Genomic DNA, 55,812 nt, shown 5'->3' with positions numbered 1-55,812 from the left:
CTTCTTGTTCTTGGTCTTTGCGGGCGCAGGCGCGTTTTCGGTCGATCGGCGCAAGGCCGCCTAAGAGAATAAAGCTGTGGCCGAGGCGCGTTGGCCACAGCTTCGCCTCATGCCGCCAATTTCAGGCCGCCGATGCCGGCGACGATCAAGCCGATGCAAAGCAGGCGTGCAGCGGTGGCGGAATCGCCAAGCAGCCAAATCCCAAGCAGGACCGTTCCAACCGTCCCGATTCCAGTCCATACGGCGTATGCTGTGCCGATCGGCAGGGTCTTGACAGCAAGGCCCAGCAGAATGACGCTGACCACCATCGAGATCGCCGTCAGGACGGTCGGAACAGGGCGCGTGAACCCGTCGGTATACTTCAGGCCGATCGCCCATCCGCATTCAAAAAGTCCAGCGAGAAACAGTAAAAGCCATGCCATTCGATTCTCCGTGTGAGGCGTTGAGCCCGCTCCCCGCGACGCGTGCGTCCCTGACCGAACCGGTCAACGCCATGTCGTGACAGTCAAAGCGAGGCTCCTCGCCAGGTAGGAAGGCGCATCGCCTGCATACCACCCGTTTCTTGCGCGCTAGGCCAGTCTCTCCGCGTGCCATCGCAGATGATCGTCCATAAAGCTCGAAATGAAGTAGTAGGAGTGGTCGTAGCGCTCGTGCATGCGCAGCGTCAGCTTGATGTCGGTCTCCGCGATAGCCTCCTCGAAGAGCCACGGCCGGAGACCGTTTTCGAGAAAGCCGTCGGCCTTTCCCTGGTCGATCAGGAACTCCGGGAAGCGTGCTCCGTCGCTGACCAGGGCGCAGGCGTCGTACTTGCGCCAGGCAGCGCGATCGGGACCAAGATATTTTTCAAGCGCGGGCGCAGACCAGTCGGCGGTCGAGGGTTCGACGATCGGGGCAAAGGCGGAGCAGCTCCTGAAACGTTCGGGATTCTTGAGGGCTATGGTGATCGCGCCGTGGCCGCCCATGGAATGACCGAAGATGCCCTGGCGGCTCATGTCCATGCGAAAGTGCTGGCTGACATAGGCGGGGAGTTCCTCAGTGATGTAGCTGTACATCTGATAGTTCCCGGACCAAGGCTCCTCGGTTGCATCGAGGTAGAAGCCGGCGCCTTTGCCCATCTGCCAGTTGGTAAGTTCGTCCGGTACGTCATTGCCGCGCGGGCTCGTATCCGGGCAGACGATGATGAGCCCGAGTTCGGCGGCCATGCGCCGGTATTCACCCTTTTCCATGACGTTGGCATGGGTGCAGGTCAGGCCCGAGAGGTACCAGAGGACCGGGCAGGGCCCGTTGATCGCCTGCGGCGGCACGAAGACCGCAAACGTCATATCGCATTTGCAGGCTTCGGACGCATGCGTGAATACGCCCTGCATGCCGCCGAAAGCGGTCGCCTGGGAAAGGATGTTCATTCTAGTCTCCGGTCTTTGGGACAGCGGCCTTGGCGCGACGGCACAGGCGATCAAATGTTTCGAGGAAGCGAGATCGGTCCTTCGGGCTGAAGGCGGCGTTGTAGCCCTTGCTTTCGCCGGTTTCCCTGAGATGGGCGCCAAGGTCCCGCATGGCGCTTGCCATGCCGATGTTCGTGTCGTCGAACACGCGACCGGTCGGGCCGCTGACGAACGCACCGGTTGCGACACAACGAACGGCAAGAGGCACGTCGGCGGTAACCACGAGGTCACCTTGTCCGGCGTGCTCGGCGATCCAGTTGTCGGCCGCGTCGAAGCCGCTGGAGACGATCACGTTGTGGACCATCGGATCGCGCGAAGGGCGCAGGCCCGAATTGGCGACGAAGGTCACCTCGATGCCATGACGTTCGGCAACCTTTAGGATTTCCTGCTTGACCGGGCAAGCGTCTGCGTCAACGTAGATCATCGTGGTGCCCGTATCATATCGACATGCGGTATACCGTCCTCGAGATATTCCTGCGAGGTCGTGGCGAAGCCAAAGCTGCAGTAAAAACGGACCAGATGGCTTTGCGCCGACAATGCGATGGGTTCGTTCGGGAAAAGGCGATCGCAGATGGCGATGGCCTCGCGCATGACGGCTTCGCCCAAGCGCTTGCCGCGATGGGTCGGAGACACGACGACCCTGCCGATTCTGGTAGGTGCCGCCGGCAGCGCAGGTGCGAACAACCGACAGGACGCCGTCAGTTCGCCATTGTGTCTGAGGCATAAATGCAAGGCATCCGCATCCTTGCCATCAAGCTCGGGATAGGGACAATTCTGCTCTACGACGAAGACATCGACGCGCATCTTAAGGAGGTCGTACAGCTCGACGGCGGAAAACTCTTCGAGCCTCCGCACATCGACGCTGTAGGCGCAGGCAGTCATCAGTAGACGACCACGCCGCGGATACTTTCGCCGGAATGCATCAGCTCGAAGCCCCTGTTGATGTCTTCGAGCGGCATGGTGTGGGTGATCATCGGGTCGATCTGGATCTTGCCGTCCATGTACCAGTCGACGATTTTCGGCACATCGGTACGGCCGCGGGCACCACCGAAAGCCGTGCCCATCCAGTTACGGCCGGTGACGAGCTGGAACGGACGGGTGGAGATTTCCTGGCCGGCACCGGCAACGCCTATGATGACCGACTTTCCCCAGCCGCGGTGCGAGGATTCCAGCGCCTGGCGCATGACCTTGGTGTTGCCGGTGCAATCGAACGTGTAGTCCGCGCCGCCGATCAGGTCGCCGTTGCGCTTCGTCATGTTGACGAGGTGCGGTACGATGTCGTCGCCGACTTCCTTCGGATTGACGAAGTGCGTCATGCCGAACTTTTCGCCCCAGGCCTTGCGGTCGTTGTTGATGTCGACGCCGATGATCATGTCGGCACCGGCAAGGCGAAGGCCCTGCAGAACGTTCAGGCCGATGCCGCCGAGACCGAAGACGATGGCGGTCGCGCCGATTTCCACTTTGGCCGTGTTGATCACGGCGCCGATGCCTGTCGTGACGCCGCAGCCGATGTAACAGATCTTGTCGAACGGTGCGTCGGGATTGACCTTGGCGAGCGCGATCTCCGGCAAGACGGTGAAGTTGGCGAAGGTCGAGCAGCCCATATAGTGATGGATCTTGTCCTTGCCGATCGAGAAGCGTGACGTGCCGTCAGGCATCAGGCCCTGGCCTTGCGTTGCTCGGATCGAGGTGCAGAGGTTGGTTTTGCGCGACAGGCAGGAATAGCACTCGCGGCATTCCGGGGTGTAAAGCGGAATGACGTGGTCGCCCTTCTTGACCGAGGTCACGCCAGGACCGACATCGACAACGACGCCCGCACCTTCATGGCCGAGAATTGCCGGAAAGAGGCCTTCCGGGTCGGCGCCGGAGAGCGTGAAATCATCCGTATGGCAGATGCCGGTCGCCTTCACCTCGACCAGCACTTCTCCGGCACGCGGCCCTTCAAGCTGCACGGTCATGACTTCGAGCGGTTTTCCAGCCTGTACGGCAACGGCGGCGCGAACGTCCATCTTGGGGTTCTCCAATGCTGATTTGATCGCGCGGACTTTTGCACACGGGGCGAGGACGGCTCAAGGGAAAACCCGTCATCGGCGCCGATTTCCTTGTCCGGTGAGCAGGTTGCGCCGATCTCTGTGCTGGTTGCGTCAGAAAAGGTTGCCGACTGCAAATACGATCGCATAGCCGTGCATGGCAATGGCAGCATAGAGGCCGAACCCAACCAGCATTCGCTCGGGATCCGTCATCTCCTCGAGCTTCTGGCGGGGTTTGGCGGATCGCGCTCCGATCAGGCTGACGATGGTAAAAACCAGCAGCCCCACCATCAACATAGTCGCGGAGAGGCCGATCTCAAAGCCGATAAGGAGGATGCAAAGGGTAACGAAAAAGCTGGCGGCAATCTGCGACCACCTGGTGCGGAAAATCTGCCGCAAGACCTGCCCACCGTCGAAGCGATGCATGGGCAGGAGGTTGAGCAAGTTGAATGCACCCAAAATCAACAGGAAAACCAGCAAGGGGGAGCTTGAAGCCGCCGGGAATAGTCCCTTGTCGGCGAGTTGGTGGGCAACGATGAGGATCGGAACGAGGAATGCCGACATTCCCGCCCCCATCAGCGCGCAGGTCGCGACTTCGAACAGCGAACGGTAAGGCCTGCCGCCGATCGCCAACCCGCCCAGCAGCGGCACGAAGATCATCCTGACCGACGCATGACCGAACATCCGGTAGGCGGCCATGTGTCCCAGTTCATGCAGGGCGATCACCAGCGTTAAAAACGTCGACATCATCAGACCTTGCATTGTGAGACCCAGGAATGGCCACAGAAGAAGGGTAGACAGGACGGCAAGTCCAACCTGGACGAGCGGGTGCTCGAAATGGCCCTGTGGGCGCGATTCACCGGTCTTCAGCCACCCCTCCAACGCCCGCATTTCACGCCTCAGGGCAACGTAGCGGAAAATCAGGAAGGCAAGACCGCGATAGCGATCGGTCTGGTCGATCTCAAGCAGTGCACCGTCGGGCGTCGGGCGGACGATGCGACGCTCGCGAAAGTCTTTCCAAAAGGATGGATCCAGTGTGCTGTCGTCGATGACGGACGATTGGAAGCCGTGAGCATTGCCCGATACCGCGGACAGCGGTTCAAGAGCGAGCAGCCTGCGCAGAGGCAGGCCATTCTTGTCCGGGTGCGTGTAGGTCTGCTCGACAACGCCGCGGCGGCTTGCAAGCGGCTTGCTGGTGATCACCGAGTGGTGCCAGTCTCCGGCCGCTCCCGCAGGGTGCATGGCGCTCCAGAGGGTCTCAGGCGAACATGGGAAGGTTCGGCTCAGGTGCAGCGTCCTGATCCCGAGCGGTAGGCGCATCAATAGCCCCAGCAAGCCGAGATTGATGAACAGCAGCAGGATCGCCGATTGCAGCACAGTCATTTGCGCACTCCATCCGGCAGATTGCCGGATGGCCCCATTTTAGGTCCCGACCCGTTAACGAAAGCGAATCGTTTCCTGATGCCGTCCCGTGCCAAAAAGGCTCAGGCAAACTCCATGATCACCGCCAGGACAGCCAGACTTTCGCCAGCTTTGGCATTGATCTTGCCGACGGTCAGGTCGCGCTCGGCGCGCAGAACGTTTTCCATCTTCATTGCTTCGACAACGGCAAGCGTTTCGCCCGCCTTGACCTCCTGACCCTCAGTCACGGCAATCGAGACCACGAGCCCCGGCATCGGGCAAAGCAGAAGCTTCGACGTGTCGGGCGGCAACTTGACCGGCATCAGCTTGTCCAGCTCTGCGTGGCGAGGCGTGAAGACCTTGGCCTTCACCGACAGGCCCTGCCAATCGAGCCTGATGCCGTTCAGGATCGGCCGAAGCTGCGCGGTGACGCTGACTTTTCCGACCTTTCCGCGCCAGACCGGATCGCCCGGTCTCCAATCGGTGACAATATTGACGACCGTGCCGCCGATAGCCATGTCCATCTCGAATGGGATGGTGACCAGCCCGTCGAGCAGCCGGATGTCAACGTATTGCTCATTGAGCTTCACAGCCCATTCCTCGCGAAGCGCGCCGGAGGCGGAGTGCAGCCGGTCGTCAAAGCGCTCTCGCCGGTTCGCCTCGATCAGCGCGGCTGACAGGGCGATTGCCGCGAGGCTTGCCTGCTGCCCGTCGTCGGGCATCATTGGAGCAAAGCCGTGCGGATATTCTTCGGCAATAAAGCCGGTCGACAGGCGGCCCTCGCGCCAGCGTGGATGTTTCATCAGGGCAGAAAGGAATGGTACATTGTGTTCGATGCCATCGACCACGAAGCCGTCCAGGGCTTGGCCCATCGCCTCGATCGCCTCGAGACGCGTCGGCGCCCAAGTACAAAGCTTGGCGATCATCGGGTCGTAGTACATGGAGATCTCCGCACCTTCGAAGACGCCCGTATCATTGCGAACGATGGCATTGCCGGACCGACCTTCCGCCGGCGGCTGATAGCGTGTCAAACGGCCGATGGAGGGCAGGAAATTGCGGTAGGGATCTTCGGCGTAGAGCCGGCATTCGATCGCCCAGCCGTTCAGTTTGATGTCGCCTTGCACGAACGGAAGCTTTTCGCCTGACGCAATACGGATCATCTGCTCGACGAGATCGATGCCTGTCACCAGTTCGGTCACGGGATGTTCGACCTGCAGGCGCGTATTCATTTCAAGGAAGTAGAAATTGAGATCGCGATCGACGATGAACTCGACCGTGCCGGCGCTCTGATACTCCACGGCCTTGGCGAGTGCCACGGACTGTTCGCCCATGGCCGCACGCGTCGCCTCGTCAAGGAAAGGCGAGGGCGCCTCTTCGGCGACCTTCTGGTTTCGGCGCTGGATGGAGCACTCACGCTCACCGAGATAGACGACATTGCCATGTGCGTCGGCCAGGACCTGGATCTCGATGTGACGCGGATCCACGACGTACTTCTCGATGAAGACGCGATCATCGCCGAAAGAACTCTTCGCCTCGGAACGCGCGCGATCGAAGCCATCGCGCACCTCGGCCTCGCTCAAGGCGATCCGCATTCCCTTGCCGCCACCGCCAGCAGATGCCTTGATCATGACGGGATAGCCGATTTCGGCGGCGATCCTTTCGGCGTGTACGGCGTCCTCGATGACCCCGAGATAACCGGGAACGGTGGACACCCTGGCGGCATTGGCGAACTTCTTCGATTCGATCTTGTCGCCCATGGCCCTTATCGCCTTGGGCTTCGGACCGATGAAAACAATGCCCTCCTTCTCGAGGGCTTCGCAGAACGAAGCCCGCTCGGACAGGAAACCATAGCCCGGATGGACCGCCTGCGCGCCGGTTTGCTTGCAAGCGGCGATGATCTTTTCCGCCACGAGATAGCTTTCGGCGGCCGCAGCGGGACCGATGTGAACGGCCTCGTCGGCCATCTCGACGTGGAGCGCATCCCGGTCGGCATCCGAATAGACGGCGACGGTCGCAATTCCCATGCGGCGCGCGGTCTTGATGACGCGGCAAGCGATCTCGCCGCGATTCGCGATCAGGATTTTCTTGAACATGAAGACTCCACCCGTGACATGTGCTCCGGAGTTTTACGCAGAAAGACCAGAACGCACAATCAGGCGAAATACGAACATGCGGCCGGGATCACGCGACAGCCGTCTCGCTGCCGAAGGTGTCATCGACGATGCGCAGCCAGCGGCTGCGTCGAGCCGGTTCGGCGTACTCGACGAGCCGCAGGCCCTCCAGAATGCTTGCCCAGCGCGGATGATTGGCCGTGGGCAACGTTTCCTCACCGATCCGCATGAGAACGCCCCAGGTCAGCGGCTGAACGTTGACGTCGCCGCCGTCACAGATGCCACGGAGAATACGCATGACATAGTCGACATCCTGGCGCGTGATGCCTTTGCGATCAACGGAGCGGCAGAGCTGATAGCCCCCCACATGCTGCGAAATGGCGAGACGAAGCTGATCAAGCGCAAAAGCGCGCAACTCGTCGGGGACATGCGCGGCAATCTCGATCACATGAAGAACGAGCTCCAGCTCCAGCGCAGAGTTTACAACGCCATCGGTCGCAACCACACGCATCAGCCACGCGACGTTTATCTCGTCGAGCGATCCCTGCGGATAGCTGTGATTGACGATGAATGCGGCGAGTTGCTCCACGAAGAAAGCACTCCATTCCGGGCATTTTTCAGGGCAGGAATTGTTCAGCGCCAGCATGACGACGACGTCGTCCGGTGTCCGGATTCCGTCCGGAAAGCTGTACTTGCGCAGCAGGCCGATATCCTCGACGGCCAGCCGATGCTTTCCGGCAATGACACATGCCGGAAAAGCGAGGCGAAATTCGCTCATCTTTTATCTCCAGGCCTCATCATGAAGCCGAAGATTCTTCTAGCGCCAGCAAATTGACGATCCCTCAATATGTGAGGTTAACGAACAATTGGCGCAATCACGCCGCTTTTAATGACCGCGCCTGGATGCGCTCGCGCCATATGATGAAGAGGCCCGACGCAACGATGATCAGGATGCCGATCCACTTCGAAAAGCTGGGAAAGTCGCCGAACAGCGCGTAGCCGAGAACGGTCGCCGAGATGATCTCGAAGTACTGGAAGGGCGCCAGGAGCGATAGCGGCGCCATGCGGAACGCCCTGACGACGATCATATGGACATAGCCGGAGAGCGAACCCAGAATCATAAGCAGGACGAGTCCGAGACCGGACGAAGGCAGCGACACTTCGAAATCGCTCACACCCAAACCGTTTCCAACGAACAATGCGGCCGTCATGAACAGTGTACCGCCGATGCCGGCCATGGTCTGCATCGTCAAGGGTGAGTCCGCCATGCCGATCGCTCGATTCATGAAGAGATAGAGCGAAAACAGAAACGCGCAGGCCACAGGCAGTAACGCCTTGAGGCCGAAGATCTCATAGCTCGGCTGGATGACGATCATCGCGCCGCCGAAGCCGACGACGATCGCCGTCCACCGCCGCCAGCCGACCTTCTCGCCGAGAAACAGGGCAGAGAGGCCCGCGAGCATGAAGGGCTCGACAAAATAGATCGCGAATACGTCGGCCAGCGGCATGTATTTGACGGCAACGAAAAACAGCAGGCTGGCCGCGCCATGCAGCGCGCCGCGAAGCAGGTTCATCCATGGCCGTTTGGCATGCAGCGCCTTCCAGCCGAAAATGGCGAAGAGAATCGGCAGCGTGCAGACCAGTTGAAAGAAAAACCGATAAAAGGTGACCTGGCCGGGCGACATGCCCTCGAACGTCGCCATGTACTTGGCGATGGCATCCATCGCCGGCAGGACGATCATAGCACCCGCCATAAGGAGCATGCCTTGAAGCGGATTGTGGTGTTCGAAATCGGTTTTCATTCTTGAAAATTTCGTGGAAAGGTCCGTCGCCTATACAGAAATAGTAAACAATGGTGAAGGCTCGAATGTCGATCAGGCCATGGTTCCAAAAGCCGGAGCGTAGTCGACCCTGCCCGTCGTCGCGCAAGAAGTGCCGGCAAGCGGCAGCACCATGAAATGCGGACCCGCATATGGCGACGAAAAGCCGGCCGCGAGGTCGGTGCGAAAACCGAAGCGGCCGTAGTAGTCCGCATCGCCCAATACAAAGACCGCCGTCCACCGATCGGCCTTGGCGCGCATTATGGCAGCGTTTGTCAGCGCCGCACCGATCCCCCGATTCTGGTGGCTGGGCAGAACGGACAGCGGTGCCAGACCAAGAGCACGAAACGGAGCCGACATCGGCGAAAGCATGACGTGGCCGACGATCGCGTTACCGTCCGTGGCCACGAGCGAAATGGCAGCATCTCCGTCTTGACGGAGGCGCTCGACCAAAATGGCCTCATCGCGTTGACCGAATGCCTCTTCAACGACGGAGCCAACAGCGGCGGCATCATTCTCGTTTTCGTCCCGGATGATCATCTGGGCACCATAGGCAGAATCAACGAGGACGCAATCGTGCGACGCGCAAGGCTCGGCGAAATCGCGACGAGCCGAAAAACAGCGTATCGGCACGACGAATCGCACGGCTCAGCTCATCGCATGCGTAAGCTAGCCAGAAGCTTCGGTCCAAAGGGCAGGTGGCAGCTGAGTTCGACGTCACGGGGGGCGAAAACCAATGGCTCGAAGCCAATCAGATCGCGCGCCGCTCCGGCAAGAACGGGTCGATCAAAACTCAGAAGCATAACTATCTGAAGTCTCACACTCTGGTGAGAAATGGTGCGGTCGAGAAGACTCGAACTTCCACGGGTTGCCCCACAGCGACCTCAACGCTGCGCGTCTACCAATTCCGCCACGACCGCATCGTGGTAGGTGCCGGTTTGTGCCGGCGACGCAGCATGTAGCAAAAGGATTCCGGGGACACAAGTGCGATGTGACAGATTTTTTCAAGTGAAGTGACAGCGTTTGAATCGGCAGCGAAACGGAGCCATATAGAAGCTCGAGCGAAGGCCTGCAAAGACGAGGCGGGCGACAAGGATTGGCCATGTTACGCACAGATCTCGAGTTTTCCATGATTCCGATTGCCGGTTCGCGCCCAGTCCGGTGGCGTATCGCCGACGGGCTCGTGCCTTATGTGGAGGCTGTGGATATCATGGAGCGGGAAGTCGCGGCGATAGCGGACGGCGGCGATGAGCTGGTCTGGCTCGTGGAGCATCCGCCGCTTTACACCGCCGGCACCAGTGCCGATGCCAAGGATCTTGTGCAGCCGGATCGCTTTCCCGTGTTTGCGACGGGCCGTGGAGGCGAATACACCTATCATGGCCCCGGTCAGCGAGTGGCCTATGTCATGCTCGACCTCAAGCGCCGGCGTCAAGACGTTCGCGCATTCGTCGCGGCGCTCGAAGACGTGATTATCCGCACGCTCGATTCGATGAACATCCGCGGCGAGCGTCGGGAAGACCGTGTTGGCGTATGGGTCCGGCGGCCCGAGAAGCCGCCGCTGCCTGATGGAACGATGGCCGAAGACAAGATCGCAGCGCTCGGTATCCGGCTCCGGAAATGGGTGACCTTTCATGGCCTGTCACTGAATGTGGAGCCCGATCTCGATCACTTCGGAGGAATCGTTCCTTGCGGTATCTCGGCGCACGGGGTTACCAGCCTCGTCGACCTAGGCTTGCCCGTGATGATGGCGGATGTGGATATTCGGCTTCGCGAGGCGTTCGAATCGATTTTCGGCGAGACCGTGAACGACGCTCAGCACACACTTTGACGGCGAGCGGAATAGGGCCGGTCTACCGGCCCTATCGGTTCCTGAAGCCCTGCTATTTGTCGCCGACATCGCGGCAGGCGTCGGTATGAGAAGCACCGCCGTCGCCGCCTTGGGTATGGACCTTGCTGCTCTTTAACATGTAGCTGCAGTCCGGAAGCGGCTTGATGCTCGCTGTCGCCATCCTGTCGACCTTCGCCGCGACATGGACCGGTGCGAACCCGTCGCTGTCATTGTTGTAGTCGTTCGAATACTCAGACGCCTTGTGTTGTGCGTAGTGGACGGCCTTGGGCGGTGCCGTCTTGACGGGAGAGAAGCCGTCACTGTCGTTCGAGTAGTCGTTGGAATATTGAGGTTGGGCGAAGGCCGTGCCCACCATTCCGAAGGCCAAAATTGCAGCAGCGGCGGCAAAACGAATACGCATTGTAGATCTCCTCAATCCATCGTTGTAAACAACGTGGTGTCAAACCCTCGGCAAAAATGAGTTCGCGCTTGAATTGAGGCGGGAATGTGAACGAAACGCACGGCAGAGCCGAACATTTTATCAAATGAAATCACGGCATCGCGACTGGATTTGATCGGTTTTTGATAATGCTCCGGCGGCTAGACTATAGGGCGCAGCGTAGGATTTACAGCAATCATGACGCGCCTTCATTGTGCTGAACAACTTCATGAACGATGCGCACCGCCTGCTTATTGCGCGCTGACGCTTGGGACAAAGCCACCAATGAGCGATTCCACCAGTTCGGGCGTAAGTTCGCTGAAGTGCGAGATGATCTGCGTCGGCTCAAGCGTCTCGATCGGAACATCGGAATAGCCGAAAGGGACTGCGATGGAGGGAACGCCTGCATTGCGCGCGACGAGGATGTCATTGGCGCTATCGCCGATCATGAGGACGCGGCGCGGATCGCCTCCCGCCATCTGGATCGTACCAAGCAGATGACCTGCGTCCGGCTTGCGGACGGCGAAGGTATCTCCGCCCGTGATCGCATCGAAGTATTCGGTCAGCTTCAGCTGATCCAACAGCGTGCGGGCCAGTGCTTCCAGCTTGTTGGTGCAGACGGCGAGCTTGTATCCGCTGGATCTCAGCTGGACCATTGCGCTGACGAGCCCGGGATAGGGTGTGGTACGGCCCGGCATATTTTCGCTATAATGGGCGATGAAACGGTCGAGCAGCGGAGGCAAGGCTTCCGGCTCAAGCGGATGCCCCTGCAGCTTGCAGGCACGCTCGATCATAACCTTGGCGCCGTGGCCGACCAGGTGCGTGAGATCGTCGTAGCCCACAGGGGCGAGACCGAGCGCGGCAATCGTATGATTCAGGCTTTCGACCAGATCGACATGGGTATCGAGAAGCGTTCCGTCGAGATCGAAGACGACAAGTGCAGGGGTCAAGGGATTTAGCCTGTTCGCTATTGGAATATGGTGCTGAGGTAAGTGATGAAGGCCGCAAAAGCAACGCTTTGCCGGTCGCGGTTGTGCGATCGGATATCTATCCCGGATTTCGAAAAGCGCAGTGCTATTTTGGCTTTCGTTTGGCAGGCGAGCCGTGTAAACAGCTCAACCAACGTAACATTTGGAGTAAGCGGCGCATGGATGCCCGCGAAATGAAGATCAGAGCCGCCGAAGCCGCACTCGCCCATGTGGAGAGCGGGATGCGCCTTGGAATTGGAACAGGCAGCACCGCGGAGGAATTCGTACGGCTGCTCGCGGAAAAAGTCGCGGACGGCTTCAGGGTGGAGGGCGTGCCGACGTCGGAACGGACCGCCCGGCTTTGCGTTGAACTCGGTGTACCGCTGAAGTCTCTGGACGAGTTGCCGCAACTCGATCTCACCATCGACGGTGCAGACGAGATCGACGCCGGTCTCCGGTTGGTCAAGGGCGGCGGCGGTGCGCTATTGCGCGAGAAGATCGTCGCGGCCGCCTCCAACCGTGTGATTGTCATCGCGGACGAAACGAAGCTGGTACAGACCCTCGGGGCATTTCCATTGCCGATCGAAGTCAACATCTTCGGCCTCGTGTCGACGCGGATGGCGATCGAAAAGACAGCGTCGAAACTCGGGCTCACCGGCAGTCTGACGCTTCGCCAATCCGGCGACGGAGTTTTCACCACAGACGGCGGACACTATATAATCGATGCATCTTTTGGCCGCATTCCTGATGCAGAGGCGCTCTCAAACGAGTTGAACTCGATACCCGGCGTCGTGGAACACGGACTCTTTCTCAATATGGCCGCGCTTGCGATTATCGCCGGCCCAGATGGCGCACGCGAGCTGCGGGCAAACAGGTAACAGGAGCTATGAAACTCATGATTAAATTTGCAGGTCTTGGCCGTTTTGCTGCTGCGACCGTCATCCTTTCGGGAGTTGCGTTCAGCTCTGCCGTCCAGGCTCAGGAAGCATCCCCGGAACAGTTGAAGGCAGCACGGGCGGCGATCAATGCGATCGGCGCGACGACGCAGTTCGATAACATTCTGCCGGGCCTGGCTGAACGGCTCAAGGCAGACCTGATCCAGGATTCGCCGAACTACCAGGACGCAATCACTGCCGAGGTCGACAAGCAGGCGCTTGCACTTGCACCGCGCCGCGCCGATCTCGAAAAGGAAGCTGCGCTGACCTACGCAAAGGCATTTTCGGTCGAGGAACTGAATGCCATTGCCGCATTCTACAGCTCGCCGGTCGGCCAGAAACTGCTCAAGGACGGCCCGATCGCATCGCGCGAGACGGTCAAGGCAGCCGATATCTGGGCGCAGGGCATTTCGCGCGACCTGCAGAAGCAGACAAGCACCGAACTCAGCAAAGTGATCAAGGCCGCACCTGCTCCGGCAGCTGACCCGGCCGCCGCGCCCAAGCCTGCTGCAAAGCCATAACACGTCCATTGCTATTGCTTCGAAAGCCCGGCTTCGTCCGGGCTTTTGCTTTTCTGGCGATCGATACTATATCAGTCGCGTCCTCGCAGCCGATTCCATCCGGAGCTTCCCATGACATCCTATGATTACGACCTCTTCGTCATTGGCGGCGGTTCCGGTGGCGTGCGCAGCGCCCGAGTAGCCGCGGCGCTCGGCAAGCGGGTTGCGATCGCCGAGGAGTATCGCTACGGCGGCACTTGCGTCATCCGCGGATGCGTTCCGAAGAAGCTCTTTGTCTATGCCGCGCAGTATAGTGAACATTTCGAGGACGCCGCCGGCTTTGGCTGGACCGTCGGCGAAAGCTCTTTCGACTGGAAGAAGCTGATTGCCGCCAAAGACGCGGAAATCACGCGGCTGGAAGGTCTCTATAAGAAAGGCCTTTCCGGAGCGAATGCCGAAATCCTGGAGACGCGGGCCGAATTGTTCGATGCCCATACGGTGCGCCTGGTGAAGACCGGTCAGACGGTCACTGCCAAGACCATCGTTGTTGCGACCGGCGGGCAGCCAAACCCGCATGCGGCGCTGCCGGGGCACGACCTATGCATTTCTTCGAACGAGGCGTTTCATCTGGACGAACTGCCTCGATCGATCGTCATTGCGGGCGGTGGCTATATCGCCGTCGAATTCGCCAATATCTTCCACGGGCTCGGGGTCGAGACGACGCTCATCTACAGGGGGGCGGAAATCCTGTCCCGCTTCGACCATGACCTACGTCGCGGGCTGCATGAGGCGATGGTGGCGAAGGGCATTCGCATCCTGTGCCACGACATGTTGCAGCGTGTCTCCAAGAGCGGCGACGGCCTGTTGGTCGAGACCTTGAACAATGGTGCGCTGAATGCGGACGCGGTGATGCTCGCTCTTGGCCGGGTGCCGAACACCCAGGGGCTTGGGCTTGAAGCAGCCGGCGTCAAGACGGATGAGCGCGGCGCAATCATCGTTGACGAATACTCGCGCACCAGCGTCGACAACATTTATGCCTTGGGCGATGTCACCGATCGGGTACAGCTCACGCCCGTCGCGATTCATGAGGCGATGTGCTTCATCGAGACGGAGTACAAGAACAATCCGACAAAGCCGGATCATGAGACCATCGCCACCGCGGTGTTCTCGCAACCTGAGATCGGCACGGTCGGCCTGAGCGAAGAGGAGGCGGGCAAGCGCTACCAGGAGCTGGAAGTCTATCGCGCCCAGTTCCGGCCGATGAAGGCGACGCTTTCAGGCCGTGCCGAAAAGATGATCATGAAGCTGCTCGTCGATGCTGCCAGCCGCAAGGTCGTCGGAGCCCATATTCTTGGCCACGACGCTGGCGAAATGGCGCAGCTCCTCGGCATTACGCTGAAAGCCGGCTGCACCAAGGATGATTTCGACCGTACCATGGCAGTCCATCCGACCGCTTCGGAAGAACTCGTCACCATGTACGCGCCGAGCTATCGCATTTGCAATGGCGTGCGGGTCTGATGGTGCCGGTCAGCTGGTGATGCGCGGCATCCGGATGACCTTCAGGAACAGTGCCTTCATCGCCTCGGCGATGCCCTGCGTCGGTGTGACCTCGAAGTAGAGCCCGGGTGTGGCACACTCCTGCATTTTCGCGGGAATTTCGTTCTGGAAGGGCTTGATCCAAGTGGTGTACCAGCTGTTCTTGGGAAGCGGCAGATAGGTGGTGTAAAGCACCGCGATCTTCACTCCCTTGTCCTTCAGCGGTTTGCAGAAGGACGTGTCGATAGGCTCCTGGCAGCGGTCTCCGGTCTTGGCTTTGGTGCAGTTCGCCTTCTTGCTGTCGCCTACGCCGTCCGAGACAAAGAACAGGATTTTCTGCGGTTGCGATTCGGTGTTGCCGTCGCCAGGGTTTGTGATGATCTTGTTCATTTGCGCAAGTGCACTGTCGAAGCTGGTTTGCTGGTCGCTGTTGTAGCCCTGCTTGGGTATCGACATGAGAGTGACGGCACTCGTATAGGCGGCGACCTTGTCGAGGTCGGCGATCGGCGCCGAGATCGTGGTCAGATTGGCATCCTCTGCCTTCTTTCCAAAGGTATAGACGCCCATCCTGAACTGATTGTTCGACGCGCGCTCGGCCTTGGCCGTTTCGGTCAGCTTCTGGGTTGCCTGGCGCACGACGTCGACGCGCAGCGTGACACCATTGTTGCGAGCGATGTTGTAATAGCTGTTCTTATCCTCAACGCCCGCTTCTGAAACGATATGGCACGCAAAGGCGCAGGTATCGGACGTCTTCCTTTCCATTGTAGCGACGTCCGCGGGCGTTGCGCCGACGCCCATGGACGGCGTGTTGTCGAGCAGGATGTAGAAATCGATGAAGGAGGCAGTCTGGAACATTGCCGTGGCGGTACCGGCGATATTGACGTTCTGTCGTCCGAAGATCTGCATGAAGGTGGTCGGGACCGACGCTTTGAATGAAACGGAGGAGGTGAGCTTGTTCGCGGTTCTATTCACCTGTACGTCCACCGCCACCTGCCCAGCGGTCAACTCGCCCTGCATCTGGGCGCTGAAAATTCCGCGGGCGTCGTCCTTGCCGATGGTGATAGGGCCGTCGCCGGTCATTTTCATCGCTGCCGCGGCAGCGATCGACTTTTCCGCGATCGCGCCAACTGCAGCCGCGTCCGCAGCCGCGTAAAGCTGTGTCCGCAGGCTTAGCGCGTGTGCGAAATCGATCGCCATGCCTGCAGAGCCGATGAGCGGCACCATCAGAATGGCGGTCATGACGCCGAAATTGCCGGAGTTGTCGGCGAGGAAGCGGTTTAGTCTGCGCACGAAGCAATCCCACGTTCCACCATAGCATTGGTGTGTGAAGCGGGGTCTTCATGACCGCACCCTTTAAAAGTAAGGGTGGTTTCTATGGGGAAAACTTAAATTTGATACAAATCGTCTTGGTATACTGAACGTTAATGCCGCTGATGCGGTTTGAAATCGTGATGGCGAGTGCCTTTTTATACAGCGTGGTCGGCGACCTGTGGGCGTCAGAACGGAAACGCTGCTAGGCAAAATGGCGCTAAAGGTTTATAAGCCGCCCAACATTTTTAGGACGAGACATCCGGCACACACGCGGGATGCTGAAACAGGTGAGTGAGATGGCACAGAATTGGACTCCGAGCAGTTGGCGGCAAAAACCGATCCAGCAGGTTCCGGATTATCCGGATCAGGCGGCAGTGGCAGCAACGGAAGCTCAGCTTGCATCTTATCCACCGCTGGTCTTTGCCGGTGAAGCGCGCCGCCTGACGAAGCATCTCGCCAATGTAGCAGATGGCAACGGTTTTCTGCTGCAGGGCGGCGATTGCGCCGAAAGCTTCGCTGAGCATGGCGCGGACAACATCCGCGACTTCTTCCGCGCATTCCTCCAGATGGCCGTTGTCCTGACTTTTGGGGCGCAGTTGCCTGTCGTTAAGGTGGGCCGCATTGCCGGTCAGTTCGCCAAGCCGCGCTCCTCGGGCATCGAGACCCTGGACGGCGTCTCGCTCCCGAGCTATCGCGGCGACATCATCAACGGCATCGAATTCACGGAAGAGGCCCGCATCCCCAATCCCGAACGTCAGGCCATGGCATACCGCCAGTCGGCCGCGACGCTCAACCTGCTGCGTGCTTTCGCGATGGGCGGCTATGCCAACCTCGAGAACGTGCATCAGTGGATGCTTGGATTCGTCAAAGACAGCCCGCAGGGCGAGCGATACCGCAAGCTTGCGGACCGTATCAGCGAAACCATGGATTTCATGAAGGCGATCGGAATCAGCTCGGAAAACAATCCGAGCCTGCGGGAGACCGATTTCTTCACCAGCCATGAAGCGCTGCTGCTCGGCTACGAAGAAGCCCTGACCCGCGTCGACTCCACGTCGGGCGACTGGTACGCGACCTCCGGCCACATGATCTGGATCGGCGATCGTACGCGTCAGGCCGATCATGCGCATGTCGAGTATTGCCGGGGCATCAAGAACCCGATCGGCCTGAAGTGCGGCCCGTCTCTGCAGGCAGACGACCTTTTGAACCTGATCGACATCCTGAACCCGACGAACGAAGCCGGCCGTCTGACCTTGATCTGCCGTTTCGGCCACGACAAGGTTGCCGAGCATCTGCCGCGTCTGATCCGCGCCGTCGAGCGAGAGGGTCGCAAGGTCGTCTGGTCCTGCGATCCGATGCATGGCAACACGATCACGCTCAACAGCTACAAGACCCGTCCGTTCGAGCGGATCCTGTCGGAAGTGGAGAGCTTCTTCCAGATCCACCGCGCAGAAGGTACGCATCCGGGTGGCATCCATATCGAGATGACCGGCAAGGACGTGACGGAATGCACGGGCGGCGCCCGCGCGGTGACCGCGGACGATCTGCATGATCGGTACCACACCCATTGTGACCCGCGCCTCAACGCCGACCAGGCGCTCGAGCTTGCCTTCCTGCTTGCCGAGCGCATGAAGGGCGGCCGCGACGAAAAGCGGATGGCTGTCAACGGTTGATCGATATCGATTGTTCGAACGCGAATGAGCCCGGCCCAGCGCCGGGCTTTTTCGTTGAAGCAGCAGTCATTCATTGCGGGCATCGGTCCCCTCGGCTCCTGGCCGGCCGCAGCCTCACCTCCCTCGTTTGGGTTTCAACTTGTCAAACGCTGCGACAGGCGCGCAATATCCTCGCGCATGGCGGCGATCTCCGTCAAAACCTGCAAATCGATCTTCTGGTGGAGAGACAGCACCTCCAACTCCGCCTTCAGATTTACCTCATAATCCTTTGCCGCCTCGAAACGATCGCGCTCGGCTTGTCGGTTCTGCGACATCATGATGATCGGAGCCTGGATGGCGGCGATCATCGAGAGGATGAGGTTCAGGAAAATGAACGGGTAGGGGTCGAAGGGTTGGGTCGTGACGACAATCGTGTTCACGACGGACCAGAATACCAGGAAAACCAGGAAGGCGGAGATGAAGCCCCAGGAACCGCCGATGCGGGCAATTGAATCAGATAGCCTTTCGCCCAGTGAAGATTCCGCCTGAAGTGCCGCGTTGATGTCGGTCGAGATGATCTTGCGCTCATGAGCCTTGGCTAGAACGCGTTTCTCGATGTCGCCCAGCTCGTCGGCGGACTTGTCGAAATGAAGGTGTACGAAGTTTGGCAGGTTATGCATGGAACGACTCCCGATACTGTATTCCTAGTTCGGGGCGAGTATTCCGTTATGCAGTGAAATTGCAATGCGACACGCAATCCACCGGCTCAGGAGCCCGGATTGCGTATCCACGCGTGCTGCGGGAAGAAGCGGTCGAGCGTCCGGGCTTTGCCGAACATGATGTCATGCTGGATATAGCGATAGTCACGCACGAGCGGATCCAGGTTTTTGGGATTGAGAACCCAGTCCGGTGAGGGCGTATTGTCGCGTGCAATGAGCTGATAGCGGTCCACGACAGCATATTTCTTCTGAACGCGGCCGAGGAAGCCGGTGTAGAATGGATGCTCGTAGCCCGCGAATTTCAGCAAATGGTAGGGCAGCAGAGAAGGGCTGATGGTGCCGATGTCCGCTTTCGATCCCTTCTTGTTCGACCAGATGACCAGCGGCGTCTCGTGCTCCTGCTTCATGACGCTGACCGATGCCTTGCGGGTTGCCACCTGGTCGGGCATGTAGCCTGTGTCCATGTAAACATTGCCGAGCGGCGGAAGATGGTCGCCCCAAAGCACGATGATGGTTTCACGCTCGCGCTTCTCGGCCCAGTCCACCAGCAACTTGAAGCTGTCGTCGGCCTCCTTGACGCCCTGTGTGTAGGTGGCAAGCGTCGCACGGTCGGCTTCCGTCAGTTTGCCTTGAATATCGATTGTGTTCTTGCCGTAGCGGTTGGCTTCGTACGGACCATGACCTTGCAGAGTGACAGCGAAGAAGAAGAAGGGGCGATCCATCCCATCCGCTTCCTGCATGATCTCCTTCATCAGGGAATCGTCGGAGGCGAATATGCCGCGCTTTTCCATCGCCGGCATAGTCTCCTCGCTGCGAAACTCCTCGAAGCCGAAATCCTTGTAGACCTCGTTGCGGTTCCAGAACCAGCCGCTGAAAGGATGCAGCGCACGCGCTGCGTAGCCTTCGCCCCGGAAGAAGGTCGCAAGCGATGGAACGTCGGTGCGGACGTACTGTTGATAGGGAATGCTGCCGTAAGGCAGAAATGCGTTCGAGAAGCCGGTCAGCGCCTCGAACTCGACATTGGCCGTCATGCCACCGAATTCCGGCGAAAAAACATGGCCGGATTGGGCTGCGCGGATATTCGGCAGCGGATCTTCAGACAGCTTCAACGTCTTCAGTCTGGTGGGATCCCAGAAGGATTCGCTCATCAGCATGATGACGTCGGGCTTCTCACGGGGGCCACTCAGATAGCCGTAGTTGCGTGCGGGAATAGCGTCGAGCGTTTGCGTGCCGAAGCCGGCGGGAGCCGCAACATCGGCCATCGGAATATTGAACATGAAGGCCAGGATAAAGCCGTTGCTGCGGTAGTTCTCCTTCTGGTCCCACATCATCGGCACGACCTGCAGACGATCGCGGATCCAGGAATACTGGGAGTAGTCCATCAGCGATGCGAAAGCCGCGATAACAGGTAGGCCGAGGCAAAGGCTTCTCGTGCGGTTCTTGCTCGACAGCTTCGGAAAGTGGCGCCAGGCAAAACGCCAGGCAAGCACGATTCCGGTGACCGAGAGCAGGATACCAACGGCAAGTGCCACGGCGGCAAACGGACGGTCGCGAACCATGACGGGCAGAAGCTCCATGATCTGCCGCCCGAAAAGTACATCCGACGGATAGAGCGGATCGGAGAGATAGTGCTGCTTCTGATTGGACACGAATGCTGGGACGAGCACTGCCGGCAGAACGATCAACGCGGACAGAAACCGCCGACCCAACACCGCGTCGAGCGACAGCATCAGCACCGTCAGCATCACGACAGTCGTCATGCCGGGACGGGCCGTCGACGTCACGAACTCCCCGACATCGGTGATAGCCCCACGTGCGATTGATTCGACCGCGACGGTCGCCAAAAGTGCTATCAATGCCGAAAGCGCTACGCTGATCGCACCGCGAAGCGCGGTCGGGCGTCCGCTTGCGCCGACACGCGTGTAAAGCGACGCGACGCGCATTGCCGCTTCAGACCTTAAGACTTGCGCGATCAACGGTGAAACTCCAGTGTCATCAAACCTTCACCGAACTGTCACATCTCCGTCATGAACGCTAGATGAACCGGTTAGGTTTCCCGCATGTATGACTTTATTGATCAAATTGCCCTCGGCGCTTTTGCGTCGATGATGCTGATTTGCGATGGGACATAGCTAGCATACGCAACATAACCGCCGAGAAGTGTCCTTGCGCGAGGGCAGGCGGTGGCGTAGTTCAGACCTTCGTTTGAATCTGAGGTCGAGGAGGCTTTACGTGCGCAGTTCCGTGGAGATCTTTAATGTCCGGACGGGTGTGTCCCGGAGTGTCTGGCAAACCGATCAACTCGTCGAAGCGCCCAATTTCTCACCAGACGGCAGCTACCTCCTGCTGAACGGGGACGGGCTTCTTCACCGTCTCGCGCTCGATGGTTCTGGGCGCGTCGAGATGGTCGATACTGGCTTCGCGATCGCGTGCAACAACGATCACGGGATTTCTCCGGATGGTTCGCGGATCGTCATTTCAGACAAGACCGAATTCGGCAAGTCGGCGATCTACGTTCTGCCTGTCGAAGGCGGCGTCCCCCGCCTGGTTACGACGAACCTTCCGTCCTATTGGCATGGCTGGTCACCGGACGGCCAGGAACTCGCCTATTGCGGCATCCGCAACGACCTCTTCGACATTTACACGATCCCGGTCAGCGGAGGCGAGGAGAAGCGCCTCACCCACGGAGAGGGCCGCAACGACGGGCCTGACTATTCCCTTGACGGCCGATGGATCTACTTCAATTCCAGTCGCACCGGTCTCATGCAGATCTGGCGCATTCATCCTGATGGGACAGGGCTCGAACAAATCACGCACGACGACTACGGCAACTGGTTCGCCCATCCGTCTCCCGGAAACGACAAGGTGCTGATCCTTTCCTATGATCCCGACGTGTTCGACCATCCGCGCGACCTGAATGTCAGGCTGCGGCTCATGGACATGGACGGCGGCAATCTGACGACACTCTTCGAACTATTCGGCGGGCAGGGAACGATCAATGTGCCCAACTGGTCACCAGACGGTGACGAGTTCGCCTATGTCAGATATTTCCCAGCGTCCGCCTGATCGATTGCGTTTGGCGGCATTTCGCGACATAGGTTGCTCGTCGGGTGCCCGCGTCAGCGCGGGAGAATCGGGAATTCGGTGCAAGACCGGAACGTGCCCAACGCTGTAAGGCTGACGTTTGCCGCTCAAATGCCACTGGCTCCGTGCCGGGAAGGCGCGGCAGGCGGGTGACCCCAAGTCAGAAGACCGGCCCGACAATCATAGACTGACCCGCGTGGACGGCGGGCGGTTGTGTTGTTGGGGATTGACGATGCGACCAGACCATTCTGGCTCTCTACCAAGAGCTGCGGCCTTTTCTGAGGACGAACGCAAAGCGGTTTACAAGGCAATTGAGACGCGACGGGACGTTCGCTCGGAGTTTCTGCCTGACATCCTGCCGGACGACGTGATCAAACGTCTCCTGGAAGCCGCGCACCACGCACCGTCCGTCGGCTTCATGCAGCCGTGGAACTTCATTCTCGTGCGCGACCCGGACGTCAAGTCCGCCGTGTGGGACGCCTTCAATCGTGCCAATCTGGAGGCGGCCGAGATGTTTTCCGGCGAACGGCAGCAGGCCTATCGGTCGCTGAAGCTGGAAGGCATCCGCAGCGCCCCGCTTGGAATCTGCATCACCTGCGATCCGGATCGCTGCGGCGACGTCGTGCTTGGACGGACGCACAATCCGCGGATGGATTCCTATTCGACGGTCTGCGCGGTACAAAATCTCTGGCTAGCCGCGCGCGCGGAAGGGATCGGCGTCGGCTGGGTCAGCATCTTCCATGAAGCCGACCTCAAGCAGATCCTCGGCGTGCCCGAGCGGGTCGAGATCGTTGCGTGGCTCTGTGTCGGCTATGTCGACCAGCTGTACGAGCAGCCTGAACTCGCCGTCAAAGGCTGGCGGCAGCGGATGCCAGTCGCAGAGCTGATCTTTGCCGATCGCTGGGGCAATGGCGAAGGGATCGAATAACCGCTACCGCTGCTGCGGTTGAGCACCCGGGGTCGATGGGTGCTTGAGGTCGATTGCCCCCTGATCGCCGGCTAGGAATTGGGGTCCGATCTGGCGGACCTTGTCGCTTTGCAGATCATAGGGCCGGTCGGGCACCTGGGATTGCGGGGCAGGCGCCGCAATCGCAGGCGCCTCCGGCTTCCGGGTCTCGATTTTGGTGATCGAGCCGTTCTTGGGCAGTTCGGTGACTGCAGACTGGTTCTTTCTCATGCGTTCGTAGTAGGCGGGGAGGTCGCAGCTGCAGGACGTTTTTTCCCCCGGCTTGCGGTTCTTGTAGACGAATGCATTCGGCATCGCGCTATAGGGCGCGCCCGTCGCCGTGGAGATCATGTCCGATGTCTCTCCGACGGAGACATCGTGATAGAAAAGCTCCGTATCGACGCCGGGACACATTTTCGCGCAAGTGTCGGCGTCGCGCGCGAAGTCCATCGAAGTCGCGTTGGAGCTGAGCGGGAAGAAGCCTCCGTCACAGGTGCGGACGCACACCGTGTTGAGATGCGAAAGGGGTTGCATACCGGATGGAACATAAGACCTTCGCCGCCCCTGGCCACCGCCGAGCGGTATGAACGTGTCGTCGCGCATCGCCTGATCGTCGATGCTCGGAGGCGGTGCATACTGGGGATCGTCGGGGAGCGACGACTCTGCGTTGCAACTGTTGGCGTCGAGTGCAGCGATCAGCTCGTTGCGCGTGCGGGTATCTTCGCTCTGCGCCCGCAGTTCGTCGCGGCGCTGCTGGAGATAGCTGATATTATCGGCCATCTTGGCTTCCGCCTGCTCGAGCTCGCCACAGAAGTCGGCGTTGTCGCCGCCGATCGTCACCATGCTGCCGGCGCTGCACCCATTACGCCGCAAATCGCTTCTGACTTTTCGAAGCTCGAGATTCTGCTCGGCGATGGCACTCGCATATTTGCGAACCTCGGGCGTGGTTCCTATCACCTGCGGCAGGTCCGCAAGACGCGCGCGCAACTCACCGCAGATCGGCGCGACTTGCGCATAAACCGGTGTCGAAAGGGCGATCAGGAGCGCAAAAGGCAAATTCCGGCGTTTCAAGGCATCGTCCCGTGGATGAGCAAATACCAGTGGATCGGGCGCACGTCCGCCGCCACTTTCCTCAGTAGCCTGTTTGTATTAACAAGCTGCCGTTGCAATTCTAACGCATTTTCCCGATCTCTGCCAACTCAAGCCGGCTGGGAAGCCTCCACGACGGCGAGCGCTGCCATGTTCACCACACCTCGGGAGGTGACCGACGGCGCCAGGATATGGGCCGGCATTGCCGCACCGAGCAGGATCGGGCCGACATGCAGACCATCGGTCATCGACTTGACGACGCCGAGCGTGATGTTGGCGGCGTCGAGGTTCGGAAATACCAGCAGGTTTGCTTCGTCGTGCAGGGTCGTATCCGGCATGACGCGCTTGCGCAACGCCTCGGAGATCGCGCTCTCGCCATGCATCTCGCCATCGACTTCCAGCTCGGGCGCACTATCACGAACCAGCTGGAGCGCTGCACGCATCTTCGTCGCGCTCTCGGATTCACGGGAGCCGAAATTCGAATGCGAGACGAGCGCGGCGCGCGGCGTGATCCCGAAGCGCCTGATTTCCTCGGCCGCCAGGATTGCAGACTCCGCGACCTCCTCGGCGGTGGGGTTGAAGGTCACATAGGTGTCGGTGAAGAAGGTGGCGCCCCGCTGCGAGATCAGCAGGCTCAGCGCCGAAAAATCACGGACGTCCTTCCGCTTGCCGATGATCTGGCGGACGTCGCGCAGGTGCTTTTCGTAGCGGCCTTCAAGACCGCAGATCAGCGCGTCGGCTTCGCCGCGCTTGAGGGCCAACGCGCCGATGACCGTCGTATTGGTTCGAACGATCGTCCGGGCGGCCTCGGGGATGACGCCGCGGCGGCCGACCAACGAGAAATAGAGGTCTACATATTCGCGGAAACGCGGATCGTCTTCCGGGTTGATCACATCGAAATCCGAAAGCGGCCGGATGCGAAGTCCGTAGCGCTGCAGGCGGGTTTCGATAACCTGGGGCCGGCCGATGAGGATCGGTTCGGCAATCCCTTCTTCCAGCAGAACCTGTGCCGCGCGCAGAACACGTTCGTCCTCGCCTTCGGAGAAGATTACGCGCTTGCGTTCGGCATTCTTCGCTGCGGCGAAGATCGGCTTCATGACAAAGCCGGAACGGAAGACGAAGCGGTTCAACTGATCGAGATAGGAATCGAAGTCGGTGATCGGTCGCACGGCAACGCCGCTTTCGGCTGCTGCCTCGGCAACGGCTGGCGCGATGCGCAGGATGAGGCGCGGATCAAACGGCGAGGGGATGAGGTAGTTCGGCCCGAAGACCGGCGTTTCGCCGGAATAGGCGCGGGCGGCGACGTCCGACGGCTCCTCGCGGGCAAGTGCCGCGATGGCGCGAACGGCGGCCATCTTCATTTCCTCGTTGATCGTCACGGCGCCGCAATCCAGCGCGCCACGGAAGATATAGGGGAAGCAGAGGACGTTGTTGACCTGGTTGGGGAAATCCGACCGGCCGGTGCAGATCATCGCATCCGGGCGCGCTGCGCGTGCGAGGTCGGGCATGATTTCGGGTGTCGGGTTGGCAAGCGCCATGATAAGCGGCTTTTCGGCCATCTGCGCCAATAGTTCCGGCTTCAATACGCCGGCAGCTGAGAGACCGAGGAAGACGTCCGCGCCACCGATGTTTTCTGCCAGCGTGCGCGTGTCGCTCTTCTGTGCGTAGACGCTCTTCCATTCGTCCATCAGCTCGAGGCGACCCTCGTAGACAAGGCCCTCGATGTCATGGACCCAGATGTTTTCGCGCCTGGCACCGAGCGTAACGAGAAGATTGAGGCAGGCGAGGGCGGCAGCGCCGGCGCCCGAGGCGACGATCTTGACCTCATCGATCTTCTTGTTGGCGAGCTCGAGCCCATTCAGGATCGCGGCCGCAACGATGATGGCAGTGCCGTGCTGGTCGTCGTGGAAGACCGGGATCTTCATCATTTCGCGCAGGCGCCGCTCGATCTCGAAGCATTCCGGCGCCTTGATGTCTTCGAGGTTGATGCCGCCGAAGGTCGGTTCAAGGGAAGCGACCGTCGACACCATCTGTTCGACGCTGGCGGCGTCCACCTCGATATCGAACACATCGATATTGGCGAATTTCTTAAACAGGACGGCCTTGCCTTCCATGACAGGCTTTGAGGCAAGCGGTCCGATATTGCCAAGGCCGAGAACGGCAGTACCGTTGGAAATAACGGCAACGAGGTTGGCGCGCGAGGTATAGTCGGCGGCCGTCTCCGGATTGTCGCGGATGGCGAGACAGGGAGCAGCGACGCCCGGCGAGTAGGCCAGAGCGAGGTCACGCTGGTTGCCGAGCGGCTTGGTGGCCTGGATCTCGAGTTTGCCGGGACGGGGATAGCGGTGAAAGAAGAGCGCCTGTTCGTCGAGGCTTCCACCTGCCATGTTGTTTTCCGTCTTGGACTTGTCGTGATGATCCATCATCGCCTCCGGGCTGCCGCACATGCTGTCGTTGGTTCGCCTTCCATACATCAATAAAAACGCGGGAACAGTCAGAATTTCGGTTCTCGCGCGAAAACACCGCAAATATGGACCCATGCGAGGACCAGGCTTTCGGGTCGAAATCCAGTCAAACACGCCAATGTCATCTTCCTGAAACACGAGTCTGGTTTTCAGGGACGAGATGAACAATGGGACACGGGCAGAATGCTTGTGAAGGACAATATGGATACCCGCCACTTCCGTACGCTCTTTATCTCCGACGTGCATCTCGGTTCAAAGGCCGCGAAGGCGGACTTCCTTCTCGATTTTCTCAAGTACCACGATGCCGATACGATCTTCCTCGTCGGCGACATCGTCGACGGTTGGCGCCTGAAACGCAGCTGGTATTGGCCACAGGACTGCAACGACGTGATTCAGAAATTGCTGCGCAAGGCGCGCAAGGGAACGCGGGTCGTCTATATACCCGGCAACCACGACGAATTCCTCCGTGATTTCCCCGGCATGCACTTCGGCGGCATCGAAGTCGCCGAACGGATGATCCATGAAGCGGCCGACGGCAAGAAATACCTCGTTCTCCACGGCGACGAATTCGACGTCGTCGTCCGCAACGCACGTCTGCTCGCCTATCTGGGCGATTGGGCCTACGACATGGCGATCATGATCAATGTCGGGCTCGCTGCGGTGCGCCGTCGCCTGGGCATGCCCTACTGGTCGTTCTCTGCCTGGGCGAAGCTGCAGGTGAAACACGCCGTCAACTTCATCGGCGAGTTTCAGAGGGTCGTTGCTGACGAAGCACGCAAGAACGGGGCCGATGGCGTGATCTGTGGGCACATCCACCACGCCGTCATGGAGGACATGGACGGCATCCGCTACATCAATACAGGCGACTGGGTGGAAAGCTGCACGGCAATTGTCGAGCATGAGGACGGCACCTTCGAGCTGATCGAATGGCGCAAGATCGGCGACATGATGCCTGCTCCCCTGGCAATCGAACATATCGGGAAGCCTGAGCTAGCCCAGCAGGCGGCATAGGGGCAATCTGTCTGTCCCGCCAAGGCATCTGCGCCAATCGATGCCGTTGCCTTATCGCGACAGGCCGGCTCTATTTTTGAAAACGGTTTGGTAAGGCCATTTATCGCCATGGTCGCCCTTGGGTTGACGTGTTAGGCAGCGTTTAGTTTCCCTCAGGTCCGCACCATGATTCCCCCCGAAAAAGCCCCCGCAACCGAGGGGGTACCTGCGCACTTCCGACTGCTGAGCGCACTATCCTACTGTGCACCCCTGCTCGTGAACGGCGTCGCCGTGCCGTTCTTTCCGGTCTGGCTCGCGCTTCACCAATTCAGCGATCATGAGATCGGCATCATCCTGGCTGTCCCAATGGTGGTGCGCGTGCTGGTCGCGCCCATCATCGCGATGTATGCGGACCGGATGAAGGAGCGGGCGGACGTCCTTCTGTTTTCGGGCGGCCTTTCGCTGCTGACCGCCATCGCGCTTTACTGGACGAGCACGTTCTGGCCTGTTCTGATTGTCTATACCGTGCAGGGGGCGACCTTCTCCCCCTATGTTCCTGTGGTGGAGTCCATCGTCATCTCGGGCGTTCGGCGTTGGGGCCTCGACTATGGATCCATGCGTGTCTGGGGATCGGTGGCGTTTATCGTCTCAACTCTGGCCGGCGGGCAGCTGATCGGTCGCTGGGGCGGGGAGATGGTCCTGCCCGTGATGATATTTGGATTTGTCATGACGATGGTCATGGCGATGTATTGTCCCCGCATCGGCCCGACGCGCCGGCGTGGCACGCCTGTCGACATTCCCTCGGCAACAGGCAGTTCGCTGCGGCAACCACACCTGCTCGTACTTCTGATCGGCGTCGCCATCCAGCAGGCAAGCCACGCCATGGTCTATACGTTCGGCACGATTTACTGGCGCGATCGCGGCTTTTCGGGCACTGAGATTGCCTTGCTGTGGAGCGCCGGCGTGGCCGCGGAAGTCACGGTCTTCTTTCTGTCGAAGCGATTGAGCCGCCGCTTCAATGCCTGGACGCTGATCCGCTTCGGGGCTGGCGTGAGTGTCTGCCGTTGGCTTCTGTTTCCCATGCATTGGGATTTCCTGGGCTTTTTCGCTCTGCAATGCCTCCATGCGTTCAGCTACGCCTTCGTTCATACCGGCGTGCAACAGCGGATCGTCGCCTCCGTGCAGGAGACGCAGGAATCCTCGGCCCAGGGCGCGTATTTCTTCTACAACGGTATGTTCCTGAGCCTGATGACCATCGCGTCCGGCTATATCTATGCTTCGCTCGGCCTTGCGAGCTACTATGTGATGGCGCTCGCAGCGTTGCTGGGCCTCGGCCTTATCATCGTCGCTTACTATCTTCAGCCCCAAAGGGCCGGTTCGGGAGGCCAGACAAGGGAAGCGGCGTAGCGCAGGCCAGGCTCACGGTCGCGCGCGAGAAGCAGGGGACCGTCGAGGTCGACGAATTCGACATCCTGTGCGAGCAAGACCGCCGGCGCCATGGCAAGCGACGTGCCGACCATGCAGCCGAGCATGATCTGGAAGCCGAGACGTTGCGCCTCCAGTTTCATCGCCAGCGCTTCGGTCAGCCCGCCCGTCTTGTCGAGCTTGATATTGATGGCGTCGTATCGATCGCGGAGGCTGGCAAGATCGCCGGTATGATGGACGCTCTCGTCGGCGCAGACGAGGATCGGTCGCTCTATATCGGCGAGCATCTCATCCTTGCCCGCCGGCAGGGGCTGTTCGACAAGGGCAATGCCGGTTTCTGCTGCGACGCGAAGGTGATGCTCCAACGTGCTTTCGGGCCAACCTTCGTTGGCGTCCAGAATGATCGCCGCATCGGGGGCGGCTGCCCGCACGGCGCGGATCCGGGTCTCGTCGTCGGCGGTGCCAACCTTGACCTTGAGCAGTGCGCGCGCGGCGTTCGCCCGCGCCTGCTCGGCCATCGCGGCCGGCTCCCCGAGCGAAATGGTCAAGGCAGTTGTCAGCGGCTGCGGGTCACGCAGGCCAAGCCGCGCTACGACCGGCGTTCCGGTCCGCTTGGCTTCCAGATCCCAGAGTGCGCAGTCGACCGCATTTCGAGCGGCGCCCGGCTGCATTGCCCTTTGAAGCTCCGAGCGAGTGAGACCTGCTTCCAAGAGCGGCCGGGCAGCTTCGATCTGAGCGGCGACGCTTTCCATCGTTTCGCCGTAGCGACGGTACGGGACGCACTCGCCCCAACCGACAGCATCTTCCTCTCTGATGACGCAGACGATCACCTCCGCCGAGGTTTTTGTGCCACGGGCGATCGTGAAGGCGCCGGCGATCGGGAAGGAGTCGGCTAGAATTTCGAGTGACCGTGGCATATTTGCAATCCTGCGCGCATGGAAATTTGATGTGGCTTGCGTATATTGGGTGCGAGCGGCGAACCGTAGTTCGCGAGTCGGCAATGTCGCCGCAAGCCTTGAAAGACACAAGCATTTTGAAGTCCGAGAACCGCAACGCCGCCTCACTGCATGTGGACGACCAAGCAAATGGTTCGGGTGCGCGCGTTCATCTTGAAGGGAGCTGGCGAAGCGCCAACATTCATTTCATTCTGCGGGACTTCGATCAACTCTCGGCTCGCACCGCCGGCGAGCTTACGCTGGATCTGTCCGGTATTTCCGAAATCGATACCGCGGGCGTCTGGTTGCTGTGTCGGCTGAGGAAGCAAGTCGAAGATGCCGGCGGAACCGTTCGATTCGAGGGTAGCAATCCGCACATCGACGAGATGCTAACCGCCTTTTCCGAGGAGCCTGCAAAGCAGGAGCCGGACGAGCGGCCGGAATTGTCACTCGGGGAGCGGATCTTCGCTCCCTTAGGCAAGATCATATACGATCTGTGGGACAATCTCGCCGCGGCGATGTACATCCTCGGCTCGGCGGTGCGTGGCGCACAGATGAAATTCGGCCGCGGCAGTGGTGTTTCGCCCGCATCGATCGTCAATCAAATCGACCATATGGGCGTTCGGGCCGTTCCGATCATCCTTTTGATGTCGTTTCTGATCGGCGCCATCATCGCGCAACAAGGGGCATTCCAGCTGCGCTATTTCGGCGCGGAGGTTTTCGTCGTCGATCTCGTGGGCATTCTGCAGCTGCGCGAAATCGGCGTCCTCCTGACGGCCATCATGATTGCGGGCCGCTCGGGAAGCGCCATCACCGCCGAGATTGGCTCCATGAAGATGCGCGAGGAAGTCGACGCGCTGAAAGTGATGGGGCTCAACCCGGTGGGCGTGCTGATCTTTCCGCGTCTTGTTGCGCTGACCGTTGCACTGCCGCTTCTGACGGTTCTTGCGAATTTCGCCTCGCTTTTTGGCGCCGCTGTCGTTGCGTGGGGCTATTCCGGCATCACATTTGCCAATTTCATTTCGCGGCTCCATGAGGCGATCACGCTCTCGACCGTGCTTTCCGGAATGATCAAGGCGCCCTTCATGGCGCTGGTTATTGGTATCGTTGCAGCCGTGGAGGGCTTAAAGGTGGGTGGCAGTGCCGAGTCGCTCGGCCAGCATGTCACGTCGGCGGTTGTGAAGGCGATCTTCGTCGTCATCCTCATGGATGGGCTTTTTGCCATGTTCTATGCGGCTATCAATTTCTAAGGATTGTACGTGGGCGAACAGCAGACAGAGACCAGAGGTGAAGAAGGGCGGGATATCGTGCTATCGGCGCGCGACGTCACCGTCGGCTTCGGGTCGAAGATCGTGCTCGACAATCTGAACCTCGATATCTACCGCGGCGAGATCCTTGGTTTCGTCGGCGCATCCGGCACCGGCAAGTCGGTTCTGATGCGCACCGTGCTTCGATTGCTGCCTCGCCGATCCGGTCACATCAAGATTCTCGGCCAGGATTTCGACGAACTCGACGAGCCACAGCGCAATGCGCTCGACATGCGTCTCGGGGTGCTCTTCCAGCAGGGGGCGCTGTTTTCTTCGCTGACGGTGAAGGAGAACATTCAGGTGCCGATGCGCGAATATCTCGATCTGCCGGTATCGCTGATGGACGAGCTCGCCCACCTGAAAATACGGCTGGTCGGCCTCGCGGCGGATGCGGCCGACAAATATCCGTCGGAGCTTTCGGGCGGCATGATCAAGCGCGCCGCACTTGCGCGTGCTCTGGCATTGGATCCCGAGCTTGTGTTCCTCGACGAACCGACGTCCGGTCTGGACCCCATCGGCGCTGCGGAATTCGACGAGCTGATCGCAAGACTTCGCGATACGCTCGGCCTCACCGTCTACATGGTGACACACGATCTGGACAGCCTGTTTTCCGTCTGCGACCGCATTGCGGTACTCGGAAAGAAGCGCGTCATGGTGGAGGGGACGATCGAAGACATGCTGGCCTACGACGATCCGTGGGTTCAGGCTTATTTCAAGGGCAAGCGCGCGCGTTCGATTGTGCCGCAGAACAGCCACGCCGCCCACGACAGGCCGGCGCAAGACAGCCGCGGGAAGTGAGCGGATAAGATGGAAACCAAAGCGAACTACACGATTGTCGGCTTTTTCACGGTGCTTGTCATCGCCGCCGCGTTCGGCTTCGTCTACTGGATGGCCGAATACGGGCGCGGCGGGCCGATGGCAGAGCTCATCGTGCGCATTCCCGGCTCGGCAAACGGGCTCAGTGTAGGCTCGCCTGTCCGCTTCAACGGCATTCAGGTGGGTTCGGTGCAATCGCTTTCGATCGACGCCGACGACCCCCAGTTCTCGCTGGCATTCACGGAAGTCAGGGTGGATGCCCCCATCTATCCGTCGACGAAGGCGATTCTGGAGATTCAGGGGCTCACAGGTGCGGCCTACATCGAACTTTCCGGCGGCAAGGTCGGTGAGAAGAATATCCTGCAGGAGTCGATCGATACCGGCAAGCGGGCAGTGATTGTCGCCGATCAGTCGAGCGTGACCAATCTGCTTGCCACGGCCGACAAGATTCTGGACCGCGCAAACGACGCGGTCGGGCAGATCCAGGGTTTTGTGAAGGACGCGCGCGGTCCGCTCACCAAGACACTGCAGAATGCCGAGACCTTCTCGGACGCGTTGGCGAAGAATTCCGGCAATATCGACGCCTTCCTTCAGAGCGTAGGCCAGCTCTCCGAGACCGTGCGCAAGGTGTCCGGCCGTGTGGATTCGACGCTGGAGTCGGTCGAGGCACTCGTCAAAGCCGTCGATGCGAAGAAGATCGACCATATATTGTCGAACGCGGAGACGATCAGCAACAACGTTGCCGACGCTTCGGGCGACCTGAAGGGCGCCGTCCAGAAAATCCAGGAGACGGCGACGACCTACAACGACTTCGGCAAGAAGGCGCAGGCAACGCTCGACAAGGTCGATACCCTGGTTGCGCAGATCGACCCGGCAAAGGTCAAGGGCTCGGTGGAGGACATCGCACAGGCCACCAAGGATGCGCGCGTCGCTGTCGCCTCAATAAGGGACGTGGCGAATACGGTATCTGCCCACCAGAAGGATATCGACCAGACGATCCAGAACGTCACGCAGATGGCGAGCAAGCTGAACGCCGCTTCGACGCGTGTCGACGGCATCCTCGCCAAGCTGGACACCTTGCTTGGGTCCGACAGCACCCAGTCGCTCTTCACTCAGGCGCGTAACACGCTGGATTCGTTCAAGAAGGTCGCCGACAATCTTAACGCGCGCATCGGCCCGATCGCTGACAATCTGCAGAAATTCTCCAGCGGCGGTCTGCGCGATGTGCAGTCGCTGATCAACGACACACGCTCGACCGTGCAGAATCTCAACGATGCGATCAGCAATTTCGATCGTGATCCGCAGCGTCTGATCTTTGGCGGCGACACTGTAAAACAATTCGACGGCCGGACGCGGCGTTAACATGGGAAATCGGCATATGGCTGTATCGGATTTGTTGGTGCATCGTTCGTGGCTGTCGAAGAGCGCGATCGTGCTGCCTCTGATGGCGGTTGCACTGGCGGGATGCGGGACATCGGCCAAGAACGATACCTTTGACCTGTCTGCCTCCATCAACGGCGATGGACCTGCCGCGAAGAACCGGCAGATCCTCGTGCAGCAGCCGACAGCGCTCAAGGCGCTCGATAGCGAGCAGATCGTCATTCGCGTCTCGTCGTCGGAAATCCAGTACCTCGCCAAGGCCCAGTGGAGCGACAAGCTGCCCCGCATGGTGCAGGCAAAGCTTGTCGAGGCATACGAAAATTCCGGCAAGCTCGGCGGCGTCGGGATTCCTGGGCAGGGGCTTGCGATCGACTACCAGGTCGTGACCGATATCCGCGCCTTCGAAATTGATACCGGCAACGGCAGCCACGCGGTCGTTGAAATCTCCGCGAAGATCCTCAATGACCGCAACGGTTCCGTCCGGGCTCAAAAGGTGTTCAGGCAGGCCGTGCCGGCGGGCGGCGGATCGAACGACGGTTTCGTCAAGGCGCTCGACCGCGCCTTCGCGACGGTCAGCAGCGAGATCGTCGACTGGACGTTGAAGTCGATCTGATCAGACAGCGATATGGCAGCGGACACGAATAGCGAGATGATCCGCATTCTTTGCGCCGACGATGTCGAAGCGTTCCGGCGCATCCGCCTTGAAGCTTTGCGCGTGGAGCCCTCGTCCTATGCCAGCAGCGCTGAAGACTGGGAGAGCCTTTCAGAGGACGAGTGGCGCAGGCGTCTGCAAGATACTCGGGTGTTCGTCGTATTCCGGCAGGACGAGCCCGTCGCAATCATGGGCATGAAAAGGCAGCCGGCGAGCAAGATGGCGCACCGCGCAACTGTCGTGATGGTCTACGTCCGGGCAACACTGCGCGGACAGGGCTGGCGACGAGGGTTCTGGACCGGCTCGTCGAGCACGCTCTGGACAACGGCATACGGCAACTGGAGCTTGCGGTCAGCGCCGAAAACGCAGCGGCCATCCAATTCTATCGGCGAGCAGGCTTTGTCGAGGCGGGCCTAATACCTGGCGGTTTCCTGCATGAAGGCAGGGAAATCGACGACCTCATCATGGTGCGAAGAATTGCAGGTTGAGTGTTTCGCGTCTGTCGCGGACACTTTCATAAAACACAAGGCCTTTTGATAGCGATGCCCGGCAATTCGTCGGGCCTTCATAGGCCTGCATCATGCTTTTGGAACGCTAGCGCGGCTCAAAACAGGCTGTGCTTCCCATTGAATTTCTTAATATCTTCGTTTTCGCGGCGAAGAGCCGCGATGGTGGACGCTACGGATACGATAAACATGATGCTGATAAGAGCAGTAAGCAGAGTCAAGATCGTGAACATAAACAATCCTCCAGGATTTTGCGTTCACGTCCCTCAGTATTGGCTCATGACGGCCGTGCGGGCCGACGCATAAGGCCCATATACCTTGGACGCATCAACTTTCTGATCGTAAAGCGCGACAGTGGCTGCAAGCATACCGGTCATCATTACCATCCAGACTGCATTGATCATGGTAATCTTGTTTGGCATATTATCTTCCTTATGGCGCGTATCGCGTTACGCTTCGGTTGAAAGAACGCATCCGTTTGGAAATGGTTCCGTGAACATTGAGACGTCGTTTACCAATGCGGATCTGAAGCCTCTTTGAATGCCGCGTTCATCTGGCGTTCAGACTCCTTAATCGGTTTAAATGCCACCCTGCCGGTCGCCCGGACGATGGCAAAATGCTCCCTGACATCCGAACGCACCCAGGAGGCTTCACGGATTTCCTGCACGCAGGCATAGAAAAACTCGGCGGCCAGCGAGAGGGCGACTGCAACGGCGACAAGAATGATCAGCATGGGGGGTCCGAGAGGAACCGAAACCGGAAGGTATCGGCGGGGTTGACGCTCTCTGATATAAGCATGGCGGCTGAAGGGGCCTTGAATGCTCCGTTCATCCGCCGTTCAGTCGTGGGCAAATGACTTGCGGGAAGCCTTTATCCGTGACAAAAGGCGTCGAAACAAACGGCCGGGCTATGACGACAGCTTTTTATCCCGGGTCCTTCGACCCAATCACGAACGGACATGTGGACGTGCTTGTCCAGGCGCTGAACGTCGCATCCAAGGTGATTGTCGCAATCGGCATTCACCCGGGAAAGACGCCGCTTTTCTCTTTCGAGGAAAAAGCCGACCTGATCCGAAAATCGCTTGCGGAATCGCTGCCTGCAAGGGCAGGCGATATCTCGGTGGTATCATTCGACAATCTCGTGGTCGATGCGGCGCGGGCACATGGCGCGATCCTCTTGATCCGCGGCCTGCGCGACGGCACCGATCTCGACTACGAAATGCAGATGGCGGGTATGAACCGGCAGATGGCACCTGATATTCAGACCGTCTTTCTGCCGGCGGGGACTGCCTCGCGGCCCATAACCGCCACATTGGTCCGCCAAATCGCGGCGATGGGAGGCGATGTCAGTGCTTTTGTGCCGACCGCCGTCTTGAAAGCCCTTCAATCCAAGCGCAAATCCTAGGCGTCCTATTTCGCCGCAACGGAGCCTCACATGAAACTCTTCTATCTCGCATTTGCAGGTGTGCTTTACCTTGCCTCGTTTGCCGGCGACGCATTTGCGCAGTCTGGCGATCACACGCTGACGATCCAGCTGAAGAACGGTCCGGTTGTTATTCAGTTGGCCCCGGATGTTGCGCCGAAGCACGTTGCCCAGATCGAAGCGCTGGCAAAAAAGGGCGCGTATGACAATGTCGCGTTCCACCGCGTCATTGAAGGCTTCATGGCGCAGACCGGCGACGTCCAGTACGGCAACATGGAAAAGGGCTTCGATCCGAGCCTGGCCGGTACCGGCGGCTCCGACATGCCGAACATTCCCGCTGAGTTCTCCAAGACGCCTTTCGTGCGGGGCACAGTCGGCATGGCTCGCTCGCAGGATCCGAACTCCGCCAATTCGCAGTTCTTCATCATGTTCGCTGACGGCTCATTCCTCAACGGACAGTACACAGTTGTCGGCAAGGTCGTTTCCGGCATGGAGAATGTCGACAAGATCAAGCGTGGCGAGGGCCAGAACGGCGAAGTCAAAGATCCAGACCGGATGGTCAAAGTCACCGTCGGCAAGAAGTAAGTTTCAAGACAAGTAGGAGAAGAAGAATGGCCGAGATCAAGGATCCCGAAAACACCATCATCCTGGAAACCACCAAGGGCAAGGTTGTCATCCAGTTGCTGCCTGAAGTGGCGCCGGAGCACGTCGCCCGCATCAAGGAACTCGCTCGCGAGAAGGCCTATGATGGCGTCGTCTTCCATCGCGTCATCAACGACTTCATGGCGCAGACCGGCGACGTGAAGTTCGGCAAGAAGGGTGGCGAAAGCTTCAATCCCGGCCGTGCGGGCATGGGCGGTTCTGAAAAGGCTGACCTGAAGGCCGAATTCTCGGCGATCAGCCACATCAGAGGCACTTGCTCGATGGCGCGTTCGCAGAACCCGAACTCCGCAAACTCGCAGTTCTTCATCTGCTTCACGGATTCTCCGTGGCTGAACAAGCAGTACTCCGTCTGGGGCCAGGTCATTGAAGGCATGGACAACGTCGACAAGATCAAGAAGGGCGAGCCGGTCACGGATCCGGATTCGATCGTCTCGATGCGGGTTGCCGCCGACGTCTGATTGTGATTTCTGCTGGAACCCGCCCCTGCGCCGACGGCGCCGGGCGGGTTTCGCTTTTCCTGGAACTGCCCTATGCGCGTTGACCTTTTCGATTTCGACCTGCCGGATGAACGGATTGCGCTGCGGCCTGCCGAGCCGCGCGACAGTGCGCGTCTGCTCGTCGTCGATCCTGCGTCCGAAACGGTTCTGGCCGACCACCACGTCGGCGATCTCGCCACGTTTCTTCGGGCAGGCGATGCCCTTGTTTTCAACGATACGAAGGTCATTCCCGCGCAACTCGAGGGCATCCGCCATCGGGAGGGTGCGGGCGGACAGCAGGTTTCTGCCACGTTGCATATGCGTGTCGGTGCCAGCCGCTGGAAAGCCTTTGCCAAGCCCGGCAAGCGCATCAAGGTCGGGGACCGCATATCCTTCGGTCACGAAGGCTCGAGCTGCCTGCTCGGAAAACTGGAGTGCACGGTGGAGGAGAAGGGCGAGGGCGGCGAGGTGACGCTCGCCTTCGACCTTTCGGGACCGGCACTCGACGAGGCGATCCATTCGGTCGGACACGTTCCGCTGCCACCCTACATCGCGGCGAAGCGGGCAGAAGACGAGCGCGATCGCGCGGATTACCAGACCATCTACGCCCGCGAGGAGGGCGCCGTCGCCGCCCCCACGGCGGGGCTGCATTTCACGCCGCGGCTGTTTGAGGCACTCGACAAAGCCGGTATCGAAAAGCATTTCGTTACGCTGCATGTCGGTGCCGGAACCTTCCTGCCTGTCAAGGCCGACGATACCGACGATCACAAGATGCATCTGGAAAGCGGCTATGTCAGCGGCGAGATCGCGGCGAAGCTGAATGCCGTGAAAGCGAGAGGCGGGCGGATCATCTGCGTCGGCACGACCTCGCTGAGGCTGATCGAGAGCGCGGCGCAGGAGACCGGCGAAATCCGCGAATGGGTCGGCGCCACCGGCATCTTCATCACGCCCGGGTACCGCTTCAAGGCGGTCGATATGCTGATGACGAATTTCCACCTGCCGCGCTCCACGCTGTTCATGCTGGTTTCGGCCTTTGCCGGCTTCGAGATCATGCACGCGGCCTACAGCCATGCCATTTCCACAGGCTACCGCTTCTATTCCTATGGCGACGCAAGCCTTCTTTTCCGGAACGACAAATGACCGAGAACTTCCAGTTCACCCTCAAGAAAACCGACGCCGGCGCGCGTCTTGGCGAAGTTTCCATGCCGCGCGGCACGATCCGCACACCTGCCTTCATGCCGGTCGGCACGGTTGGTACGGTCAAGGCGATGTACCTCGACCAGGTCCGCGAAAGCGGTGCCGATATCATCCTCGGTAACACCTATCACCTGATGCTGCGCCCGACAGCAGAGCGCGTCGCGAGGCTTGGCGGGCTGCACAAGCTGATCCGCTGGGAACACCCGATCCTGACCGATTCCGGCGGCTTTCAGGTCATGTCGCTGTCTGGTCTGCGCAAGCTCGATGAACAGGGCGTGACGTTCAAGTCGCATGTCGACGGCAGCCTGCATCACATGTCGCCGGAGCGCTCGATCGAGATCCAGGGCCTGCTCGATTCCGACATCCAGATGCAGCTCGACGAGTGCGTGGCGCTTCCGGCCGAATCGCGAGAGATCGAACGTGCGATGGAGATGTCGTTGCGCTGGGCCGAGCGCTGCAAGGTCGCATTCGGCAACCAGCCGGGCAAGGCGATGTTTGGCATCGTTCAGGGTGGCGATATTCCGGCACTCCGCGTCCGTTCGGCCGGGGCGCTGACGGAGCTCGACCTCAAGGGCTATGCCGTCGGCGGGTTGGCAGTCGGTGAACCGCAGGCGGTTATGCTGAAGATGCTCGAAGAGACGCTTCCCGTCCTGCCGACGGAGAAACCGCGCTATCTCATGGGCGTGGGAACCCCTGATGATATCTTGAAGTCGGTCGCCCGCGGCATCGACATGTTCGACTGCGTGATGCCGACACGCTCCGGCCGACACGGCCTGGCGTTCACGCGCCGCGGCAAGGTCAACATCCGCAATGCCCGCCACGCCGAGGATATGCGTCCGCTCGACGAGCAGTCGAATTGCGCGGCGTCCCGCGACTATTCGCGCGCCTATCTGCACCATCTCGTTCGTTCCAACGAAGCACTCGGCGGCATGCTGCTTTCCTGGAACAACCTGGCCTACTACCAGGAGCTGATGCAGGGAATCCGCAGGGCGATCGCGGAGGGCCGCTTCGCCGATTTCATGGCAGAAACGCAAGAGGAATGGGCGAGGGGCGATCTCGAGCCGGTCTGAACCAGGGCGCGTCCGACCTGCAGCGCTCGCTCAGATCCCCTTGCTATCCGTATTCGGAACGATCTGGACGCCGCTAATCTTGTAGCTGCCGTCCGGTTGGCGTGCGATCTGGTAGATTGCCGTCCAGTCCTTGCCGTCGCGCCCGCTGATCAGCACCTCATGATAGATCATTGCACCGTTGTCGATCGACCGGCTGCGCCCGAACGCGTAGTTCCCGGGATGATAGACCGGCTGATAACTCTTCTTGACCATAGCGAAGAAGACATCCTTGTCAGGATAGAGCGCCTTGAGACCGGGGGCAGCGTAGGCATAGGCCGCGCCTGCATCGTCATGCAGGAATGCCTTGATCTGCTCATCGATCATCGTACGCGTGCTTTCGATCGGATCTTCGGCACGGGCGATCGGCATACAGACTAAGCAAGCAGCATACAGCACAAGAACTGCGAGGAAAGCGCGCATGGGCGTAGCTCCAATTTCACTAAGAAGTTTAGGGCTTTTTGCGCGCAAGGAAAGTCTTCGTATCAGACGCGGGCCCTTCCGAATATCCGCGCCAGCAGCTGCCCGGTCACGAGGACGCCGGCTGCGACAAAGACCGTGTCTTCCGGTCTGCCGATATAGAGCGGGCCGATATTGGCAAAGAGCAGGAACGTGATCACGGAATTGATCCATCCCCAGACCACATTGACCTGCGGGGATCTCAACTTTGCCGATGTCGCTCCCTCGAACGGCATGGCAAACGACCGACCGCAGACGCCATTGACGAAATAAGGAATGCCGTTCGCCATGAATGCGGCGGTAAAAAAATGGATGATGTACGCAATCCAGGGCATTTGCGTCTCCAAGGCAGGTCTGGACGCGAAACCACCTGTTACGCTACGTCAGAATCCAGATCCTGCGCTATGAACCTATCGCTGCAAGCTATTGTTCCCAAAGAGGAAGCAATTCTCAGCCTAGGTTGCATGGTACTGGCGGTCGACGCAGATCAGGACCTGGCCGCCCTCTTTGTCGCAGATGGCAACGAAGTGGCACCGCTTTCAGCGCCTCGATGGCCAACGGGAATAGCTTTGGCCGATCTGCGATGCTTGGCGGCATAGCGTTCGCAGGTGGCGCCGGGGCAAGCATGTACAACGGCGGCTTCTCTGGTGGTGGGAATCCGGCGGACGAGTTATCCCCGACGTCCGACCAATGAGGCGCTCTAACTTGGCAGAACGGACTACGGATCTCTTGCCAAAGCGCGCTTTGGAGCTCGCACCGGCAGACTTGTCGAGTCTCGCCGGCGGTCTTGTACCGGGCAGCCACGAGAATGTAACTTGACTTTACCGCCCCAGATTTGGATATCGGTTTAAACCTTTGATGTGATTGGAACTCAGCTGGACGAGTGTCAATTCACATGCCGAATTTCCAGATGAATGATGAGCGAGTACGCCTCGGATGCATCGGGATCATATCGGCGAAGGGATACCTGAAAGGATCGAGGATGAGTGGCACGTCGCTGCTGAGGCGTTTCGCCGGCTACTATCGCCCACACAGGGGATTGTTCGTGCTCGACTTCGGGAGCGCGGTCACCGCCGGCCTATTGGAACTGGCTTTTCCGGTTGCGGTCACCCTGTTCATCGACCGGTTGCTACCGACGGGGCAGCTTGCTCTGATTGCGCTGGCTGCCTTCGGGCTCCTCGTGATCTACGTGGTCAATGCCGCCCTCCAGATGATCGTCACCTACTGGGGCCATATGCTGGGGCTGAAGATCGAGACGGAGATGCGGTCCAAGGCGTTCGACCATTTGCAGAAGCTGTCTTTTTCCTATTTCGACAACCAGAAGACCGGTCATCTCGTGGCGCGGCTGACGAAGGATCTCGAGGAGATCGGCGAGATCGCCCATCATGGTCCCGAAGACGTCTTCATCGCCATCATGACACTGATCGGCGCCTTCCTCCTGATGTTCTGGGTGCATCCGCCCCTGGCTATTCTGACGGCGCTAATCGTGCCTGTTACCGCTTGGGTGACAACACGTTACGGGCGGCGGATGACTTTAACCTGGCATTCGCTCTATGGCCGGGTCGCCGATTTCAACGCCCGCATCGAAGAGACGGTCGGCGGCATCCGTGTCGTCCAGGCATTCGCCAACGAGGACCACGAACGCAGACTGTTTGCCGTCAACAATGCGAGCTATCTGGCAACCAAGCTGCAGGCCTACTGGGCGATGGCGGCCTCGACATCGCTGTCCTATCTCTCCATGCGCTTCGTGCAGGTTGTCGTCATGCTGGCGGGCGCCTGGTACGTCACCAAGGGCGAGCTGTCGGCTGGCGGCTTCGTCGGCTTCCTGCTGCTGGTTGGCGTCTTCTTCCGGCCGATCGACAAGATCAACTCGGTCATCGAAACGTACCCGAAAGGCATCGCCGGCTTCCAACGCTACAGCGCGTTCCTCGATACAAGCGCTGACATCGCAGACAGGCCGGGTGCCAAGGTGATGCCGCGGCTAAAGGGCGAAATCAGCTACCGCGATGTTTCGTTTGAGTATCAGCCCGGCAAGCCGATCCTGCAGGGCCTGAGCCTCATCGTCATGCCTGGTGAGACCATCGCTTTTGTGGGGCCTTCCGGCGCCGGGAAAACGACCGTGTGCTCGCTTCTGCCCCGCTTCTACGACGTCACGGGCGGCAGTATTTCCATCGATGGCGTCGAGGTCGGCGACATTACGCTTGCATCGCTGCGGTCCGGCATCGGCATCGTGCAGCAGGATGTTTTCCTGTTTGCCGGCACAATGCGCGAGAACATCGCGTACGGCAGGCTTGAGGCAACGGAGGCGGAGATTATCGATGCCGCGCGCCGCGCCCGTCTGGAAGACGTGATTGCAGCCCTGCCTGACGGCATGAACACGATCGTCGGCGAGCGCGGCGTCAAGCTGTCGGGCGGCCAGAAGCAGCGTCTTGCGATCGCCCGGATCTTCTTGAAGAACCCGCCGATCCTGATCCTCGACGAGGCGACTTCGGCACTTGACACAGAAACCGAGCGCGCGATCCAACAGTCGCTTGCCGATCTCTCGCAGGGCCGCACGACATTGGTCATTGCGCACCGTCTGGCAACGATTACCGAAGCTGACCGTATCTGCGTCATCGAGGGTGGAAAGGTTGTGGAGCAGGGGAGCCACAGCGAACTGTTGCACAAGGCCGGACCCTACAGGCGTCTGCATCTTGCACAGCAGAGCCGGGCGTCCGCGTAGAGCGAGGGGAACGGCTGCGAGAGCCGGCGCCCGAATGCCGGCAGCGATGCGCCGGCGTTCATGGCCGCGCGCCCTGGCGCCTACAGGAGATAGCTGACTGGTTCCTGGCTGACCGGGTGCGGGAAAACACCCATCTCGACAGCAAAGACGGACTTCAGCACGTCGGCCCGTACGATGTCTTTGGGCGTCCCACGGGCCGAAATCACGCCACCGTCCAGTGCAACGATTTCGTCGCAGTAGCGCGACGCAAGGTTGATATCGTGAGGGACGACGACGATCGTCAGGCCTCGCTCGTGGCCCAGCTCGCGCAGAAGCGAGAGGACGCCCGCCTGATGCGCAAGGTCGAGTGCGGAGGTCGGTTCGTCCAGCAGCAGGCAACGCGCATTCTGCGCCAGCATCATGGCGATCCACGCCCGCTGCCGCTCACCGCCCGACATATTTGCGACAAGGCGGTCAGCGAACGTTTCAAGGTCGGTTCGCCGGATGGCCTCGTCAACCATGTCGCGATCGGTCTGGGTAAAGCGACCCAGCGTGCCGTGCCAGGGAAAGCGACCGAGCGCCACAAGGTCGCGCACCGTCATGCCATCCGTCGCCGGCGTGAATTGCGGCATATAGGCCACCTGGCGCGCAAAGGCTCTCCCGCCCCAAGTGGAACTGGGTTGTCCCTGTACATCAACGGTGCCCGACGAGGGTTCGATCTGACGCGCGATAATCTTCAGCAGCGTGCTCTTGCCGGAGCCGTTCTGCCCGACAAGCCCATAGATGCGCCCCGCGTCCAGCGTCAGATCGATGCCGGTAAGAATGCCTTTCCTTCCGGCATCATACTGTATCTGCGACATCGTCAGGAATGGTGGGGACATCTGCGGCACCCCGGCTGGCACTGGATCAATCATCGGACAACGAACTGTCCGATGCTCCTGCAAAGGTTTACTCTATTTGTCAACTTAAATGGCATTCAGGATGCCGATCTCCCTGAAAGGAAGAAACTGACTTGTCTATGAAGGGCGAGCCTCCTTTCTTCTTCGCACGTTGCCCCACTTAGTCGTCGTTATCGCCAATCCCTTGATGATCGATCAATCCAATCATTGCCGGCGTCCTCGCATGGACGCCCGCGCGCTCTAGGGAGTGGTCCACCGAGGCGAATGGTTGGCGACTTGTTCAAGAATTTTGAAATTAGGAACGTGAAAGCCGAACGCCGCTCCGGCGCACACAGGCCGCCCTAAAGCCAGCCGGATTTCTTGAAACGAAAGTAGAGCCAGCCGCACAGCGTAACGATCAGAGCCACCACGACATAGTAGCCGTATGTCGTCTTCAATTCCGGCATGTTCTCAAAGTTCATGCCATAGATGCCAGCAATGGCAGTCGGGACGGCGGCGATCGCCGCCCAAGCCGCGAGCTGTCGCGTGATCGTGCCTTGGCGCTGTTGTTCAAGGAGATTGCTTGCCTCGAATACCGAGGTGATCACGTCCTTTAGTCCGCCCACCATGCTTTCAACGCGGCGTACGTGGTCGTGGACATCCCTGAAATAGTTCTTCGCTTCCTCGTCGACGCAGGGAAGGTCGATATGGACGAGCTTGCCGCAGACCTCCGTCATAGGTCCGAGCACTCGCTGAAAGCGGATCAATTGCCGTCGCAGTTTGAACAGCCGCTTGATTTCCATGCGTCCGAGGAAAGCGTCGAGCATGTCATGCTCCATGGCGAGGACATTGTCTTCGATCGCTTCCACCACGGGCAGGTAGCCGTCAACGATGAAATCGAGGATGCCATGAAGCACGTAGTCCGGACCGTTCTTGAGGATCTGCGGAGATGCCTCGAGCTGTTTCCTGAGCTCGCTGTGGCCGCGATCTGATCCGTGGCGAACGGAAATGATGTGATGGCGCCCGACAAAGATCGAGGTCTCGCCATATTCGATCTCGTCGCCCTCAAGGTGGGCGGTTTTCGCAACCACGAAGATCTGGTCGTCGTAGACGTCCACCTTCGGTACCTGTCGGGCGTTCAGGGCGTCCTCGACTGCAAGAGGATGCAGGTGGAAAGCTTTCTGAAGGGAGACCAGTTCTTCGGGGGTCGGATCGTGGAGCCCGATCCAGTTGAATTCGTTTGTCGCGTTCGTGGCTTTCGGATCCGCAAGCGAAACGGCTTCGGCTCGGCTGCCCTCCTTGTATAGATATGCTGCAACGACGCTCACGAAGTATCCTTTACGCACCTGATCCTTCCATCGTTGCAGTGGGAATGCGCCGTTGTCTAGCTATCTGCGGAGTCGGACGCCAAGTTCTCACGATCACTATGAGATTTTGATATTTCGAGCGGTAGCGACGAATGGAAAGGCTACGCGCGGTGCGCCATTTTCTCGGACAAGCCAATGCCAACAACTGGAGCACGGAGATGTACTTCGAACTCAAGGACGCCACCGCCGATATCCTCGCGAAGACCCGTCGTCATGACGACCTCTGTGATCTTCCGCTGGGCCTGATTTCCTCTGAGCGCGAGGCTTACGACATTCAGAGTACTGCCCAGGATGCCCTTGGCTTTGAACGCAGGGGCTACGCGATCGTTGGCACGAGTGACGCGTCGCGCCGCACCCTCGGCCTTACCAAACCGATTTATTCCGAAATCCCGGCTTCCGCGCTGCTTTTGGGCGCCAAGGAATTCCGGCTTCCGCCAGGCACTATCGGCGCGCAGTGTGAGTTTGTCTTCACCATGTTAAGACCGTTCCCGGATGTCGATGAGGCGATCAATCTTGAAAGCGTGGCCGATGCCGTCCTCGGGTGCCGGCCTGCGATTGGCATTGTCGGTCGAAGGTCCCGGCGGCTCTGCACAGGAAACAGCGCGGCGATCGCTGACTTCGGGCTGCATGTAGCGACCATATGCGGTGATTACGCCAGCAATCTGACACCCGGCGATCTCGCGGACATCGAGATCACGACTTTCTTGTTCAAGCAGACCGTTCTTTCCGGGAGGGCCTCGTCGGTCATGGGCCACCCGTTGAACGCGGTCGCTTGGCTGGCGCGCGAGCTTGCGGCAAATGGCAAGCAGCTCGAACCGAACGACGTCGTGGCGACCGGGTCGTGCACGACGATTCTTCAGGTATTGGCCGGGCAGCATCTCGCTGCAGACTTCGGGCCACTTGGCCAGGTCGAGTGTGTATTCGCCTGAAACAAATGCAATTTGAAAGGACCGACCATGCGGCCGCAGCAAAAGCCATTCGTCGTGGAAATCAAGAAGACAAGACGTGCCGTTACGAAACCAAAGGGTGAGGGTCGCGCCAGCAAAATAATACAGAAGTCGACAAGGGCTGCTGCAAACCAGGTCTTTCAGCGAGAAGACCGCGCCTGATGGTCAGCCGCAATGTCACACACGAGTATTTTGTACCGGCAACAGCAAGAGCGGAAAGTCCTGTCGTCGGCCACCTCTCCGGCAAGCCCATTTTCGCCACGGTCGTCGACAGGCACGGCCGCCGCTATCGATTTGTCGGCTTGGCCACCTGGGACGGTCGAGGCAGGATCGACGTCCTGTCTCTTCGGCGGGGCGAGTGGATCGTTGCGCCTGATTTGGTCTACGCGGAAGCGGTCTTTTAGATACCTCTGCTTCTCGCAACAAGGCAATATTCCGGCGGTCGCAGGATCGTTCGTTGCCACGATCAGAGGCGGGGCTGTGAAAACAGCTCATCCCGGAGGGGAGAGCTGCGGCAGCTATTCGGACGCCATGAAGGCTGCGTAGAGGCTCGCGGAGTTCCCCGCGTTTCGCATCGCCGACAAAATCGCGGTGTTGTGAGCTTTCCGGGCGATCGTCGCGAGCACCTTCAGATACTCTGAACGCCACCCCTCACCGAACACGAGCAGGAAAATCAGGTCGACGGGCGCTTCATCGATCGCATCGAAATCAAGCGGACGCGAAAGCTGAAAGATGAAGCCGCGTGGCGGACCCAACTCGGGCAACGCTGCGTGCGGCACGGCAATGCCTTTGCCGATACCGGTCGATCCAAGCAACTCCCGCTTTTCGAGGACGCTCAGGAGGGAAGCAGCGTCTACTCCCAACGCCTCGGAAGCTTTCGTGGCGGCGCCTTGCAGAGCCTTGGCTTTGGTTTGCAGAGGGGCGCCGACAAAAACGTCGCTTGGAAGGAAGATGTTCGTAAGGTCCATTATCATTTCATCTATCGATCGTTTTTGCGGTGGTTGCCAGGCATGTCCACGCGTCTCAGTCCGGTTCGCGCAGGCGATATCCAACGCCGGTCTCGGTCGTGATGTATTGCGGTTGGTCGGGGAACTTTTCGACCTTCTGACGAAGTTGCCTGACATAAACCCGCAGGTATTGGATATCGGCCGTTGGCCCCCAAACCTGTTTCAAGACAAACTGGTGCGTCAGGACCTTGCCCGCATGCTGTGCCAACACGCGGAGAATGTCATACTCTTTTGGAGAGAGTTTTATCTCGATTCCATCCACCCTGACGATGCGCTTGACGAGGTCCATCGTCAGGCCCCCAGTCTGAAATATCGCCCGTTCGCCTTGTTGCTGAAGGCGGTGGCGAAGCGCCACGCCGATGCGTGCGCCGAGTTCGTTCATTCCGAAGGGCTTGGTGACATAGTCGTCCGCGCCGGTCTCAAGCGCCTTGACGATCCCTATCTCGTCCGTCCGACTCGAGACAATGACGACCGGCGTAAGCACCCCGGCATTGCGCCATTCCTGCAGAAGGTCGTAGCCGGGCTTGTCCGGCAAGCCGAGGTCGAGGATGATTAGATCGGGCTGATGCTGCTTCAGGTATTCGGTTGCCTCGAAAGCGTCGGCAGCCTCCGCCACTGTATATCCTTGCGCGGAAAGGCCGACGCGAAGAAGTTTACGGATCGGCGGCTCGTCGTCGACGACAAGGATGTTGATAGCTGCGCCTGTCATTTGAATTCATCCAGTTTGGGAATATCGTTCGTTTTCGGAAAGCGTACGGTGAAGACGGCTCCCGTTCCGTCGTTGCGGTTCTCCGCCGAAATGGTGCCACCCATGGCTTCAACGAAACCACGGCAGATGGAAAGGCCGAGGCCGGTTCCCGCTCGCACCTGGTCGCCCTTGCGCACTCTGTAGAAAGTGTCGAAAACCCGCTCAAGATCGGCGGGTGGAATCCCTTGGCCCTCGTCCGAGACCTGGACAAAGACACTGTAGGCGTTCGACCATCCCTTGATCGTGATGGTGGAGTTTTCGGGAGCGTATTTCGCCGCGTTGTCGAGCAGGTTGAACAGGACCTGTTCGAGCAAGACGGGGTCGACGCGAACCATCAGATCTGACGCGATGCTCATCTCAGTCTTATGATGCGAAAGGATCTTGGCGCTACGCCGAAGAGCGCTGCCGGCGATATCGCCAATGAAGTGCGGTGCGGTGTTCGGCTCCATCGCTCCCGATTCCAATCGCGTCATATCGAGCAGATTGGCGATGAAGCGGTTGAGCCGCTCGGATTCATCGACGATCGTCGAGAGTAGATCGGTGCGGTCTTCCGCCGGCATCGACTCCAGATACTCCCGTAGCGTTCCAGCCGCGCCCAGGATAGCCGCCAGCGGCGTCTTGAGGTCATGGGAGATCGATGTGAGCAGCGCCGAACGCAGACGATCGGCTTCCACCGCGAGCCTGGCGCGATCGACGTCGGCAACCAGCTGGATGCGTTCTATCGCCAACGCGGCTTGATCGGCGAGCGCGTCGAGCAGGCGTTGCTGCTCTGGTGTCAAAAGCGGTCCGTCGCGGCGGTCGCTGTCGAGACCAATCACGCCGACAGCCGAACGCCCGGTTCTAAGCGGCACGTAGAGTCGTTTGGCACCGGGCAGGGTGTCGGCGCCGCGGCCGGCGGCATGATTGTGCTCCCAGGCCCAACGGGCAGCGGCAATATCGGCGTCGTCAAGCGTGTCGTCCGGAGGATAACCGGCCTTGACGGCGATGGTACCTTCTTCCGGCAGAAGCAGCACGACGCGGACCTTGAGCATGGATGCGAGCTGAAAAGCGGTCGCCCACAACACGTCGTCAAGCGTACCGGTCCCAGCAAGCTTCTTGGAAAAGAGATAGAGATCCTCGGTGGTGCGGGCGCGATGCCGGGCGGCAGCAGCCTGTCGCTGCACGGTCGCGGTCAGATTGCTGGCGATGACCGCCACGCCGAGAAAGAAGAAAAGCGCGAGAACGCTTTCCGGATCGCTGATCGTCAGCGTGTAGCGTGGGGGAAGGAAGAAGAAGTTGAAGGCGAGAGCCCCCAGGATCGACGAATAGAGCGCGGGCCGCAAACCGTGAAGGACGGCCGATGTCAAAACCGCCATCAGGAAGACGAGGGCGAGGTTGCGGACGTCGAGCACCTGATCGAGGACCACGCCGACCAGAAGTGCCACAGCCACGTATGCGGTTGCGAGCGCGTAGGCCCTGAAATCCAACGTGGACGAAACAGCGGCGGTGCCAACACCTCGCGAAGTGGCGGCGTCCTTCTCGCTGCCTGATATGACGTGAACGCTTATCTCACCGGCCTCCCGGATCAATTCATCCGCGACAGACCGTCCCCACCACTTCCACCAGGCGGTCCTCGCAGGCGCGCCTATGACAATGTGAGTGACATTGTTGGCGGCGGCGTGACGTAGAAGTTCCTCGGAGACTTCGCGTCCGGGAAGCGTGATCGCTTCGCCGCCGAGCTGTTCTGCCAGGCGCAGCGTCGCCGCCACGCTGTCGCGCTGCGCCTCGGTGAGATTGATCGAGTGATTGGTCTCGACGTAGACAGCAGCCCAGGGCGCTCGAAGTCGCGAGGCCATGCGCGAGGCATACCGTACCAGCGACGCCGAGCGCGCGTGATGGTCGACCGACACCAATACGCGATCGCTTGCCGCCCAGGGGCCGGAAATCGCGTTGGCCTGCATGTGGGTCAGGAGCTGGTCGTCGACACGCTGGGCGGTCTTTCGCAACGCCAGTTCGCGCAACGCCGTCAGGTTGCCAGGGGTGAAGTAGTTCGTCAGCGCCCGCTCGGCGGTCCCTGACATGTAGACCTTGCCATCATGCAGCCGCTTGATGAGATCGTCTGGTGTCAGGTCGATGATCTCAATATCGTCCGCGAGGTCGATGATTGAATCGGGCACCGTCTCTCTCACACGAATTCGGGTGATCTGCGAGACGACGTCGTTCAGGCTCTCGACATGCTGGATGTTCAGCGTCGAATAGACGTCGATACCGCGGTCGAGCAGTTCCTTGACGTCGAGATAGCGCTTTGGGTGGCGGCTGCCTTCGGCGTTGGTATGCGCGAGTTCGTCAACCAGAACGAGGTCGGGTTTCCGGGCAAGGATCGCGTCGAGATCCATTTCGTCGAGCGACCGGCCCTTGTATTCGACGGCCACACGCGGAACGATCTCGTAGCCCGACACCAGCGCTTGTGTCTCCTTACGGCCATGCGTCTCGACCACACCGATGACGACATCGACACCGTCAGCGACCTTGGCACGGCCGGAAACGAGCATCTCATACGTCTTGCCGACCCCCGGTGCGGCGCCCAGGAATATCTTGAGGCGACCGCGCGTCTCAGAACGAGCCTTTTCCAACAGAGCATCGGGCGAAGGTCTTATCGATAGATCGCGGTCGCTAATAGACATCATGTGTTCTTTCGGTCTGCCCGGTGCCGCTGTGGCTCCGGGCGTCATTTACTGTTTTGCGGTAGCGTCGAGTGCCATATTCAATGCGAGAACATTCACGGTCGGCTCGCCGAGAAGGCCCAGTTCGCGACCTTCTATCGCCTCATCGACCAGCGCCTTGACCCTGGGCTCATCGAGGTTGCGAGCTTCGGCGACACGCGCCACCTGGAAGTAGGCGGCCTCCGGCGAGATGTGCGGATCGAGACCGCTGCCCGAAGCGGTGACGAGGTCGGCCGGAACGTCCGCACCGGGGTTGGTCGCCTTCGCCGTATCGTAGTCGCTCTTGACGCGATCGATCAATTTCTGGCTCGTCGGACCAAGGTTCGAGCCGCTTGAGGCGGCAGCGTTATAGCCATCGCCGGCAGCCGATGGGCGCCCGTGGAAGTACTTGTCGCTGGTGAAGCCCTGGCCGATCAGCGAAGAGCCGATCACCGTGCCATTTTTTTCAATGAGACTGCCGTTGGCCTGCGTCGGAAAGATTGCTTGTGCCACGCCAGTCATGGCGAGCGGATAGACGAGACCGGTGATGGCGGTCGTGGCGACAATCATCACGATTGCGGGGCGAAGCTGGTTCAGCATTGTCGTGAACTCCTAGGATTCAATTTGAGGTAATGAGCGGGACGCGGTGCGTCCGGCATCAGACTTATGCGAGGCCAAGGGCTGCGACGACCATGTCGATCGCCTTGATGCCGATGAAGGGAACGATGATGCCGCCGAGGCCGTAGATCAGCAGATTGCGTGACAGCAGGGCGCCGGCGCCGATCGGACGATAACGCACGCCCTTCAGCGATAGCGGGATCAGCGCGATGATGATCAAGGCGTTGAAGATGATCGCCGACAGGATGGCGCTCTGCGGCGTCGAGAGACCCATGATGTTGAGCACGCCGAGTTGCGGATAGAAGGTCAGGAACATCGCCGGGATGATCGCGAAGTACTTGGCGATGTCGTTGGCGATCGAAAACGTCGTCAGCGCGCCGCGGGTCATCAGCAACTGCTTGCCAATCTCGACGATCTCGATGAGCTTGGTCGGGTCGCTGTCGAGATCCACCATGTTGCCGGCTTCGCGGGCTGCGACCGTACCGGTGTTCATGGCGACGCCGACATCGGCCTGCGCAAGGGCAGGGGCGTCGTTGGTGCCATCGCCGCACATCGCGACGAGCTTGCCCTTGGCCTGTTCCTCACGCATCAGGGCCAACTTCATTTCCGGCGTCGCCTGAGCAAGGAAGTCGTCCACGCCGGCTTCGGCGGCGATTGCCGCGGCGGTCAGCGGGTTGTCGCCGGTGATCATCACGGTGCGGATGCCCATGCGGCGCAGCTCGGCGAACCGCTCGCGGATGCCGCCCTTGACGATATCCTTGAGCTGGATCACGCCGAGCAACTTCCCGTCGCGGGCGACGGCGAGCGGCGTACCGCCAGTCTTGGCGACTTCATCGGCGATTGCCTGCAGCTCACGCGCGGTGTCATTGTTGACATGAAGGGCGATGGCGGCGTTGCCCGAAGCAGCGATTGAGGTGCCGGCGACGTAGGCGAGCATGGAGTCCACCGCACCCTTGCGGATGGATGACCCCTCAATGTCGACGCCGCTCATACGGGTCTGGGCGGTGAAGGGCACGAAGGTGGCGTGCAGGCTTCCCATCTCGCGGCCGCGGATCGCGTACTTTTCTTTGGCGAGCACCACGATCGAACGGCCTTCCGGCGTTTCGTCGGCGAGAGATGCAAGCTGGGCCGCATCGGCCAGATCCTGTTCGGAAACTCCTTGTACCGGACGGAACGATGTCGCCTGACGGTTGCCAAGCGTGATCGTGCCGGTCTTGTCGAGAAGCAGCGTATCGATGTCGCCTGCGGCTTCCACCGCACGACCGGACATGGCGAGCACGTTGAAGCGGACGAGACGGTCCATGCCGGCGATTCCAATGGCGGAGAGAAGCGCGCCGATCGTCGTCGGGATAAGCGTCACAAAGAGGGCAACGAGTACGATGATCGGGATCGCCCCCCCGGCATAGGCGGCAAAGCTCGGGATCGTCGCGGTGGCCAACACGAAGATCAGCGTCATGCCGGCGAGCAGGATGTTGAGCGCGATCTCGTTTGGCGTCTTCTGGCGTTCAGCGCCCTCGACGAGCGCGATCATCCGGTCGATGAAGGTCGAGCCCGCCGCAGCGGTGATGCGGACGCGGATTTCGTCGGACAGCACTTGCGTTCCGCCCGTGACAGCCGACCGGTCGCCGCCCGATTCACGGATGACCGGGGCGGATTCGCCGGTGATGGCGGCTTCGTTGACGGACGCGACGCCTTCGATCACTTCGCCGTCCGACGGGATGATGTCACCGGCTTCGACGAGGACGAGGTCACCAACCTTGAGGCTGGTTCCGGGGACCATTTTGTAGTCGGTGCGACTGCCATTAGCCAGAAGCTTTGCCTGCGTTTCCGTCCGCGACTTGCGCAAGGATTCAGCCTGGGCCTTGCCCCGGCCTTCAGCGACAGCTTCGGCGAAATTGGCGAAGAGCACGGTGAACCAGAGCCAGAGATTGACCTGGAAAGAGAAGCCGAGATTGCCGTTGCCGACAACAAGGTCGCGCAGGAACAGCACGGTGGTCAGCGCCGACACCGTGGCGACGACGAACATGACGGGGTTTCTTGCAAGTGCCCGAGGGTTGAGCTTTTTAAAGGCGGCGCCCACGGCCGGAATGAGAATGCGACTATCCATGATACTCGCGGATTTTGCCTGGCTCATAAGAGACTCCAGCTTTAGAAAGAGGACAACGGAATCGGACAGGTCCGATCAGCCAAATAGAATTCTGTAGGCACACAGCATGAGAAGAAGGGCGGCCATCATAACCAAGATGATGTCAGTGCCCCGTGCTTGGCGCTCTCGCTCACGTCCCGGCGTACCGGGACGTGATTGGATTGATTTGCGCAGCTTGTGGCGAAAAATCATGGCGCCACCTCAAAAGGTTTGACCGGCGATCATGACGAGATGCTCCACAACAGGACCGAGCGCGAGCGCCGGGAAGAAAGTCAGGCCCCCGACGATCAGGATCGTGCCGGCGAGCAGGCCGACGAAGAGCGGACCATCTGTTGGGAACGTCCCAGCCGAGGCAGGAACCGTCTTCTTCGTGATCAACGAGCCGGCAATGGCAAGTGCCGGGACAATGACCAGGAAGCGACCCATCAGCATGCCAATGCCGAGCGTGATATTGTACCAGGGGGTATTGCCCGTCAGACCGCCAAACGCCGAGCCGTTGTTCGCTGCAGCCGACGTGTAGGCGTAAAGGATTTCGGAGAAACCGTGCGGCCCCGCTGTGCCGACGGAGGCTACGGCCGACGGCAGAACCGTGGCAATCGCTGTAAAGACCAGCATCGCCAGTGGTAGGCACAGGATGGCAAGAACCGCCATCTTCATCTCCTTCGCCTCGATCTTCTTGCCGAGATATTCCGGCGTGCGCCCAACCATCAGGCCGGCGACGAAGACGGCGACGATGATGAACAACAGGATGCCGTAGAAGCCGGCGCMGACGCCGCCGACGATTACCTCACCAAGCTGCATGTTTATCAGCGGGATGAGGCCGCCAAGCGCCGTGAACGAGCCGTGCATGGCATTGACCGCACCGCAGGAGGCGGCCGTGGTGATCACCGCAAAGAGTGAGGACATGGCGACGCCAAAGCGAACTTCCTTGCCTTCCATGTTGCCGCCGCCAAGACCGAAGGCGTGCATAAGCGGGTTGCCGRCAGCTTCGGCCCAATAAGTGACGCCGACGCCGACGATGAAGAGCAGACCCATCGTGGCCAGGATCGCCCAGCCCTGGCGCTGGTTGCCGACCATACGACCAAAGACGTTGGTGAACGCGGCACCGATCACGAAGATGGAGACCATCTGAATCATGTTCGAGATGTTGTCGGGGTTCTCAAACGGGTGAGCGGAATTGGTGTTGAAGAAGCCGCCGCCATTGGTGCCGAGCATCTTGATGGCAAGCTGCGAGGCGACGGGGCCGACCGCAATCGTCTGCTTGGCGCCCTCAAGCGTCGTGGCGTCGACGTAGGGGCCGAGTGTCTGCGGCACGCCAAGAAAGACATACGCCAACGTTAGGACGATGCAGATCGGCAGCAGAATATAGAGGGTGCTGCGGATCATATCCACCCAGAAATTGCCGAGTGCTTTACCGGACGCGCGCGAAAATGCACGGATCAGCGCGACCGCGATTGCCATGCCAGTTGCAGCTGACACGAAATTCTGCACCGTCAGCCCCATCATTTGAGCAAGATACGACATGGTGGTTTCGCCGCCGTAGTTTTGCCAATTGGTGTTGGCGACGAAACTCGTTGCGGTGTTGAAAGAGAGTTCCGGCCCAACGGCAGCCATGCCCGCAGGATTGTAGGGGAGGACGGCTTGTAGACGCAGGATCGCGTAAAGCACGACAACGCCGAGCAAGTTGAACATCAGCATGGAGAAGGCATAGGAGGTCCAATGCTGTTCCTCGCGTTCGCTGGTGCCTGCGATGCGGTAAAGTCCCCGTTCGATTGGAACGAGGACCGGTGAGAGAACTGTGCGCTCGCCGTTGAAGACGCGGGTCATGTAACCGCCGAGCGGCTTAACGAGCACAAGGATGATCCCGCAATAAAGCAGAATCTGAAGCCATCCGTTGAGGGTCATGGGAGGAAACTTTCAGTACGGGCTGCTTCGTTTAGAAGCGCTCGGGGCGAATGAGGGCGTAGGTGAGATAAACGGTTAAAAACACCGTCACCGCACCGCTCAGGAAATAGTCGAAAATCATGGCGAGGTTCCTCGGTTCAAAGAGTGTCGCAAGCCCTGGTGTAGGCAAAGCAGAGCGCGAAAAAGATCACGGCGATGCCGAGCAGAACGATGTCCATCATCGGGCGCATATCCTTCAAGACGTTTGAAAACGGTGAGGCAAATGGGTGGCCTCGACCGGCAAAGGAAGTTTCCCCGCCATGGCGTTATGCGCCCGATCCGCATAAAGGTTCGAGACGGGAGGCAACGTGTATAAATAAAAAAGTTATAAAGATTACGGGATTGCGGCGCCCCACGAACTCCGGGGAGGGGCCTGCTCCACGAATCTCGTCGGTTATTTCCCGCACGAGTAACATCGCACCTCAGCGTGTCAGTTCCATGCAAAAAGCGGTGTTTGGACAGAATGTCCATGCGGGGGCCACTCGATACACGAGCGGCTGGTCATGCCCGTGGAACCCGAGGAATGTCACGCGATAGCCGCTGCACTATTACTTCAGATAGCGCCTTCAACATCAGGCGCAACCCGCAGATATGGGCTTGTTTCCTATGGGATTTTGATTTTATGAGCGGACCCACCCAATGGAACCCATATCCGGACTCGCCTACATTGGCCGAGTTGCGTTGCCGTGTCGGCGACGCTTCACGAGCATCGGAAAGGATTTTGAGATGGCACGCATTAATCGGGTTTCCGGCGAACCGGACCCGCTCCAACGGCATCACGCCCCTGTTACCGCGCAGCAGGACATCGGGGCGCGGTTTGTGATCGGCCGCGACCGTATCGGTCGATGGATCGTGAAGGACAGGGAAGGTCGTGTCGGAGGAATGTTTGTCAATGAATCGGCCGCGCTGCATTTTGCGCGCGAAGCAGCTGATTATGATGTTTCTCAGGTCTGCAAAGTGGCTGAGGGACAGATCCTGGAACTTGGGATCCCCTCGGGTATCCGCACGCAGTTTATCCACTAAGGACAGTTCGCAGAATAACCGCTACGTGTTTCTTGGGGTGATGGTGTAGTTCCACTCTGGATGGAAAGCGTCGCCGGTGATGTCGAGGCTTGCCATCTGGGCATTGGAGACCTTGACGCCTTTGTGGTAGGTGCGGGTGTCGAGG

Annotated in this window: 55 protein-coding genes, 1 tRNA gene, 1 pseudogene and 1 riboswitch (1 of these 58 only partly in view); of the genes and pseudogenes, 24 read left to right on the top strand and 33 right to left on the bottom strand. The window is 59.8% G+C overall.

Features of this window, described 5'->3' with window-relative positions; genetic code table 11:
* Nucleotides 1–64 carry the end of a DoxX family protein gene (locus AC1DMK_RS02655; RefSeq protein WP_037066326.1) on the top strand. 329 nt of this gene lie to the left of the window's left edge, so 64 of the gene's 393 nt are visible here — the last part of the coding sequence; the start codon falls outside the window, past its left edge; it ends in the stop codon at nucleotides 62–64.
* Between the two features lie 43 nt (nucleotides 65–107).
* Here the strand turns inward: AC1DMK_RS02655 and sugE are convergent, their stop codons facing one another.
* From sugE to AC1DMK_RS02600, 11 genes are all read right to left on the bottom strand, one after another.
* On the bottom strand, nucleotides 108–422 hold the full coding sequence (gene sugE / locus AC1DMK_RS02650; RefSeq protein ID WP_037066324.1) for a quaternary ammonium compound efflux SMR transporter SugE: 315 nt from the start codon (nucleotides 420–422) through the stop codon (nucleotides 108–110).
* 147 nt (nucleotides 423–569) lie between these two features.
* Nucleotides 570–1,403, bottom strand: coding sequence for an S-formylglutathione hydrolase (gene fghA, locus AC1DMK_RS02645; protein WP_477856970.1), 834 nt, complete (start codon nucleotides 1,401–1,403; stop codon nucleotides 570–572).
* Between the two features lies 1 nt (nucleotide 1,404).
* Entirely contained in the window at nucleotides 1,405–1,866 is a 462-nt protein-coding gene (locus tag AC1DMK_RS02640) for a YaiI/YqxD family protein (RefSeq protein WP_037066319.1), read from the bottom strand.
* Nucleotides 1,863–2,324, bottom strand: coding sequence for a GNAT family N-acetyltransferase (locus tag AC1DMK_RS02635; protein ID WP_037066317.1), 462 nt, complete (start codon nucleotides 2,322–2,324; stop codon nucleotides 1,863–1,865). The genes AC1DMK_RS02640 and AC1DMK_RS02635 overlap by 4 nt, the downstream gene beginning before the upstream one ends.
* Nucleotides 2,324–3,451 carry an S-(hydroxymethyl)glutathione dehydrogenase/class III alcohol dehydrogenase gene (locus AC1DMK_RS02630; RefSeq protein WP_037066314.1) on the bottom strand — a complete coding sequence of 376 codons (1,128 nt, stop codon included), beginning with the start codon at nucleotides 3,449–3,451 and terminating at the stop codon, nucleotides 2,324–2,326. The genes AC1DMK_RS02635 and AC1DMK_RS02630 overlap by 1 nt, the downstream gene beginning before the upstream one ends.
* Nucleotides 3,452–3,586: 135 nt before the next feature.
* Nucleotides 3,587–4,855, bottom strand: a complete 1,269-nt coding sequence (locus tag AC1DMK_RS02625) for a zinc metalloprotease (RefSeq protein WP_477856967.1) — start codon at nucleotides 4,853–4,855, stop codon at nucleotides 3,587–3,589.
* Between the two features lie 101 nt (nucleotides 4,856–4,956).
* Entirely contained in the window at nucleotides 4,957–6,966 is a 2,010-nt protein-coding gene (locus AC1DMK_RS02620) for an acetyl-CoA carboxylase biotin carboxylase subunit (RefSeq protein ID WP_477856965.1), read from the bottom strand.
* 88 nt (nucleotides 6,967–7,054) lie between these two features.
* Nucleotides 7,055–7,762, bottom strand: coding sequence for a hypothetical protein (locus tag AC1DMK_RS02615; protein ID WP_477856963.1), 708 nt, complete (start codon nucleotides 7,760–7,762; stop codon nucleotides 7,055–7,057).
* A gap of 97 nt (nucleotides 7,763–7,859) precedes the next feature.
* Nucleotides 7,860–8,786 carry a DMT family transporter gene (locus AC1DMK_RS02610; protein WP_477856961.1) on the bottom strand — a complete coding sequence of 309 codons (927 nt, stop codon included), beginning with the start codon at nucleotides 8,784–8,786 and terminating at the stop codon, nucleotides 7,860–7,862.
* Nucleotides 8,787–8,858: 72 nt separating this feature from the next.
* Nucleotides 8,859–9,344 (bottom strand): GNAT family N-acetyltransferase, encoded by a 486-nt coding sequence (locus AC1DMK_RS02605; RefSeq protein WP_477856959.1) that lies wholly within the window; start codon nucleotides 9,342–9,344, stop codon nucleotides 8,859–8,861.
* 295 nt (nucleotides 9,345–9,639) lie between these two features.
* Nucleotides 9,640–9,724 (bottom strand) — tRNA-Leu (locus tag AC1DMK_RS02600).
* Nucleotides 9,725–9,906: 182 nt separating this feature from the next.
* Here AC1DMK_RS02600 and lipB point away from each other — a divergent pair.
* Nucleotides 9,907–10,632, top strand: a complete 726-nt coding sequence (gene lipB / locus AC1DMK_RS02595; RefSeq protein WP_477856957.1) for a lipoyl(octanoyl) transferase LipB — start codon at nucleotides 9,907–9,909, stop codon at nucleotides 10,630–10,632.
* A 52-nt stretch (nucleotides 10,633–10,684) separates the two neighbouring features.
* On the opposite strand, the gene AC1DMK_RS02590 is transcribed toward lipB, so the two are convergent.
* Nucleotides 10,685–11,053, bottom strand: coding sequence for a hypothetical protein (locus AC1DMK_RS02590; RefSeq protein ID WP_477856955.1), 369 nt, complete (start codon nucleotides 11,051–11,053; stop codon nucleotides 10,685–10,687).
* 269 nt (nucleotides 11,054–11,322) lie between these two features.
* Nucleotides 11,323–12,021: an HAD family hydrolase gene (locus tag AC1DMK_RS02585; RefSeq protein WP_477856953.1), complete on the bottom strand. Its 699-nt coding sequence runs from the start codon at nucleotides 12,019–12,021 to the stop codon at nucleotides 11,323–11,325.
* A 197-nt stretch (nucleotides 12,022–12,218) separates the two neighbouring features.
* Between AC1DMK_RS02585 and rpiA the strand changes: the two genes are divergently transcribed.
* The 3 genes from rpiA to gor all read left to right on the top strand — a co-directional run bounded on the left by rpiA (nucleotide 12,219) and on the right by gor (nucleotide 14,992).
* Entirely contained in the window at nucleotides 12,219–12,917 is a 699-nt protein-coding gene (gene rpiA, locus AC1DMK_RS02580) for a ribose-5-phosphate isomerase RpiA (protein ID WP_477856951.1), read from the top strand.
* Between the two features lie 17 nt (nucleotides 12,918–12,934).
* Entirely contained in the window at nucleotides 12,935–13,495 is a 561-nt protein-coding gene (locus tag AC1DMK_RS02575) for a DUF2059 domain-containing protein (protein ID WP_037066428.1), read from the top strand.
* Nucleotides 13,496–13,606: 111 nt separating this feature from the next.
* The gene (gene gor, locus AC1DMK_RS02570) at nucleotides 13,607–14,992 is read left to right on the top strand and encodes a glutathione-disulfide reductase (RefSeq protein ID WP_477856949.1); all 1,386 of its coding nucleotides are present in this window, start codon (nucleotides 13,607–13,609) and stop codon (nucleotides 14,990–14,992) included.
* A 9-nt stretch (nucleotides 14,993–15,001) separates the two neighbouring features.
* On the opposite strand, the gene AC1DMK_RS02565 is transcribed toward gor, so the two are convergent.
* Nucleotides 15,002–16,249: a hypothetical protein gene (locus tag AC1DMK_RS02565; protein ID WP_477857261.1), complete on the bottom strand. Its 1,248-nt coding sequence runs from the start codon at nucleotides 16,247–16,249 to the stop codon at nucleotides 15,002–15,004.
* A 368-nt stretch (nucleotides 16,250–16,617) separates the two neighbouring features.
* On the opposite strand from AC1DMK_RS02565, the gene AC1DMK_RS02560 reads away from it, so the two are divergent.
* A complete protein-coding gene (locus AC1DMK_RS02560; RefSeq protein WP_477856947.1) occupies nucleotides 16,618–17,991 on the top strand; it encodes a class II 3-deoxy-7-phosphoheptulonate synthase in 1,374 nt (457 codons plus the stop codon).
* 134 nt (nucleotides 17,992–18,125) lie between these two features.
* On the opposite strand, the gene AC1DMK_RS02555 is transcribed toward AC1DMK_RS02560, so the two are convergent.
* Complete coding sequence (locus tag AC1DMK_RS02555) at nucleotides 18,126–18,650, bottom strand: DUF1003 domain-containing protein (protein WP_037066283.1); 525 nt, start codon at nucleotides 18,648–18,650, stop codon at nucleotides 18,126–18,128.
* A gap of 86 nt (nucleotides 18,651–18,736) precedes the next feature.
* Entirely contained in the window at nucleotides 18,737–20,632 is a 1,896-nt protein-coding gene (locus AC1DMK_RS02550) for an LTA synthase family protein (RefSeq protein WP_477857259.1), read from the bottom strand.
* Nucleotides 20,633–20,921: 289 nt separating this feature from the next.
* On the opposite strand from AC1DMK_RS02550, the gene AC1DMK_RS02545 reads away from it, so the two are divergent.
* Together AC1DMK_RS02545 and bluB are read left to right on the top strand one after the other, a co-directional pair.
* Complete coding sequence (locus AC1DMK_RS02545) at nucleotides 20,922–21,755, top strand: TolB family protein (RefSeq protein ID WP_477856944.1); 834 nt, start codon at nucleotides 20,922–20,924, stop codon at nucleotides 21,753–21,755.
* Between the two features lie 25 nt (nucleotides 21,756–21,780).
* A riboswitch (cobalamin riboswitch) is annotated at nucleotides 21,781–21,964 on the top strand.
* 41 nt (nucleotides 21,965–22,005) lie between these two features.
* Nucleotides 22,006–22,701: a 5,6-dimethylbenzimidazole synthase gene (bluB, locus tag AC1DMK_RS02540; protein WP_037068139.1), complete on the top strand. Its 696-nt coding sequence runs from the start codon at nucleotides 22,006–22,008 to the stop codon at nucleotides 22,699–22,701.
* A 3-nt stretch (nucleotides 22,702–22,704) separates the two neighbouring features.
* Here the strand turns inward: bluB and AC1DMK_RS02535 are convergent, their stop codons facing one another.
* Nucleotides 22,705–23,790, bottom strand: coding sequence for a DUF2865 domain-containing protein (locus AC1DMK_RS02535; RefSeq protein WP_477856942.1), 1,086 nt, complete (start codon nucleotides 23,788–23,790; stop codon nucleotides 22,705–22,707).
* Between the two features lie 128 nt (nucleotides 23,791–23,918).
* Nucleotides 23,919–26,231, bottom strand: a complete 2,313-nt coding sequence (locus AC1DMK_RS02530; RefSeq protein WP_037068195.1) for an NADP-dependent malic enzyme — start codon at nucleotides 26,229–26,231, stop codon at nucleotides 23,919–23,921.
* Between the two features lie 225 nt (nucleotides 26,232–26,456).
* On the opposite strand from AC1DMK_RS02530, the gene AC1DMK_RS02525 reads away from it, so the two are divergent.
* Together AC1DMK_RS02525 and AC1DMK_RS02520 are read left to right on the top strand one after the other, a co-directional pair.
* Nucleotides 26,457–27,284, top strand: a complete 828-nt coding sequence (locus AC1DMK_RS02525) for a UDP-2,3-diacylglucosamine diphosphatase (protein WP_037068142.1) — start codon at nucleotides 26,457–26,459, stop codon at nucleotides 27,282–27,284.
* Between the two features lie 165 nt (nucleotides 27,285–27,449).
* On the top strand, nucleotides 27,450–28,670 hold the full coding sequence (locus AC1DMK_RS02520; RefSeq protein ID WP_477856939.1) for an MFS transporter: 1,221 nt from the start codon (nucleotides 27,450–27,452) through the stop codon (nucleotides 28,668–28,670).
* On the opposite strand, the gene dgcA is transcribed toward AC1DMK_RS02520, so the two are convergent.
* Nucleotides 28,622–29,605, bottom strand: coding sequence for an N-acetyl-D-Glu racemase DgcA (gene dgcA, locus AC1DMK_RS02515; RefSeq protein WP_477856937.1), 984 nt, complete (start codon nucleotides 29,603–29,605; stop codon nucleotides 28,622–28,624). The two genes, AC1DMK_RS02520 and dgcA, sit on opposite strands and share 49 nt — an antisense overlap.
* 83 nt (nucleotides 29,606–29,688) lie before the next feature.
* Here dgcA and AC1DMK_RS02510 point away from each other — a divergent pair, with 83 nt between their 5' ends.
* From AC1DMK_RS02510 to AC1DMK_RS02490, 5 genes and pseudogenes are all read left to right on the top strand, one after another.
* Nucleotides 29,689–30,873, top strand: a complete 1,185-nt coding sequence (locus tag AC1DMK_RS02510) for an MlaE family lipid ABC transporter permease subunit (protein WP_477856935.1) — start codon at nucleotides 29,689–29,691, stop codon at nucleotides 30,871–30,873.
* 9 nt (nucleotides 30,874–30,882) lie between these two features.
* A complete protein-coding gene (locus AC1DMK_RS02505) occupies nucleotides 30,883–31,728 on the top strand; it encodes an ABC transporter ATP-binding protein (RefSeq protein WP_158447669.1) in 846 nt (281 codons plus the stop codon).
* A 9-nt stretch (nucleotides 31,729–31,737) separates the two neighbouring features.
* The gene (locus AC1DMK_RS02500; protein WP_037068154.1) at nucleotides 31,738–33,108 is read left to right on the top strand and encodes an MlaD family protein; all 1,371 of its coding nucleotides are present in this window, start codon (nucleotides 31,738–31,740) and stop codon (nucleotides 33,106–33,108) included.
* Between the two features lie 16 nt (nucleotides 33,109–33,124).
* Nucleotides 33,125–33,739 (top strand): ABC-type transport auxiliary lipoprotein family protein, encoded by a 615-nt coding sequence (locus AC1DMK_RS02495; RefSeq protein WP_477856932.1) that lies wholly within the window; start codon nucleotides 33,125–33,127, stop codon nucleotides 33,737–33,739.
* Nucleotides 33,740–33,775: 36 nt separating this feature from the next.
* A pseudogene (locus AC1DMK_RS02490) lies at nucleotides 33,776–34,266 on the top strand (N-acetyltransferase family protein).
* A gap of 284 nt (nucleotides 34,267–34,550) precedes the next feature.
* Here AC1DMK_RS02490 and AC1DMK_RS02485 read toward each other — a convergent pair.
* Together AC1DMK_RS02485 and AC1DMK_RS02480 are read right to left on the bottom strand one after the other, a co-directional pair.
* Nucleotides 34,551–34,706 (bottom strand): hypothetical protein, encoded by a 156-nt coding sequence (locus AC1DMK_RS02485; protein ID WP_477856931.1) that lies wholly within the window; start codon nucleotides 34,704–34,706, stop codon nucleotides 34,551–34,553.
* An 89-nt stretch (nucleotides 34,707–34,795) separates the two neighbouring features.
* Nucleotides 34,796–35,017: a hypothetical protein gene (locus AC1DMK_RS02480; RefSeq protein WP_477856929.1), complete on the bottom strand. Its 222-nt coding sequence runs from the start codon at nucleotides 35,015–35,017 to the stop codon at nucleotides 34,796–34,798.
* A 176-nt stretch (nucleotides 35,018–35,193) separates the two neighbouring features.
* Between AC1DMK_RS02480 and coaD the strand changes: the two genes are divergently transcribed.
* The 5 genes from coaD (at nucleotide 35,194) to tgt (ending at nucleotide 39,112) form a co-directional block, all read left to right on the top strand.
* A complete protein-coding gene (gene coaD, locus AC1DMK_RS02475) occupies nucleotides 35,194–35,688 on the top strand; it encodes a pantetheine-phosphate adenylyltransferase (protein WP_477856927.1) in 495 nt (164 codons plus the stop codon).
* Nucleotides 35,689–35,718: 30 nt separating this feature from the next.
* A complete protein-coding gene (locus tag AC1DMK_RS02470) occupies nucleotides 35,719–36,291 on the top strand; it encodes a peptidylprolyl isomerase (protein ID WP_037068163.1) in 573 nt (190 codons plus the stop codon).
* 26 nt (nucleotides 36,292–36,317) lie between these two features.
* Nucleotides 36,318–36,827, top strand: a complete 510-nt coding sequence (locus AC1DMK_RS02465) for a peptidylprolyl isomerase (RefSeq protein WP_037068165.1) — start codon at nucleotides 36,318–36,320, stop codon at nucleotides 36,825–36,827.
* Nucleotides 36,828–36,899: 72 nt separating this feature from the next.
* A complete protein-coding gene (queA, locus tag AC1DMK_RS02460; protein WP_477856925.1) occupies nucleotides 36,900–37,985 on the top strand; it encodes a tRNA preQ1(34) S-adenosylmethionine ribosyltransferase-isomerase QueA in 1,086 nt (361 codons plus the stop codon).
* A complete protein-coding gene (gene tgt / locus AC1DMK_RS02455) occupies nucleotides 37,982–39,112 on the top strand; it encodes a tRNA guanosine(34) transglycosylase Tgt (protein ID WP_037068169.1) in 1,131 nt (376 codons plus the stop codon). Before queA ends, tgt begins: the two co-directional genes overlap by 4 nt.
* 30 nt (nucleotides 39,113–39,142) lie before the next feature.
* Here the strand turns inward: tgt and AC1DMK_RS02450 are convergent, their stop codons facing one another.
* Nucleotides 39,143–39,571 carry a DUF4864 domain-containing protein gene (locus AC1DMK_RS02450; RefSeq protein ID WP_477856922.1) on the bottom strand — a complete coding sequence of 143 codons (429 nt, stop codon included), beginning with the start codon at nucleotides 39,569–39,571 and terminating at the stop codon, nucleotides 39,143–39,145.
* 62 nt (nucleotides 39,572–39,633) lie between these two features.
* A complete protein-coding gene (locus AC1DMK_RS02445; protein ID WP_477856920.1) occupies nucleotides 39,634–39,942 on the bottom strand; it encodes a hypothetical protein in 309 nt (102 codons plus the stop codon).
* 647 nt (nucleotides 39,943–40,589) lie between these two features.
* On the opposite strand from AC1DMK_RS02445, the gene AC1DMK_RS02440 reads away from it, so the two are divergent.
* The gene (locus AC1DMK_RS02440; protein WP_477856919.1) at nucleotides 40,590–42,329 is read left to right on the top strand and encodes an ABC transporter ATP-binding protein; all 1,740 of its coding nucleotides are present in this window, start codon (nucleotides 40,590–40,592) and stop codon (nucleotides 42,327–42,329) included.
* Nucleotides 42,330–42,409: 80 nt separating this feature from the next.
* Here the strand turns inward: AC1DMK_RS02440 and AC1DMK_RS02435 are convergent, their stop codons facing one another.
* Both AC1DMK_RS02435 and corA read right to left on the bottom strand, forming a co-directional pair.
* Nucleotides 42,410–43,189: an ABC transporter ATP-binding protein gene (locus AC1DMK_RS02435; RefSeq protein ID WP_477856918.1), complete on the bottom strand. Its 780-nt coding sequence runs from the start codon at nucleotides 43,187–43,189 to the stop codon at nucleotides 42,410–42,412.
* Between the two features lie 359 nt (nucleotides 43,190–43,548).
* Nucleotides 43,549–44,514: a magnesium/cobalt transporter CorA gene (gene corA / locus AC1DMK_RS02430; protein ID WP_477856915.1), complete on the bottom strand. Its 966-nt coding sequence runs from the start codon at nucleotides 44,512–44,514 to the stop codon at nucleotides 43,549–43,551.
* Nucleotides 44,515–44,645: 131 nt separating this feature from the next.
* Here corA and AC1DMK_RS02425 point away from each other — a divergent pair, with 131 nt between their 5' ends.
* The gene (locus AC1DMK_RS02425) at nucleotides 44,646–45,482 is read left to right on the top strand and encodes a 2-keto-4-pentenoate hydratase (protein WP_477856913.1); all 837 of its coding nucleotides are present in this window, start codon (nucleotides 44,646–44,648) and stop codon (nucleotides 45,480–45,482) included.
* Nucleotides 45,483–45,661: 179 nt separating this feature from the next.
* Complete coding sequence (locus AC1DMK_RS02420) at nucleotides 45,662–45,904, top strand: hypothetical protein (protein WP_477856912.1); 243 nt, start codon at nucleotides 45,662–45,664, stop codon at nucleotides 45,902–45,904.
* A 114-nt stretch (nucleotides 45,905–46,018) separates the two neighbouring features.
* Here AC1DMK_RS02420 and AC1DMK_RS02415 read toward each other — a convergent pair whose 3' ends face one another.
* The 7 genes from AC1DMK_RS02415 to AC1DMK_RS02385 form a co-directional block, all read right to left on the bottom strand.
* A complete protein-coding gene (locus tag AC1DMK_RS02415) occupies nucleotides 46,019–46,468 on the bottom strand; it encodes a PTS sugar transporter subunit IIA (RefSeq protein ID WP_477856910.1) in 450 nt (149 codons plus the stop codon).
* 55 nt (nucleotides 46,469–46,523) lie between these two features.
* A complete protein-coding gene (locus tag AC1DMK_RS02410) occupies nucleotides 46,524–47,216 on the bottom strand; it encodes a response regulator transcription factor (RefSeq protein ID WP_037068179.1) in 693 nt (230 codons plus the stop codon).
* Nucleotides 47,213–49,918, bottom strand: coding sequence for a DUF4118 domain-containing protein (locus AC1DMK_RS02405; protein WP_477856909.1), 2,706 nt, complete (start codon nucleotides 49,916–49,918; stop codon nucleotides 47,213–47,215). Before AC1DMK_RS02405 ends, AC1DMK_RS02410 begins: the two co-directional genes overlap by 4 nt.
* Before the next feature lie 48 nt (nucleotides 49,919–49,966).
* Nucleotides 49,967–50,536 carry a potassium-transporting ATPase subunit KdpC gene (gene kdpC, locus AC1DMK_RS02400; protein WP_477856907.1) on the bottom strand — a complete coding sequence of 190 codons (570 nt, stop codon included), beginning with the start codon at nucleotides 50,534–50,536 and terminating at the stop codon, nucleotides 49,967–49,969.
* A 64-nt stretch (nucleotides 50,537–50,600) separates the two neighbouring features.
* Nucleotides 50,601–52,688: a potassium-transporting ATPase subunit KdpB gene (gene kdpB, locus AC1DMK_RS02395; RefSeq protein ID WP_037068186.1), complete on the bottom strand. Its 2,088-nt coding sequence runs from the start codon at nucleotides 52,686–52,688 to the stop codon at nucleotides 50,601–50,603.
* 213 nt (nucleotides 52,689–52,901) lie between these two features.
* The gene (kdpA, locus tag AC1DMK_RS02390) at nucleotides 52,902–54,605 is read right to left on the bottom strand and encodes a potassium-transporting ATPase subunit KdpA (RefSeq protein ID WP_477856905.1); all 1,704 of its coding nucleotides are present in this window, start codon (nucleotides 54,603–54,605) and stop codon (nucleotides 52,902–52,904) included.
* A 31-nt stretch (nucleotides 54,606–54,636) separates the two neighbouring features.
* Nucleotides 54,637–54,726: a K(+)-transporting ATPase subunit F gene (locus AC1DMK_RS02385; RefSeq protein ID WP_037068191.1), complete on the bottom strand. Its 90-nt coding sequence runs from the start codon at nucleotides 54,724–54,726 to the stop codon at nucleotides 54,637–54,639.
* A 644-nt stretch (nucleotides 54,727–55,370) separates the two neighbouring features.
* On the opposite strand from AC1DMK_RS02385, the gene AC1DMK_RS02380 reads away from it, so the two are divergent.
* Entirely contained in the window at nucleotides 55,371–55,667 is a 297-nt protein-coding gene (locus AC1DMK_RS02380; RefSeq protein ID WP_477856903.1) for a hypothetical protein, read from the top strand.
* Nucleotides 55,668–55,688: 21 nt separating this feature from the next.
* On the opposite strand, the gene AC1DMK_RS02375 is transcribed toward AC1DMK_RS02380, so the two are convergent.
* On the bottom strand, nucleotides 55,689–55,812 hold a 124-nt coding region (locus AC1DMK_RS02375; protein ID WP_477857258.1), incomplete at its 5' end, for an ISAzo13-like element transposase-related protein.

Source organism: Rhizobium sp. 05L419, from assembly GCF_056397845.1.
This window is presented reverse-complemented; position numbering and strand designations above follow the sequence as displayed.

Bases quoted from the DNA above. Each gene is read 5' to 3' on its own strand.
- AC1DMK_RS02500 (WP_037068154.1), top strand. From the start codon at position 31,738: ATGGAAACCAAAGCGAACTACACGATTGTCGGCTTTTTCACGGTGCTT.
- AC1DMK_RS02520 (WP_477856939.1), top strand. From the start codon at position 27,450: ATGATTCCCCCCGAAAAAGCCCCCGCAACCGAGGGGGTACCTGCGCAC.
- lipB (WP_477856957.1), top strand. From the start codon at position 9,907: ATGTTACGCACAGATCTCGAGTTTTCCATGATTCCGATTGCCGGTTCG.
- AC1DMK_RS02445 (WP_477856920.1), bottom strand. From the start codon at position 39,942: ATGCCCTGGATTGCGTACATCATCCATTTTTTTACCGCCGCATTCATG.
- tgt (WP_037068169.1), top strand. From the start codon at position 37,982: ATGACCGAGAACTTCCAGTTCACCCTCAAGAAAACCGACGCCGGCGCG.
- AC1DMK_RS02470 (WP_037068163.1), top strand. From the start codon at position 35,719: ATGAAACTCTTCTATCTCGCATTTGCAGGTGTGCTTTACCTTGCCTCG.
- queA (WP_477856925.1), top strand. From the start codon at position 36,900: ATGCGCGTTGACCTTTTCGATTTCGACCTGCCGGATGAACGGATTGCG.
- AC1DMK_RS02495 (WP_477856932.1), top strand. From the start codon at position 33,125: ATGGCTGTATCGGATTTGTTGGTGCATCGTTCGTGGCTGTCGAAGAGC.
- coaD (WP_477856927.1), top strand. From the start codon at position 35,194: ATGACGACAGCTTTTTATCCCGGGTCCTTCGACCCAATCACGAACGGA.
- sugE (WP_037066324.1), bottom strand. From the start codon at position 422: ATGGCATGGCTTTTACTGTTTCTCGCTGGACTTTTTGAATGCGGATGG.
- AC1DMK_RS02620 (WP_477856965.1), bottom strand. From the start codon at position 6,966: ATGTTCAAGAAAATCCTGATCGCGAATCGCGGCGAGATCGCTTGCCGC.
- AC1DMK_RS02410 (WP_037068179.1), bottom strand. From the start codon at position 47,216: ATGACAGGCGCAGCTATCAACATCCTTGTCGTCGACGACGAGCCGCCG.
- AC1DMK_RS02590 (WP_477856955.1), bottom strand. From the start codon at position 11,053: ATGCGTATTCGTTTTGCCGCCGCTGCTGCAATTTTGGCCTTCGGAATG.
- fghA (WP_477856970.1), bottom strand. From the start codon at position 1,403: ATGAACATCCTTTCCCAGGCGACCGCTTTCGGCGGCATGCAGGGCGTA.
- AC1DMK_RS02640 (WP_037066319.1), bottom strand. From the start codon at position 1,866: ATGATCTACGTTGACGCAGACGCTTGCCCGGTCAAGCAGGAAATCCTA.
- AC1DMK_RS02615 (WP_477856963.1), bottom strand. From the start codon at position 7,762: ATGAGCGAATTTCGCCTCGCTTTTCCGGCATGTGTCATTGCCGGAAAG.
- AC1DMK_RS02380 (WP_477856903.1), top strand. From the start codon at position 55,371: ATGGCACGCATTAATCGGGTTTCCGGCGAACCGGACCCGCTCCAACGG.
- kdpC (WP_477856907.1), bottom strand. From the start codon at position 50,536: ATGCTGAACCAGCTTCGCCCCGCAATCGTGATGATTGTCGCCACGACC.
- gor (WP_477856949.1), top strand. From the start codon at position 13,607: ATGACATCCTATGATTACGACCTCTTCGTCATTGGCGGCGGTTCCGGT.
- rpiA (WP_477856951.1), top strand. From the start codon at position 12,219: ATGGATGCCCGCGAAATGAAGATCAGAGCCGCCGAAGCCGCACTCGCC.
- AC1DMK_RS02450 (WP_477856922.1), bottom strand. From the start codon at position 39,571: ATGCGCGCTTTCCTCGCAGTTCTTGTGCTGTATGCTGCTTGCTTAGTC.
- AC1DMK_RS02480 (WP_477856929.1), bottom strand. From the start codon at position 35,017: ATGCTGATCATTCTTGTCGCCGTTGCAGTCGCCCTCTCGCTGGCCGCC.
- AC1DMK_RS02440 (WP_477856919.1), top strand. From the start codon at position 40,590: ATGAGTGGCACGTCGCTGCTGAGGCGTTTCGCCGGCTACTATCGCCCA.
- AC1DMK_RS02605 (WP_477856959.1), bottom strand. From the start codon at position 9,344: ATGATCATCCGGGACGAAAACGAGAATGATGCCGCCGCTGTTGGCTCC.
- AC1DMK_RS02420 (WP_477856912.1), top strand. From the start codon at position 45,662: ATGGTCAGCCGCAATGTCACACACGAGTATTTTGTACCGGCAACAGCA.
- AC1DMK_RS02555 (WP_037066283.1), bottom strand. From the start codon at position 18,650: ATGCATAACCTGCCAAACTTCGTACACCTTCATTTCGACAAGTCCGCC.
- AC1DMK_RS02485 (WP_477856931.1), bottom strand. From the start codon at position 34,706: ATGCCAAACAAGATTACCATGATCAATGCAGTCTGGATGGTAATGATG.
- AC1DMK_RS02565 (WP_477857261.1), bottom strand. From the start codon at position 16,249: ATGACCGCCATTCTGATGGTGCCGCTCATCGGCTCTGCAGGCATGGCG.
- bluB (WP_037068139.1), top strand. From the start codon at position 22,006: ATGCGACCAGACCATTCTGGCTCTCTACCAAGAGCTGCGGCCTTTTCT.
- AC1DMK_RS02550 (WP_477857259.1), bottom strand. From the start codon at position 20,632: ATGCGCGTCGCGTCGCTTTACACGCGTGTCGGCGCAAGCGGACGCCCG.
- dgcA (WP_477856937.1), bottom strand. From the start codon at position 29,605: ATGCCACGGTCACTCGAAATTCTAGCCGACTCCTTCCCGATCGCCGGC.
- AC1DMK_RS02575 (WP_037066428.1), top strand. From the start codon at position 12,935: ATGATTAAATTTGCAGGTCTTGGCCGTTTTGCTGCTGCGACCGTCATC.
- AC1DMK_RS02385 (WP_037068191.1), bottom strand. From the start codon at position 54,726: ATGATTTTCGACTATTTCCTGAGCGGTGCGGTGACGGTGTTTTTAACC.
- AC1DMK_RS02405 (WP_477856909.1), bottom strand. From the start codon at position 49,918: ATGTCTATTAGCGACCGCGATCTATCGATAAGACCTTCGCCCGATGCT.
- AC1DMK_RS02560 (WP_477856947.1), top strand. From the start codon at position 16,618: ATGGCACAGAATTGGACTCCGAGCAGTTGGCGGCAAAAACCGATCCAG.
- AC1DMK_RS02635 (WP_037066317.1), bottom strand. From the start codon at position 2,324: ATGACTGCCTGCGCCTACAGCGTCGATGTGCGGAGGCTCGAAGAGTTT.
- AC1DMK_RS02415 (WP_477856910.1), bottom strand. From the start codon at position 46,468: ATGGACCTTACGAACATCTTCCTTCCAAGCGACGTTTTTGTCGGCGCC.
- AC1DMK_RS02510 (WP_477856935.1), top strand. From the start codon at position 29,689: ATGTCGCCGCAAGCCTTGAAAGACACAAGCATTTTGAAGTCCGAGAAC.
- AC1DMK_RS02625 (WP_477856967.1), bottom strand. From the start codon at position 4,855: ATGACTGTGCTGCAATCGGCGATCCTGCTGCTGTTCATCAATCTCGGC.
- AC1DMK_RS02530 (WP_037068195.1), bottom strand. From the start codon at position 26,231: ATGGATCATCACGACAAGTCCAAGACGGAAAACAACATGGCAGGTGGA.
- AC1DMK_RS02425 (WP_477856913.1), top strand. From the start codon at position 44,646: ATGGAAAGGCTACGCGCGGTGCGCCATTTTCTCGGACAAGCCAATGCC.
- AC1DMK_RS02610 (WP_477856961.1), bottom strand. From the start codon at position 8,786: ATGAAAACCGATTTCGAACACCACAATCCGCTTCAAGGCATGCTCCTT.
- AC1DMK_RS02525 (WP_037068142.1), top strand. From the start codon at position 26,457: ATGCTTGTGAAGGACAATATGGATACCCGCCACTTCCGTACGCTCTTT.
- kdpB (WP_037068186.1), bottom strand. From the start codon at position 52,688: ATGAGCCAGGCAAAATCCGCGAGTATCATGGATAGTCGCATTCTCATT.
- AC1DMK_RS02435 (WP_477856918.1), bottom strand. From the start codon at position 43,189: ATGTCCCCACCATTCCTGACGATGTCGCAGATACAGTATGATGCCGGA.
- AC1DMK_RS02465 (WP_037068165.1), top strand. From the start codon at position 36,318: ATGGCCGAGATCAAGGATCCCGAAAACACCATCATCCTGGAAACCACC.
- AC1DMK_RS02630 (WP_037066314.1), bottom strand. From the start codon at position 3,451: ATGGACGTTCGCGCCGCCGTTGCCGTACAGGCTGGAAAACCGCTCGAA.